Annotated in this window: 41 protein-coding genes; 13 read left to right on the top strand and 28 right to left on the bottom strand. The window is 69.8% G+C overall.

What is annotated here, in order from left to right; translation table 11 throughout:
* The 3 genes from QM634_RS00840 to QM634_RS00830 form a co-directional block, all read left to right on the top strand.
* Positions 1-1,119, top strand: a 1,119-nt coding sequence (locus QM634_RS00840; RefSeq protein WP_415040880.1) for a beta-propeller fold lactonase family protein, incomplete at its 5' end; no start/stop codon positions are given.
* A 158-nt stretch (positions 1,120-1,277) separates the two neighbouring features.
* A complete protein-coding gene (locus QM634_RS00835) occupies positions 1,278-2,420 on the top strand; it encodes a lactonase family protein (protein ID WP_415040879.1) in 1,143 nt (380 codons plus the stop codon).
* A 109-nt stretch (positions 2,421-2,529) separates the two neighbouring features.
* Positions 2,530-4,107 (top strand): sigma-54-dependent Fis family transcriptional regulator, encoded by a 1,578-nt coding sequence (locus tag QM634_RS00830; protein ID WP_415040878.1) that lies wholly within the window; start codon positions 2,530-2,532, stop codon positions 4,105-4,107.
* 10 nt (positions 4,108-4,117) lie between these two features.
* Here the strand turns inward: QM634_RS00830 and QM634_RS00825 are convergent, their stop codons facing one another.
* The 8 genes from QM634_RS00825 to QM634_RS00790 all read right to left on the bottom strand — a co-directional run bounded on the left by QM634_RS00825 (position 4,118) and on the right by QM634_RS00790 (position 14,425).
* Positions 4,118-5,533 carry an MmgE/PrpD family protein gene (locus tag QM634_RS00825; protein WP_415040877.1) on the bottom strand — a complete coding sequence of 472 codons (1,416 nt, stop codon included), beginning with the start codon at positions 5,531-5,533 and terminating at the stop codon, positions 4,118-4,120.
* Positions 5,534-5,547: 14 nt separating this feature from the next.
* Positions 5,548-6,603: a zinc-dependent alcohol dehydrogenase family protein gene (locus QM634_RS00820; protein WP_415040876.1), complete on the bottom strand. Its 1,056-nt coding sequence runs from the start codon at positions 6,601-6,603 to the stop codon at positions 5,548-5,550.
* Positions 6,604-6,712: 109 nt separating this feature from the next.
* Entirely contained in the window at positions 6,713-7,408 is a 696-nt protein-coding gene (locus tag QM634_RS00815; protein WP_415040875.1) for a nitroreductase, read from the bottom strand.
* Positions 7,405-8,913, bottom strand: a complete 1,509-nt coding sequence (locus QM634_RS00810; RefSeq protein WP_415040874.1) for a sugar ABC transporter ATP-binding protein — start codon at positions 8,911-8,913, stop codon at positions 7,405-7,407. Before QM634_RS00810 ends, QM634_RS00815 begins: the two co-directional genes overlap by 4 nt.
* Positions 8,910-10,022 (bottom strand): hypothetical protein, encoded by a 1,113-nt coding sequence (locus QM634_RS00805; RefSeq protein ID WP_415040873.1) that lies wholly within the window; start codon positions 10,020-10,022, stop codon positions 8,910-8,912. Before QM634_RS00805 ends, QM634_RS00810 begins: the two co-directional genes overlap by 4 nt.
* Positions 10,019-12,220 carry an ABC transporter permease gene (locus QM634_RS00800; protein ID WP_415040872.1) on the bottom strand — a complete coding sequence of 734 codons (2,202 nt, stop codon included), beginning with the start codon at positions 12,218-12,220 and terminating at the stop codon, positions 10,019-10,021. Before QM634_RS00800 ends, QM634_RS00805 begins: the two co-directional genes overlap by 4 nt.
* A gap of 39 nt (positions 12,221-12,259) precedes the next feature.
* Positions 12,260-13,327 carry a sugar ABC transporter substrate-binding protein gene (locus QM634_RS00795; RefSeq protein WP_415040871.1) on the bottom strand — a complete coding sequence of 356 codons (1,068 nt, stop codon included), beginning with the start codon at positions 13,325-13,327 and terminating at the stop codon, positions 12,260-12,262.
* A 69-nt stretch (positions 13,328-13,396) separates the two neighbouring features.
* Positions 13,397-14,425: an ABC transporter permease gene (locus tag QM634_RS00790; protein ID WP_415040870.1), complete on the bottom strand. Its 1,029-nt coding sequence runs from the start codon at positions 14,423-14,425 to the stop codon at positions 13,397-13,399.
* Between the two features lie 119 nt (positions 14,426-14,544).
* Between QM634_RS00790 and QM634_RS00785 the strand changes: the two genes are divergently transcribed.
* A complete protein-coding gene (locus QM634_RS00785; protein WP_415040869.1) occupies positions 14,545-15,642 on the top strand; it encodes a LuxR C-terminal-related transcriptional regulator in 1,098 nt (365 codons plus the stop codon).
* 3 nt (positions 15,643-15,645) lie between these two features.
* On the opposite strand, the gene QM634_RS00780 is transcribed toward QM634_RS00785, so the two are convergent.
* Together QM634_RS00780 and QM634_RS00775 are read right to left on the bottom strand one after the other, a co-directional pair.
* On the bottom strand, positions 15,646-16,710 hold the full coding sequence (locus QM634_RS00780) for a 2,3-butanediol dehydrogenase (protein ID WP_415040868.1): 1,065 nt from the start codon (positions 16,708-16,710) through the stop codon (positions 15,646-15,648).
* A 44-nt stretch (positions 16,711-16,754) separates the two neighbouring features.
* Positions 16,755-17,840 (bottom strand): NAD(P)H-dependent flavin oxidoreductase, encoded by a 1,086-nt coding sequence (locus QM634_RS00775; protein WP_415040867.1) that lies wholly within the window; start codon positions 17,838-17,840, stop codon positions 16,755-16,757.
* A gap of 169 nt (positions 17,841-18,009) precedes the next feature.
* Here QM634_RS00775 and QM634_RS00770 point away from each other — a divergent pair, with 169 nt between their 5' ends.
* Positions 18,010-19,173: a CaiB/BaiF CoA transferase family protein gene (locus QM634_RS00770; RefSeq protein WP_415040866.1), complete on the top strand. Its 1,164-nt coding sequence runs from the start codon at positions 18,010-18,012 to the stop codon at positions 19,171-19,173.
* A 1-nt stretch (position 19,174) separates the two neighbouring features.
* Here QM634_RS00770 and QM634_RS00765 read toward each other — a convergent pair whose 3' ends face one another.
* Positions 19,175-21,226 (bottom strand): acetate--CoA ligase family protein, encoded by a 2,052-nt coding sequence (locus QM634_RS00765; protein ID WP_415040865.1) that lies wholly within the window; start codon positions 21,224-21,226, stop codon positions 19,175-19,177.
* Between the two features lie 175 nt (positions 21,227-21,401).
* On the opposite strand from QM634_RS00765, the gene QM634_RS00760 reads away from it, so the two are divergent.
* Positions 21,402-22,070, top strand: coding sequence for a TetR/AcrR family transcriptional regulator (locus QM634_RS00760; RefSeq protein WP_415040864.1), 669 nt, complete (start codon positions 21,402-21,404; stop codon positions 22,068-22,070).
* Here QM634_RS00760 and QM634_RS00755 read toward each other — a convergent pair whose 3' ends face one another.
* The 8 genes from QM634_RS00755 to QM634_RS00720 form a co-directional block, all read right to left on the bottom strand.
* The gene (locus QM634_RS00755; protein WP_415040863.1) at positions 22,071-23,546 is read right to left on the bottom strand and encodes an aldehyde dehydrogenase family protein; all 1,476 of its coding nucleotides are present in this window, start codon (positions 23,544-23,546) and stop codon (positions 22,071-22,073) included. It lies immediately after the preceding gene.
* 66 nt (positions 23,547-23,612) lie between these two features.
* The gene (locus QM634_RS00750; protein WP_415040862.1) at positions 23,613-25,157 is read right to left on the bottom strand and encodes a helix-turn-helix domain-containing protein; all 1,545 of its coding nucleotides are present in this window, start codon (positions 25,155-25,157) and stop codon (positions 23,613-23,615) included.
* 10 nt (positions 25,158-25,167) lie between these two features.
* Entirely contained in the window at positions 25,168-26,418 is a 1,251-nt protein-coding gene (locus QM634_RS00745; protein WP_415040861.1) for a CaiB/BaiF CoA transferase family protein, read from the bottom strand.
* A 134-nt stretch (positions 26,419-26,552) separates the two neighbouring features.
* Positions 26,553-27,698, bottom strand: a complete 1,146-nt coding sequence (locus QM634_RS00740) for a hypothetical protein (RefSeq protein WP_415040860.1) — start codon at positions 27,696-27,698, stop codon at positions 26,553-26,555.
* Positions 27,699-27,825: 127 nt separating this feature from the next.
* Positions 27,826-28,704 carry a helix-turn-helix domain-containing protein gene (locus tag QM634_RS00735; RefSeq protein ID WP_415040859.1) on the bottom strand — a complete coding sequence of 293 codons (879 nt, stop codon included), beginning with the start codon at positions 28,702-28,704 and terminating at the stop codon, positions 27,826-27,828.
* 120 nt (positions 28,705-28,824) lie between these two features.
* Entirely contained in the window at positions 28,825-30,036 is a 1,212-nt protein-coding gene (gene dinB / locus QM634_RS00730; protein ID WP_415040858.1) for a DNA polymerase IV, read from the bottom strand.
* Positions 30,037-30,067: 31 nt separating this feature from the next.
* Entirely contained in the window at positions 30,068-30,688 is a 621-nt protein-coding gene (locus QM634_RS00725) for a TetR/AcrR family transcriptional regulator (RefSeq protein ID WP_415040857.1), read from the bottom strand.
* Between the two features lie 7 nt (positions 30,689-30,695).
* On the bottom strand, positions 30,696-31,307 hold the full coding sequence (locus QM634_RS00720) for a TetR/AcrR family transcriptional regulator (RefSeq protein WP_415040856.1): 612 nt from the start codon (positions 31,305-31,307) through the stop codon (positions 30,696-30,698).
* A gap of 156 nt (positions 31,308-31,463) precedes the next feature.
* On the opposite strand from QM634_RS00720, the gene QM634_RS00715 reads away from it, so the two are divergent.
* The 4 genes from QM634_RS00715 (at position 31,464) to QM634_RS00700 (ending at position 35,483) form a co-directional block, all read left to right on the top strand.
* Positions 31,464-32,330 carry an oxygenase MpaB family protein gene (locus QM634_RS00715; protein ID WP_415040855.1) on the top strand — a complete coding sequence of 289 codons (867 nt, stop codon included), beginning with the start codon at positions 31,464-31,466 and terminating at the stop codon, positions 32,328-32,330.
* A 122-nt stretch (positions 32,331-32,452) separates the two neighbouring features.
* The gene (locus QM634_RS00710; protein WP_415040854.1) at positions 32,453-33,319 is read left to right on the top strand and encodes an oxygenase MpaB family protein; all 867 of its coding nucleotides are present in this window, start codon (positions 32,453-32,455) and stop codon (positions 33,317-33,319) included.
* A 134-nt stretch (positions 33,320-33,453) separates the two neighbouring features.
* On the top strand, positions 33,454-34,299 hold the full coding sequence (locus QM634_RS00705; protein ID WP_415040853.1) for an SDR family oxidoreductase: 846 nt from the start codon (positions 33,454-33,456) through the stop codon (positions 34,297-34,299).
* 5 nt (positions 34,300-34,304) lie between these two features.
* Positions 34,305-35,483, top strand: coding sequence for a lactonase family protein (locus QM634_RS00700; RefSeq protein WP_415040883.1), 1,179 nt, complete (start codon positions 34,305-34,307; stop codon positions 35,481-35,483).
* 3 nt (positions 35,484-35,486) lie between these two features.
* On the opposite strand, the gene QM634_RS00695 is transcribed toward QM634_RS00700, so the two are convergent.
* A complete protein-coding gene (locus QM634_RS00695) occupies positions 35,487-36,566 on the bottom strand; it encodes a lactonase family protein (RefSeq protein WP_415040852.1) in 1,080 nt (359 codons plus the stop codon).
* A 174-nt stretch (positions 36,567-36,740) separates the two neighbouring features.
* Between QM634_RS00695 and QM634_RS00690 the strand changes: the two genes are divergently transcribed.
* Positions 36,741-37,142: a hypothetical protein gene (locus QM634_RS00690; protein ID WP_415040851.1), complete on the top strand. Its 402-nt coding sequence runs from the start codon at positions 36,741-36,743 to the stop codon at positions 37,140-37,142.
* A gap of 5 nt (positions 37,143-37,147) precedes the next feature.
* Here QM634_RS00690 and QM634_RS00685 read toward each other — a convergent pair whose 3' ends face one another.
* The 6 genes from QM634_RS00685 to QM634_RS00660 all read right to left on the bottom strand — a co-directional run bounded on the left by QM634_RS00685 (position 37,148) and on the right by QM634_RS00660 (position 43,352).
* The gene (locus QM634_RS00685; RefSeq protein WP_415040850.1) at positions 37,148-38,164 is read right to left on the bottom strand and encodes a YeiH family protein; all 1,017 of its coding nucleotides are present in this window, start codon (positions 38,162-38,164) and stop codon (positions 37,148-37,150) included.
* Between the two features lie 83 nt (positions 38,165-38,247).
* Positions 38,248-39,153: a LysR family transcriptional regulator gene (locus QM634_RS00680; RefSeq protein WP_415040849.1), complete on the bottom strand. Its 906-nt coding sequence runs from the start codon at positions 39,151-39,153 to the stop codon at positions 38,248-38,250.
* Positions 39,154-39,158: 5 nt separating this feature from the next.
* On the bottom strand, positions 39,159-40,451 hold the full coding sequence (locus QM634_RS00675) for an alpha-hydroxy-acid oxidizing protein (protein WP_415040848.1): 1,293 nt from the start codon (positions 40,449-40,451) through the stop codon (positions 39,159-39,161).
* Between the two features lie 24 nt (positions 40,452-40,475).
* Complete coding sequence (locus QM634_RS00670) at positions 40,476-40,916, bottom strand: DUF4334 domain-containing protein (RefSeq protein WP_415040882.1); 441 nt, start codon at positions 40,914-40,916, stop codon at positions 40,476-40,478.
* A gap of 19 nt (positions 40,917-40,935) precedes the next feature.
* Positions 40,936-42,420 carry a flavin-containing monooxygenase gene (locus QM634_RS00665; RefSeq protein ID WP_415040847.1) on the bottom strand — a complete coding sequence of 495 codons (1,485 nt, stop codon included), beginning with the start codon at positions 42,418-42,420 and terminating at the stop codon, positions 40,936-40,938.
* Positions 42,421-42,488: 68 nt separating this feature from the next.
* Positions 42,489-43,352 (bottom strand): Ku protein, encoded by an 864-nt coding sequence (locus QM634_RS00660; RefSeq protein ID WP_415040846.1) that lies wholly within the window; start codon positions 43,350-43,352, stop codon positions 42,489-42,491.
* Between the two features lie 92 nt (positions 43,353-43,444).
* Between QM634_RS00660 and QM634_RS00655 the strand changes: the two genes are divergently transcribed.
* Both QM634_RS00655 and QM634_RS00650 read left to right on the top strand, forming a co-directional pair.
* The gene (locus tag QM634_RS00655; protein WP_415040845.1) at positions 43,445-45,802 is read left to right on the top strand and encodes an ATP-dependent DNA ligase; all 2,358 of its coding nucleotides are present in this window, start codon (positions 43,445-43,447) and stop codon (positions 45,800-45,802) included.
* A gap of 9 nt (positions 45,803-45,811) precedes the next feature.
* Positions 45,812-46,549 (top strand): metallophosphoesterase, encoded by a 738-nt coding sequence (locus tag QM634_RS00650; RefSeq protein WP_415040844.1) that lies wholly within the window; start codon positions 45,812-45,814, stop codon positions 46,547-46,549.
* Positions 46,550-46,652: 103 nt separating this feature from the next.
* On the opposite strand, the gene QM634_RS00645 is transcribed toward QM634_RS00650, so the two are convergent.
* Both QM634_RS00645 and QM634_RS00640 read right to left on the bottom strand, forming a co-directional pair.
* The gene (locus QM634_RS00645; RefSeq protein WP_415040881.1) at positions 46,653-47,633 is read right to left on the bottom strand and encodes a YdcF family protein; all 981 of its coding nucleotides are present in this window, start codon (positions 47,631-47,633) and stop codon (positions 46,653-46,655) included.
* Between the two features lie 243 nt (positions 47,634-47,876).
* Positions 47,877-49,140, bottom strand: a 1,264-nt coding sequence (locus QM634_RS00640; protein WP_415040843.1) for an alpha/beta hydrolase-fold protein, incomplete at its 5' end; no start/stop codon positions are given.

Genomic DNA, 49,140 nt, shown 5'->3' with positions numbered 1-49,140 from the left:
CTCCTCCGCCTCGTCGCCGCCGCGGTCACGGCCGGTGGCCTGGCCGCCGGGTCGGCCATCGCGCCACCCGTCCCGCCCACCGCCCAGGCGACGCCGGGCCGGCAGTACCTCGTCGTCGGCGGCACCCTCGAACCGGTGGCGGCGGTACTGGCCGTCAACGGACCGCGGATGACCCGCGTCGGCCGTCCGGTCCACACCGGCGCCGGATTCTCCCTCGGCGCGGTGCCGCACCCCAGCGGCAAGTTCGTCTACTTCACCGGGTATTCCTCGGGATCGCTGCGCGGATACCGGCTGCACGACAACGGCCGGCTGACGCCGGTGCCCGGCGCCTTCACACACCCCGGCGGTCCCGTCGTCGGGATCAGCTTCACCCCCGACGGCCGCTTCCTCTTCGCCGCGGCGGGGACGTCCTTCACCACGGAGATGCTGACCTACTCGGTGGCCCCGTCCGGCGCCCTGACGCTGCGGCACCGGACCATCGTTCCGGGTCCGGTGTCGGGCATGTCGATCCCGGTGACGTCCCCGGACGGCCGCCATCTGTTCGTGCCCAGCTGGATCCAGGGCACGATGGACTCCTACCGCATCGGTCCGAGCGGCTCGCTCTCCCGCGTGGGCACCCAGCAGTGGAGCGGCATCGGTCCCGCCCTCCCGTCCGTCTCCCCCAACGGCCGATACCTCTACATCACCAACGAGGGGCTGCAGACCATCTCCGGATGGCGGGTCGGGCGCGGCGGCGCGCTCACGCCGGTCGGGATGTTCTGGGCCGGACTCGGGCCGCACGGCTTGGCGATCCACCCGAACAGCCGCTACGTGTACTTCCCGATCGGTGGTCAGTTCCGCGTCGAGGGCCGTCGCATCCTGCCCGGCGGCGCACTCGCACCCCTCCCCGGCGGTTCCGCGGCGTTGCCGTTCGGCCACGCCCCCAGCCGGGTGGTGCTGAGCCCCGACGGCAAGTGGCTCTACGCGATCGGCGCCTCACTCCCGGCGGCCCGCGGCAGCGTCACGGCCTTCCGGGTGCTTCCGAGCGGGGCTCTGCGCCTGGCCGGCGGCCCGATCGACATCGGGATCATGGCCAACGACGGGGCCACGGCCTACCTCGCCACGCCTCCCGCCGGGTAGTCGCCGACCCCACCAACCACATCCGCACCGGGCCACCGGACGAAGTGTCCCGGATCTTGGACACTCGGCACCGCCCCGGACGGGCAGCATCCACTGCACGATCGGCCGACTGCGGCCGAGGGCACCCCGGTGTCCGGTACGTCTAACGGAGGTTTGTCTTGTCTCTCGCACCATCCCGCCGCCGCTTCGCCGCGACGTCGCTCACCGCCATCGTCACCGCGGGGCTGCTGGCCACCGGCGTCGGTGCCGGCGCCCACGCCGCCCCCGAGGTGGACAACGGCGGTCCGGAGTACATGCTCGTCGGCGGCACCGGGACGCCCAACGTCTCCGTGCTGCGGGTCGCCGGGCCGAAGATCTACAAGACCAGCGGCCCGATCTACACCGGTTCCGGATTCACCATGGGCGTCGTGCCGCACCCGAGTGGCAAATTCGTCTACATCTCGGGCACCGCGACCGGGACCATCAAGGGCTACCGGATGCACAGCAACGGCACCCTCACGCCGCTGCGCGGCGTCTTCAAGAATCCCGGCCCGGTGACCAGCGTCGAGATCACCCCCGACGGCAAGAACCTGTTCGCGACGGTCGGCACGATCGGCACGACGGTGACGACCTACGCGATCGACCAGAACACCGGCGGTCTGCGGCGCACCCACCGCACCGACCTGCCCGGCCCCGCGGGCGGACTGTCGATCCCGCACGTCACGCCGAACGGCAAGTTCCTGATCGCCTCGTCCTTCATCCAGGGGTCCCTCGACTCCTACCGGATCGGACCGACCGGCGGGCTGACCCACGTCGGCGGCCAGTACTTCAGCGGCCTGGGCCCGACGATGCCGGAGGTGACCCCGAACAACAAGTTCGTCTACGTCACCGCCGAGCAGACGCACAGCATCTCCGGGTTCCGGATCGGACGCAACGGGGCGCTCACCCCGCTCGGCTTCTCCTTCGCCGGGTTGATCCCGCACGGCATGGCGATCCACCCGAACAGTCGCTGGATGTACTTCCCCACCTCCGGGGGTCAGGGCATCGGTGCGCGCCGCATCCTGCCCAACGGTTCCCTCGCGCCGCTGCCCGGCGGCGATCAGCTGGCCCCGCTGGGCCACACGCCGGGCCTGGTGCGCATCACCGCCGACGGCAAGTGGCTGTACATGATCGACACCCTGTCGCTCAAGACCACGACCCACGTCACGGCCTACCGGATCCTGCCCAACGGCGCACTGCGGCAGGCGAGCGAGCCGGTCGACACCGGCGTGCGGTTCACCGACGGCGACAGCGCCAACATCGTCAGCCCGCCGGCCGGCTGATCGGGATCGGGAAGGCGGCGAGGAAACGGGGCGCGACCAGCGGGAGTGATGTGAACCGGAATTCTTATATATTGTGCGGTATCTCACGGCCGCACGGTACGGTAGAGCCGTGTCTACCCCGCTGAAGAACCCGGACATCACCGCGTCGTGGAAGCGCTCGGAGCTGTACGGCCTCGTCAGCGACGCCCCGCCCGCGCTGGTCGAGACGACGCTGACCCGCCGGACCACCCTCGAGCGGGCCGCCGAGCCGGTGCTCCAGCGCTTGGGCGCCGAGTTCGACGGCGCACCGATGACCGTCACCCTGGCCGATACCGAGGGCCGCATCCTCGACCTGCGCGCGACCGACCGCGCAGTCGAGGGTGCGGTTGCCTCGATGGGCCTGAAGCGCGGCGTGAGCCTGGCCGAGGACGTCGTCGGCACCAACTCGATCGGCACCGTCCTGGAGACCCGCAAGCCGATCATGCTCGAGGGCGCCGACCACTTCTTCGAGGCCTTCTCCGGCTTCACGTGCTTCGGCCACCCGATCTTCCACCCGGTGACGCGACGACTGGAGGGCGTCCTCAACGTCGGCGGCAGCAGCGCCGGCGACCACCGGTTCTTCCAGCCGATCGCCCGCCGCGTGATCACCGACATCGAGAACCAGCTGGCCCTCAACTCCCCCTTCGTCCAGGAGACGCTCCTCACCGCGTTCCACGCGAACGCCCGACGCCGCGGTGGCCCGGTCATGGTGATCGGCGAGGGACTCGTGCTGGCCAACCCGGATGCGCTGGACATCCTCGACCCGGTCGCGCATGCGGCCGTGCGCTCCATCGCCGAGGACGCCCGCGACGGCGGCGAGCACAGCGTGCTCCTGGCCTCCGGGGCGCGGCTGCGCTTCGCCTGCACCCCGGTGCCGGGCACGAGCGGGGTCGTCATCGACTTCCAGGAGGTCGAGCAGGACCTGCCGACCGGGCACCACGACGGACAGACCCTGACGTGGCCGGTCCTCGTGTGCGGCGAGGCCGGCTCCGGACGCACCACCGAGGCGACCCGTCTGGCCGGTGCGGGCTACGTGCTCCTGGACTCGGCCGAGGTCGTGGCCCGGGGCGAACGCGATTGGCTGGGCGTCGCCGAACGCGAGCTCGGGCGCGACGGCGGGGTGCTGGTCTTTGAGAACGTCGACCTGCTCGACACCTCACTCGCAACCCTCCTGGCCAAGCGGATCCACCGGTCGCGGCGCCGCGCGATCCTGACCGCGACGGGCGACCCGGAGACCCTGCACCCCTGCCTGCTCAGCGCCTCCCAGTCCCGCCGCACGCTCATCCCCCTGCGCCGCCGGCGCCAGGACATCCCCGGGCTCGCCAGCCAGATGCTCGTCGAGGAGTCCGGCGGAACGCGGGTGCGCCTCACCCCGGCGGCCATGCGCGCACTCGCCGACTGCACCTGGACCGGGAACCTGACCGAACTGCGCAGCGTGGTCCGCACGCTGGCACGGACCCGGTCGGCCGGTGACATCACCCCCGGCGATCTGCCCGACGCGTACCGGCGACAAGAATCCGCGCTCCCACCGCTGCAACGGGCCGAGCGCGACGTCATCATCAGCGCGATCCTCGCCGCGGACGGCAACAAGATGGCCGCCGCCCGCGCCCTGGGCGTGAGCCGGTCGACCCTCTACAACCGGATGCGCGCGCTCAAGATCGCGATGTGAGGGCCCGCGCTCAGCGCGGAGCCATCAGGTCGAGGATCGACCCGACCTTCGCCACGTCGGCCAGCTTGTACACGGCGTCGACGACGGCCTTCGCCTCGGCGTCGGCGACCACGCCGTCGACGTTGTGGGTGAACTTGGCGATGAGCTGTTCGTCGGTCATGTAGGTCTCCGGGTCCTTCGACGGCGACCCCTTCGGGTAGGCGCGCTCGCCGGTGAACACCTTGCCGCGGGCGCGGACCTCGACCTTGGACGCGCGCGCCGCCGGGTCCTTGGCCAGCGCCGCGGCGTGATCGGGGTGCGGCGCGAAGGTGCTGCGCTCGGTGAGTGCGAGCACCGACGGGCGGTTGACCGCCTCGGGGGTCTGCCACTGTTTGCCCGGCGGGATCCGGTGCGCGGCCATCGCCAGGCCGTGGGTCATCGAGAACTGCGCGTCGCGCGGGTTGGTGATGGTCTCGTTGGTCCACGTCGGCTGCTGCACGAAGCTCTCGCCCCACGCGGTGATCGACTCGATCTCCTCGGGCGCCAGGTCCTGTTCGTCGACGATCTCGGTGAGCGCGTCGAAGATCGCGTGCATGACCCGGCAGTGCGGGTACGGCTTGAACGACTGGAAGGGCGTGAAGGTCCACGTGTCGCCGAGGCCGTCGCCGATCGCCGCCGGCTCCCAGCGCCGGGTGCCGATGAACCGGGGCCAGCCGTACTCCCGGTCGTCGAGGATCTGCCGGTCGCCGGTGTGCCCCAGCTCGGCGAGATGCGCCGCCTGCAGCGCGGTGAGCGCCATCTGCCCGGCCAGCTGGTACTTGATGGTCGTCGACGGGGCGTGCATCATCCACGCCCGCTGCGAGTTCGTCGGCGACGTGCTCCCGGCGATGCCCAGCGCATCGGCCATCGTCTCGGCGTCGAAGCCCTTGATCTTCCCGACGGCCGCGGTCGCCCCGAAGATGGTGCTCGCGTAGCCGATGATCTTCGGGATGGTGACGACGCCGTCCTTCATGTCGCGCAGGTAGTCGGTGCACTTGCCGATGCGGAAGGACATCTCGTGCGCGACGGCGATCGCTTCGAGCAGCTGCTCCCCGGACGCCCCGAGCGCCTCGGCGACGGCGAGCGCCCCCGGCACCACATAAGGGGTGACGTGGCCCGGGGGCAGCACGGCGTCCTGGTCGAGCGCGTTGACCAGTTCGGCGTTGGCGAAGGCCGCACCGAGGTGCGACACCTTCTCCCCGGTGCCGATCACCGACGACTCCGGGGTGCCGGCACCGAGGATCCGGCCGAAGGCGACGCCCCGCTGGGCGCCGTCGTCGTCGAGCGAGGCCACCGCGCACCCGAGGGTGTCCAGCAGGATGCGCTGCGATTCGTGCACCACCTCGTCGGGCAGGTCCGCCGCCCGCACCCCGACGGCGAACCCGGCCAGTTGCTCGGTCAACGTCATACTCATCACTCCTGTCAGAACTCGATGACGGCCTTGCCGCCGGTCTGCTTGTCGAACTCCTCGTACGCCTTCACCGCGTCGTCGATGCTCCAGCGGTCGCTGAAGATCGCATCGACGTCGACGCCGTGGTCGGCGACGAATCGGGCGCAGTGGCCCATGCCGACGATGGAGAAGGTGTACGAGCCGATGATCGTGATCTGCCGGAAGATGACGTCCGGCGACGCCTCGAGGTTCAGCTCGTTGTTGATGCCGACGAGGACCACGCGGCCCCACCGGTCGACGCTGCGCACGGCGGCGGTCCGCGCCACCGTCGCACCGGAGCAGTCCAGCCCCATGGTGGCGCCCTTCCCGCCGGTGGCCTCCTTCACCGCGGCGACCGGGTCGGTCTCGGCCGAGTTGATGACCACCTCGGCGCCGAGTGCCTTCGCCTGGGCGAGGCGGTCCGGGGCGATGTCGACCGCCAGGACCCGCGCGCCCATCGCGCGGGCGAACTGCACCGCGGAGAGTCCGATCGGTCCCATGCCGTAGACCACGAGGGTGTCGGCGCCGGTGAGTTGGCCGCGCTGCAGGGCCGCGAAGGCGGTCCCGGTGCCACAGGCGATCGCGGCGCCGGCACTGAAGCTGACCTCGTCGGGCATCTTCACCAGCGTGCGCGCGGGCACCAGGATGTAGTCGGCGTGTCCCCCGTTGGCGGTCGCGCCGTAGATCTTCGCGCCCCGGTCGCACAGCTGGGTCCACCCGGTCCGACAACTGTCGCAGATGCCGCAGCCGTCGTAGTGGAAGACGATGACCCGGTCGCCGGGCGCGAAGGCGTCGACCCCCTCGCCGACCTCTTCGACGACGCCGCAGGGCTCGTGGCCAGCGATCAGGGCGGGCGGCTCGGCGTCACCGCCCTCGCGCAGGCCCATCGTCTTGAGGGCCGCACCGGCCGGCTCGCGGTAGAACTTGAGGTCGCTGCCACACAGGCCGGAGGCCTTGATGGCCACGACCACCTCGCCGGGGCCCGGCTTGGGATCGGGGAAGTCCTGCACCTCGACCTTGCGGTCACCGAGGAAAACCACACCACGCATTTCACTGCCTCCATCTGCTCCGGGGCGCTCACATCTCGCGAACGGTGTGATGTGCCCCATATTCTACATAATATATTTCTAGTTCTCCAGGTCACTCCCACCGACGACGTCAGCCGTCGACGAACGTCACCACCTCCGACAGCGGGGCCCGCGACGTCCGGTAGCCGTTCGCCGGATGATCCTCGTCGGCGTAGCCGAAGGAGATCGCCATCAGGATCTTGCGGTCCGACGGGATCTGGAAGTATTCGCGCAGGAACGGGCTCTGCATCGCCACCGCCGCCTGCGGGATCGCCGCGATGCCCCGGCTCTGCGCCGCATAGAGGAATGTCGCCGCGTAGAGGCCGGCGTCCACCGCCCCGTAGACCCGCTGCTCCGCGTCGGTCGTGATCAGCGCGACGTGCGGGGCGCCGAAGAAGCGGAAGTTCTCCGCCGCCTGGTGGGCCGACGCCACCCGGTCGCCGCGTCGCACCCCGACCGCCTCGTACAGTTGCCAGCCCGCCGTGCGGCGGCGCTCCCGGTAGACGCCGGTGTACTGCTCGGGACCGTCGAAATCCAGGACCTCGGGGGCGCCGCCGAGCACGTGCGCGTACAACGCCTCGCGCAGCCGGTCGGTCGCCGCCCCACTGGTGAGGATCACCTGCCAGGGCTGGGTGTTGCACCATGACGGCGCTCGCTGGGCGGTCTCCAGGAGGGCGACGACCTCCTCGCGCGGGACCTGGCGGGCGGCGAAGGCCCGACAGCTGTGCCGCGCGGCGAGCAGGCCGTCGAAGGCGGCGGCCTGCTCGCACGCTGCCGTCGGGATCAATGGACCGCCGCGAACATCAACCGGTCCTCGGTCGCCTCGTCCGGCGCGAACTCGGCGGCGATCGTCCCGTTCTTGGCCACCAGGATCCGGTCCGAGAGGGCCTGGATCTCCGGGATGTAGGAGGAGATGATGATGACCGCGACCCCGTCGTCGGCGAGCTCGCGCAGCTTGGCGTGGATCTCCGGGATGGTGCCCAGGTCGACACCGCGGGTCGGCTCGTCGATGATGGCGACGAGCGGCTTGCGGGTCAGGCCCTTGGCCAGCACGACCTTCTGCTGGTTGCCGCCGGACAGCTCCTCGACCGTGGCCTTGGCCGGCTCCAGCGTCTTCACGTCGAACAGCTCGACGTACTTGTCGGCGATCGCCGACCGCTCGCGGGGCCGGATGAACGGCTGCAGCCATTTCGCCGAGCACAGGTGCCCCAGGTAGATGTTCTGGGAGATCGACAGGTGGCTGAAGAAGCCCTCCCGCTTGCGGTCCTCGGTGACGTAGACGATGCCGTCCTTGCGGGCGTGCCGCGGGGTCCGGTACCGCACCTGTTTGCCGAGCAGCTTCACCTTGCCGCCGCGCAGACGACGACGCTTGGTGATCCCGGCGATGATCTGGGACACCTCGCTGCGACCGGCGCCGACCAGACCGTAGAGCCCGACGATCTCGCCCGCGTAGGCGGAGAACGCCATGTTGCGGACCACCGGGAGCAGGGTCAGGTCCTCGACCTGCAGCGTCGGCAGCGCGTCGCGCTCCCGGCCGGGCAGGACGCGGCCCATCTCGACGGTGCGCCCGACCATCATCCGGACGATCTTGTCGTGGGCGAAGTCGGGGCGGTCGACGGTTCCCTGCATCACGCCGTCGCGCAGCACGGTGATCCGGTCGGCCTGGTCGAAGGCCTCGTCGAGCATGTGGGTGATGAAGATGACGCCGATGCCGCTGTCGCGCAGGTGCTGCATCGACATGAACAGCTGCAGCCGCTCCTCGGGGGTCACCGACGCGGTCGGCTCGTCGAGGATGACGACCTTGGCGTTGCGGTGCACGGCACGCGCGATCTCGACCATCTGCTTCTGGCCGACGCCCAGCACGCCCGCCGCGACCTCCGGCCGGATGTGGAAGTTCAACGCCTCGAGGACCTCGCGCGCCTTGATGTTGAGCTTGCCGAGGTTGTTGAACACGTCCTCCTCGCCGAGGAAGAGGTTCTGCGCGACGGTCATGGTCTCGACCAGCGAACCCTCCTGGTAGACCATGGCGACGCCGGCCTCGGTGGAGTCGCGGGGGGTGTCGAAGTGCCGCTCGGTGCCGTCGACGACCAGTTCTCCACTGTCATGCGCGATGGCACCGGAGATGATCTTCACCAGCGTCGACTTGCCGGCGCCGTTCTCGCCCAGGAGGGCGTGGATCTCGCCGGGCCGCACGTCGAAGCTGACGTTGTCGAGCGCGTACGTCCCGCCGTAGCGCTTGCTCACGCCCTCCAGGGCGATCACCGGCGCCGTCGCGGTCTTGGTCTCGGTCATGAGCGCGTGTCCTTCTCGTTGTCGTCGGAGTTGGCGTCGAGTTGCAGGAGGTTGCCGTAGCCCTGGGCGGCGAGCACCACGACGCCGTCGTGGGCGGTGATACCGGTGATGCCGTGTCGGGGGCTGTCGACGCGCGCGTGCAGGCTGTCCACGACGCGACCGGACAGGCCGTCGACGCGGAAGGCGATGCCGCAGCTGCGGGCCGGGGCCCAGCTCTTGATCTCGCCCTCGGTGCGCAGCTGGCCCATCTGCAGGGTGTCGGTCATCGGGTTCTCGACGTAGAGGCGCGGGACGAACCACTCGCCCGGCGGAACGGTCGCCATCATCTCGCCGACGAACTCGGGCTCGTCGAGCAGCAGCTCGGTGACCCGGTTGCGGATGTAGGGCGCGGCGATCCACACGTCACCGCCGTCGATCGCCATGCGTCCGGGGAACAGCGGCAGGTTCTCGGCGACCGGGACCCCCTCGTGGCCGAGGGCGCCGGGGTCGCGGGCCTCGACCTTGTGGGCCAGGCTCTGCGCCAGCAGGATGCCGCCGTTGGTGCGCATCGCGACGCCCGACGGCCAGGCCAGCCCCTCCTGGACGATCCGGGTGGTGGCGCCGTTCACCTCGACGAGCGCACCGGTGCGGTCGTCGGTCAGCAGGGCGTTGGCCCACTGGTCACCACCGAGGGTCCGCGAGCCGACGGTGACGAACATCCGCCCGTCGCCGGTGGCGGCGATGTCGGTGATGGAGTGCGACACGATGTCGTCGGTGCAGATCTCGGTCACCGTGCCGCCGCCGTCGACCGAGACGATGCCCCGCCCGGAGACGGCCGCGATGAGCGCCGAACCGTCCACCGAGAGCGCGTTGACGCGCGCGCCGAGGTCGACGAGTTTCGTCGCCTTGCCGCCGGCCAACCGGTAAATCGCGTCCCCCGCGGAGAACACGATGCTGCCGTCCTCGGCCCGGTCGACGTCGTCGGGTCGGAGCGTGCGATCGGCGAGGAGTTCCCGTGCCCCGTCGATGCGGGTGTTGGCGCGCAGCCCGGCGTCCATCGGCGGGACGGTCCGGTGGTGCCCCCAGTTCGGGTTGATGAACTCCTTGACCGTGTCCATGAAGTTGCTCATGCGTGGACCTCCGCGGTCGCGGCCGCCGGCTTACCGGTCGGCGCCGCATTGTTGTCGATGGTGCCGACCTCGCTCGGGTCGAGCTTGGCCTTGCCGATGCGGTTGTTGCTGACGCCGCACAGGTAGAGGAACCCGTTCTGCTCCTTGACGCCGGTGACCATCGGGTAGTCCTCGAGCTCCTTGTCCCACAGCACCGAGAGGATCTCGCCGGCGTCGTTGAACTTGATGACGCAGGAGACGTTGAGTTGCGGGACGACCCAGTTGTCCAAGGACACCTCGCGGGTCATCCGGCGGCGCACCTCGGGGTGCCGGCTGAACAGGTCCGCCATCTGGGTGCGCAGGGCGACCAGCGGCATCCAGTAGTTGCCGTCCGACGACCGGCAGAGGTTGTCCGGGTAGCCGGGCAGGTTCTCCAACACGGGCTCGAGCTGCCCTTCCTTGGGACCGGAGATCCACAGCCGGTCGACGCGGCACAGGCCGGTCGAGCTGACCAGGATCGACTGTCCGTCGTGTGCGGTGACCACGCCGTTGGGGAAGACGTAGTTGGAGACCACGACCTCGGCCTTGCCGTCGGGGTCGATGCGGATCAGCCGGCCGTTGTCGCGGAACTCCACGAGTTCGAGCTGGAAGTCGGAGGTGTTGGACCGGGTCGAGAAGTCCGAGGCGTAGATGGAGCCGTCCGGCGCGATGTCCAGGTCGTCGATGGCGCGCAGGCCCGAGTCGTCGATCAGCGAGAACGGGCTGCGCTTGACCTGGGTCGACACGACGTCGTACTCGCCGGTGTGCGGGTCGACCCGGTAGACGCCGATGCCGCCGACCGCGACGATCAGATTCCCGTCGTGGTCCCACTTGTGGCCGCACGGGAAACCGCCGGTGCGGGAGAAGATCTCGCCCTCGGTGTCCTCGATGCCGTTGAACTTCCACACCCAGCCGCGACGATCGCCGCAGAAGACGTTGCCGTCGGCGTCGACGGCGCAGTCCTCGGCGCCGCGGATCTTGCCCAGTCCGACCGGCGGAGCGCCGGTCAGCTTGTTGTTGGGCGTCCAGATGGTGCCCGGCTTGGTGATGTCCTCGAGCGGACCGGGCTGCAGCTTGGCCGGGTCGATCTTCAGCTTCTCGACCGCGCGCTGGCGGTACTTGCCCCACTTGAGGTCGAGGATGGTGAAGACCAGCAGCACGATCGCGAGGATCACCGAGAAGGCCTGCCCCTCGGTGCCGACCGTCGCCTGCTGCAGGATCGCGACGACCGCGACACCGACCGTCGCGCGCAGCACCGAGCCGCGGCCGCCGGCCAGGCTGACCCCGCCGAGGACGACGGCGGTCAGCACGGTGATCTCCCACCCGGTGCCCATGTTCGGGTCGGTGCGGGAGTTGATCGTCTGGTAGATCAGGCCCGCGCCGCCCGCGAGGGCGCCGGAGAGCACATAGGTCCAGAAGGTGACCGCGGTGACCGGGATGCCGTTGCGGCGGGCCGACCGTCGGTCCGAGCCGGTCGCGGTGACCCACCAGCCCCAGCGGGAGCGGGTGAGCAGCAGGTGCGCGATCACGAGCGTGACCAGGAACAGGAACCAGCAGGTGTGCAGTCCCAGCACGCTGCCGTTGGCCAGGAAGTCCCACGTCGCGCTGGTCTGCCCGGTACCGGCCATCTCGGCCGAGTAGGCACTCTGCAGCGCGCGTGCGGCTCCGCCGAAGGTCACCAGGGTGACCAGGGTCGTGATGAACGGCCGCATCCGCACGATGGCGATGAAGAAGCCGTTGACGGCGCCCAGGAGGGCGCCGGCCACCGGCGCGAGGATCGCGACGAGCGTCGGGTTCCAGCCCCACGCGTGCCACGCGACCATCGCGCCGAGGCCGCAGAACGCGACGATTGAGCCGACTGACAGGTCGATGCCACCGCCGATCATCACGAAGGTCAAGCCAATCGCGATGAGCCCGTAGATGGCGACGTTGTCCATGATGAGCGGGGCGTTGTGGGCGCCGACGTTCGTCGTGGCGAGGACGAAGGCGGACAACACCAACGCCAGCACCAGGGGAACGGCACCTTCCATCCACCGCTTCTCGAACAACTCCGAGACGCTCCGGTAGCGGGCGAACCGGTCGAGGAACTTCCCGCCGGTGAGGGGGAAGGCGTCGATGCCTCGCCCCAGCGGTCCCCCGCCGGGGCTCAGTGACACCGACCCGTCAGTCGTGGTCGTCATGGTTACTCGTATCTCCTTAGAAGGCCCTGACGGCCGGTTCTACTTGCTGTGGTAGCAAGCGATCGTGGTGGTATCGACGTTGTTGCGGTCCACCGGGAAGGTGGTGGCCAGGCCGAACTTGTGGTCCGCGCCCGGCTTTTCGCCGCCGGCGAGCAGGTTCTGGACCGCGATGGCGGCCGCCGCACCGATGCCCTGGACGTCGTAGGCCGAGGTGGCCCGGATCGTGCCGTCCTTGATCGCGTCACACGTCTGGCTGTTGGCGTCCAGCGTGTACACGCCCACGTCACCGCCACCGCCGCGCGAGGCGGAGGTCTTGACCGACTGGCCGACGGTCACCGCGTTGACGTCGTAGAGCGGCATGATGGCGCACAGCCGGTTCTGGTGCTGCGAGAGCGCCGACTCGGCGGCCTTCTGGGCGGCCGGGTTCTGGTACAGCGTGTGGGTCACGTCGACCTTGAAACCCTTGGGCTCCATGGTGTCCTTGATGGACTTGTTCCACAGGACCGACGCCGGGTCGGTGCCGTTGCCGTCGAGAACGGCGACCTGCTTCGCGTCCGGCCGGGCCTGACAATCGGTCATCGCCCGCTCGGCCATCGCCTTGCCCGCCTTGTAGAGGTCGGGGCCGACGAAGACGTCGCCCAGCTTGGTCGTCATCTGGTTGATGACCACGACGTAGATGCCGGCCTTGGCGGCCTTCTCCACGGCGTTGTCGAGCAGGCCCTGGGCCTGGTTCATCACGATGATGACGTCGGCCGCCTTGCGGGCGATGAGGTCGTTCATCGTCTGGACCATGCGGTCGGGGGAGAAGTTCGCGTCGTACACCTTGTAGTCGGCACCGGCCGGGGTGAAGGTGCGCTCGAAGGTCGTGCCCCAGTTCTCGGCCAACGCGTAGCCCTTGAACAGCAGCGGCACGAAGGCGATCTTCTTGCCCTTGAGCTCGTCGTAGATCTTGGTCTGGGCATTGGCGACGTCGACCTGGCCCGAGGACCAGATGTTGTCGCCGCCGCCGGAGCCGCCCGAGGAGCTGCTGCCCGAGGAGCAACCGGCGATCGTGCCGGCCGCGAGGAGTGCTGTCGCCGCGGCGACGATGGACTTGCGGAACCGCATGGTGTTTCTCCTATGTGTTGTGCGATTGCTGTTTCGTGATGCTGGTCGGCGGTCGCGCCGCCGTCGGATCTAGAGTTCGCCTGATTTCTCGGTCTCCTCGTTTCGGGGATGCAGCCACGCGTCGAACGCGATGGCCGCGATGAGCACGCCGCCGCGGACGAGGTCCTTGATGGCGTCGGCCAAGCCGAACTTGGTGAGCAGGTTGTCCAGGACGCCGACGAGCAGCGCACCGCAGAGGACGCCGAAGATCGTGCCGCGGCCGCCGGAGAGGGAGACGCCGCCGATGACGACCACCGTCAGCGCGGTGAACAGGATCGGGGCGAAGGACTGGGTCACCGTCTGCGCGCTGCCCTGCACCGCGACCGCCACATAGCCGGCCAGCAGTGCCAGCACGGCGGAGATGACGTAGGTCATGACGACGAGCGGGCGCACCGGGGCGCCACTGGCCCGCGCGGTGTCCGGGTTGTCGCCCATGGCCCGGACCAGTGCACCGGGGGTGGTGAAGGAGATGAAGAACCAGGCGACGAGGAACACCAGGCCGGCGATGTACACCGACCGGGGCACGCCGAACATCGTGCCGTTGAGCCACTCGAACACCGAGCCGGCCGGCACGGTGTAGAGGTTCTCGGTGAACAGCAGCATCGTGATGGCGCCGAGCGCGATCATGCCCGTGGCGAGGGTGGCCATCAGCGCCGGCACTTCGACGAAGGCGACGAGCACGCCGTTGATCACGCCGATGACGACGGCGACCAGGAGTAGCAGCCCGATGGCCTCCCACTGGTTCATGCCGTCCTTCATCAGCGCCAGCGTCGCCTGACTGCCGGCCAGGCCGACGCCGGCCACCGAGAGGTCGATGCCCTTGCCCATCACGACGATCGCCTGGCCGACGGCCATGATCCCGAAGGCCGCGGACAGGCTCAGGATCGAGGTGAGGTTGCCGCGCGAGAGGAAGTTGTCGGCGGTCAGCGTGCCCAAGATCAGCAGGCCGACCGTGATCGCCAACACGAGATAGGCGTGGTTGACGGTGGACACACGCTGACGCAGGGACTGGCTGGGCGCCTTGGTCGACGGCGCCGGAGGGGCTTGCACTGTGGTCATGGATCGAAGTGTGGCTTGGGACACATATCGGCCACATCTGCCAGAAGTGTGATCTGGCATACATCCTTCGGCGGATACTGCATATAATGCATAACCAAGGCAAGACGAAGGACGAGGCCATGAGTTCCGCTGTACCGACCGACCCTGCCGTCATCGACGAGGAGGACCGCGCTGCACTCGGCGAGCTGCGCGAGCGCGCCGACGCGTTGCTCCCCGACGTGGAGCTACCCGCGGACGGACCGCCCCGGGTCCTGCTGCGCGACGTGTGGACCGGCGTCGTCGCCGAGATCAACCGGATCGCCCAGTCCCCCGGCGGCGGCCCGATCGGGGACCTCACCGATCTCCTCGGCCAAGTCCGCGCGCTGGAGGCCCGGTTGTACGACGCCCGCTACGCCCAGCAGGGCGTCCGCCTCTTCGACGTCCAGCGCGCCCTGAGTTCCCTGCGCGGGGCCCGCAGCCTCGACGAGCTGCACCAGCTGATCGCCGAGCAGGCGTGCACGCTCGGCTTCGACCGCGCCGGGGTGTCGAGCATCGACGAGGGCCGTTGGGACTTCCACACCATGTTCATCGAGAAGAACCCGGCGCTCGCGCGGGAGATGGTCTCGGCGGGCCAGAGTCATCGACCGCGTCTGGACAACACCCTCGTGGAGAACGACACCGTCGCCCGCAAGCGCCCGGTGCTGGTTTACGACGTGCAGGAGAACCCGCGCGTGAACCAGGCGCTCACCGATATCTCCGGGTGCACGTCGTACGCGGTCGCCCCGATCCGCGTCGACGGCAACGTCGTCGGCCTCATCCACGCGGACGCGTTCTACGCCAAGCGCATGGTGGACAGCTCCGACAGCGCCATCCTCGATCTCTACGCCGAGGGCGTCGGCCACGCGATGGCCCGGGTCTCGCTCGAGTCCAAGCTCGCCGCCCTGCGCTCGAGCGTCGACGACCTCCTCGAGTTCAACCCGCGCGCGGCCACCCCGATCCGGCCCCGTTACGCCGAAGCGGCCGCCCCGCCGGAGCCGGTGGAGGCGCTGTCCCCGCGCGAGGTCGAGGTGATGGAGCTGATCGCCAGCGGCGCCACCAACCGGATCATCGCCTCCCGGCTGTGCATCAGCGAGGGGACGGTCAAGACCCACATCTCGCACATCCTGCGCAAGATCGATGTCGGCAACCGTGCGGAGGCCGTGTCCTACTGGCTCCGGCGGCAGCACGCCGCCGAGTAGCGATCAGAACTCGACGACCATCTTGATCTGGTCGTCCTTGTGCTTCTCCAGGTACTCCAGGCCGTCGGTGACGAAGTTGTCGGCCTTGACGCGGCTGGTGATGAACGGGCCGAGGTCGATCTTCCCGTCCTGGACCATCTTGATGGCTCCGGGGAAGGCGTTCGCGTAGCCGACCGAACCGGCCATGGTGAGTTCCTTGAACAGCATGGTGACCAGGTCGATGGGCACCGGCTCGGTGTGCACGCCGAGAATCTCGAGGTGCCCGCCGATCTTGAGTGCATTGATCAGCGGTTCGACGATCGCGCCGACGCCGACGCACTCGTAGGCGATGTCGACGCCCTCTCCGTCGGTCATCTCGGCCACGATCGCCTGCAGATCCTCCGACCCCGGGTCGACGACCCGGTCGGCGACGCCGGCTTCTTCGGCGAACGCGCGCCGATTGGCGGCCAGCTCGGTGATGATCACCTTTGCACCGACGCCCTTGGCGACCGCGGCGGTCAGCAGCCCCACCGGTCCGGCACCTCCGACGAGGACGACGTCACCGGCCTTCGCACCGGACTTCGTGACGCCGTGGTAGCCGACGCACAGCGGGTCGAACAGGGCGGCCTGGTCCAGCGGGATGTCGCCGATCGGGTGCGCCTTCTCTGCGGGCACCGAGATCAGCTCGGAAAGACCGCCGCCCCCGCCGGAGATGCCCAGGCAGGCCATCTTCCCGCAGGCGTTGTAGCGACCGGCCTTGCAGGCGGTGCACTCGCCGCAGCCGCTGACCGGGTCGATGGCCACCGGGTCGCCGGGCTTGAGGCCGGTGACGCCCTCGCCGACCTCGACGATGGTGCCGGAGAACTCGTGGCCCAGGGTGACCGGCAGGGTCTCACCGGTCAGCGGGTGCGGCTCGGTGTCGCTCGCCGGCGAGTTCGGCGGGATGGGACCGTGGAAGTACAGGTGCAGGTCCGACCCGCACAGTCCGGTGAACGCGGGCTTGACCAGCACGCGTCCGGGCCCGATGGTCGGCTCGGGCACGTCCTCCATGCGGACGTCGCCCTTGCCGTAGTAGCGCAGCGCCTTCATCTGTCACTCCTTGTTGTCGTCGGTTTGTGGATCGTGGCGCGGGGTCACGCCGAGTACTCGAATCGTTTCTTCGCCTCGTCCAGGGCCGTCACGGTCTCCGCGACGAGGCGGTCCAGGACCTCACCGGCCGGCGAGATGTCGCGGATCAGTCCGGAGCCCTGGCCGGCGGGCAGCGCCTGCTGGTCCTTGAGGTCGGCCGCCGCCGCGGCGAAGCGCACCGGGCTGATCGCGACCCGCTGGCGGGGGTAGCCCAGGAGCTGGTCCTCCCGACCGGCCCACACGTCGGTGAACCGGTTCTGCAACTGCCGGACGTAGAGGCCGTCGAAGATCAGCGACCGGATGGTGGTGTCGTGGTCGGCCTCCACAATCGACTCCTTGTAGTTGCGGCCCACGCTGCTCTCGTCGGTGTTGATGAAGCGGGTGCCGACCCAGGCACCCACGGCGCCCTGGGTGAGCACGGCGGCGATCTGCGCGCCGGTCACCAGGCCGCCGGCGGCCACGACGGGGACGGTCGAGAAGTCCAGGACCTCCTGCAGCAGGGTGATCAGCCCGACATCGCCGGTGTGGCCGCCACCCTCGGTGCCCTGCACGACCACGACGTCGGTGCCGCTGGCGATCGCGCGCTTGGCGTGGCTGGCCCGGCCGACCATCGAGATGGTCTTGGCGCCCCAGCTGTGTGCGTGCTCGACGGCCCACTCCGGGGTGCCCAGGGCACAGGCGATGACCTCGACGCCGTACTTCTCGCAGATCGCCATCTTCGCCTTGGCATCCTCGATGCCCATCGCCTTGTCGTCGACCGCCTTGACGTCGACACCCAGCCCGCGGACCTCCTCCTCGAGCTCCCTGATCGGGTCCGGGATCTCGTCGGCGGGGACGGGCTCGGGGTTCTGCGGCGCGCGGGGCGGGAAGCCGATGTCGACGCACACGGGCTTGTCGGTGATCGATCGGACGAGCTTGATCTCCTCCTCGACCCGCTCCGGGCTCGGCGAGATCGCGGCGATCGTCCCCAGTCCCCCGGCCTTCGACACCGCGGCGGCGAGCGGGCCGAAAGCGACACCCCCCATACCGGCCTGCAGGATCGGGTACTCGATGCCGAACAGGTCGCAGAGCTCGGTCTTCAGGGTTGCCATCGGGAGCCTTTCTCACTCGTCATCGCCACTGCGGCGTGCACTTTCTAACGGAATAGTCGAATTAGTTATAGAAGAGAAGATAGATTAGGCCCGCACCGCACACAACGGTTTTCGACAGATCCGGGCAACAGAATCCACCGCGCCCGGTCGCACACGAGGGAGGTCGGCGATGGGGCCGCTGGACGGGATCAAGGTCGTGGAGGTCGGGTCGATCGGGCCCGGCCCGTGGTGCGCCATGATGCTCAGCGACATGGGCGCCGAGGTCATCCGCGTCGACCGCGCCGACCGGGCACGTGCACACCGGTCGGACTCGCCGCCGCCGATCGACTTCGCGAACCGGCGGGGACGCCGCTCGGTGGCGGTCGACCTGAAGAACCCCGCCGGCGTCCAGGCGGTCCTGCGGCTCGCCGAGGGCGCCGACGCGATGATCGAGGGCTTCCGACCGGGCGTCGCCGAACGCCTCGGAATCGGGCCCGACGAGGCGCTGGGCCGCAACCCGCGGCTCGTCTACGGCCGAATGACCGGATGGGGGCAGGACGGGCCGATGGCGCAGGTGCCCGGCCACGACATCAACTACCTGGCGCTCACCGGCCTGCTGCACACCATCGGCCCCAAGGAGCGGCCGATGCCCCCGCTGAACCTCGTCGGTGACTTCGGTGGCGGCGGGATGCTGTTGGCGTTCGGCGTCGTCGCCGGGATCGTGTCGGCGGGGCGGACCGGCCGCGGGCAGGTCGTCGACGCGGCGATGCTCGACGGCGCGGCACTGCTCGGCGGACTGGTCCACGGGTTGAGCCAGATCGACCGGTGGAAGGACGAGCGGGAGAGCAACCGCCACGACGGCGGTGCGCCCTTCTACAACACGTACGAGACCGCGGACGGGCGGTTCGTGGCCGTCGCCGCGAACGAACCGCAGTTCTACCGGGCGATGGTCGAGACGCTCGGACTCGACCCGGACGATCTGCCCGCCCAGGGCGACGAGTCCACCTGGCCGCAGGTGCGCGCGCGGTTCGCCGAGGTGTTCAAGACCAAGACCCGCGACGAGTGGGACGCGGTCTTCGCAGGAGTGGAGACCTGCTACACGCCGGTGTTGACCCTGGCCGAGGCCCGCACAAACGCCCACAACACGAGCCGCGGCGTCTTCGTTGAGCACGACGGCATCGAGCAGCCCGCTCCCGCGCCGCGGTTCGCGGCGACTCCGGGTGCGATCGCCGGTCCGGCGCCGCACCCCGGTCAACACTCCACCGACGTGCTCACGCGCTGGGGCTTCACCGACGACGAGGTGCGCGAGCTCGTCGAGGTCGGCGCGGTCGTCGACACCGCGACGCCCGGCTGAGTCAGCGACCCTGCGCCAGGCGCGCCGCCCGAATCATCCGCGCGGGGTCGTCGAAGACGGGGATGCCCCGGTCGCGCAACAGGCCCAGCCCCTTCGGCGCCAATTCGGCCGCGATCGTCCAGGACACCAGCACCGGTTTGTCGCTGGCGTCAACCGCGGCGACGACCTGCGACGCGATCTCCTCGGCCATGGGGTCGGCGACGGTGGTGACCAGGACCGCGACGGCGTCGGCGTCGTCGGAGGCCAGGATGTGCTCGAGCGTCGTGCCGTAGATGCTCGGATCGGCACTCACGCGGCCGGTGACGTCGACCGGATTGCCGATGGCCGCGTAGTCGGGCAGGACCCCGCCGATCTTCGCCTGCAGCGCCTTGCCGAAGACCGGGACCTCGAACCCGGTCTGGGTGCACAGGTCGGCGAGCATCGAACAGGCGCCGCCGGAGGTCGAGACGATGCCGATCTTGGTGCCCGTCGGCAGGCCGCCGCCGGCGTCGCAGAGGACCAGGGCGTCCAGGAGTTCGGTGATCGTGTCGACGGGGTTGGCGCCGGCCCGTCTGAGCAGTGCCTCGTACACGGCATAGTCGCCGGCGATGCTGCCGGTGTGCGACTGGACCGCGCGGGCGCCGACATCGGTGCGCCCGACCTTCAGCACGAGGACGGTCTTGCCCGCACGCTTCGCCTTGGCGATCGAGTCGAGCAGTTTGCGGCCGTCGCCGGCGCCCTCGAGGACCACCGCGATCGCATCGGTGGTGTCGTGGTCGGCGAGATGGTCGATGTAGTCGGCGATCGACAGGGTCGCCTGGTTGCCGACGCTGATGAAGTGGCTGAGGCCGATGCCCCGCTCCCAGGCCTGCGAGGACAGGCTGCCACCCAGGGCCCCGCTCTGGGCGACGAGGGCGACCCGCCCGCGCGGGATCTGCGCCATGCTCTGCGCCTGCGAGAAACACACGTGCACGCCGCTGCCCGGGCTCATCACCCCGACCGTGTTGGGACCGCACAGCGCTATCCGGTGTTTGCGCGCGACGGCGGCCAGTTCGCGCTCGGCCACACGGTCGCCGACCTCGGCGAACCCCGAGCTCATCACGACGGCGGCGGGAACGCCGATCCCCCCGCACTGGTCCAGGATGTCGACGCACGACTGCGCCGGGACCGCGATACACGCGAGGTCGACCGAACCGGCGGGCAGGTCGGCGATACTGCGCACCGCCGGGTACCCCTCGACCTGCGTCGCCGACGGGTGCACGACCCGCACCTCGCCGGCATAGCCGTGCTGGCGCAGGTACTGCAACACCCGGTTACCCGGTTGCAGGGCCGTCGCGCTGGCCCCGATCACCAGGATCGACTCGGGCTCCAACAGCGCGTGCAGGTCGTAGTCCGGCAGGGGTTCGGCCTCGGCGGTGTCCCCGACCGGCTCCACCGCCATCCGCGCGTCGACCACCAGGGGTCCGCTGCTCGTCACGACGAGCGGATTGAGGTCCGCCTCGACGAGTCCCGGCTCGCGCTGGGGCAGGGTCGAGGCGGCGGCGATGACCTCGGCGACCTCGCGGGTGACGTCGGGTTGGCCGCGGAAGGACCCGAGAGCACGTCCCAGGGTCGTGCCGAGCAGCAGGTCGTGCGCCTCGTCGACCGTCAGCGGGCAGGTGGCGATCGCCCGCTCGGGGAGGAGCTCGACCAGGCTGCCCCCGGCGCCGACGATGATGATCGGTCCGAAGGTCTCGTCGCGCTTGAGCCCGATGAACACCTCGGGACGCGCGGTGTCGACCATCTGCTGCACGAGAATCTGCCACGCGTGCTCGTCCAGCCGCTGGTCCCGTGCGACAGCGGCGAGGCGGGCCGCCGCCGACGCGGCGTCGGCCTCGGTGGCGATGTCGAGGATGACCGCCCCGACGTCGGCCTTGTGGACGATGCTGCGGCTGATCAGCTTCATCACGACCGGCCCGTCGATCGTCGCGGCCGCGGCCACCGCCTCGTCCGGCCCGTCGACCAACCTCTCCCCGGCCACCGGGACACCGGCCTCGCCGAGCCGGTCGGCCAGCGCAGGGTAATCGAGCAGCATGGTGGCAGTCTCCTCCACGTCACGGAATCGGGACAGGCCCAAGCGCCTGTGGCCCACTCCCTAATTCTAACGTTTTGTTTGATTCTGTCGCGCCTTTTCCCCGGTATTTCCCGGTGCCGATAGGGTGAGGGGCGCGCTCGGCTCGACGGCCGATCGACCAAGCAGGAGGGTTGCCGTGTCCACGACCAGGTCCGAGAGCGGTACGCCGGCCCCGGCGCCGGCGACCCGCTCCCGAGCGAAGTCGGAGGCCACCCGCGCGCGGATCATCGCCGCCGCCGGGCGGGTGCTCGCCGACCGCGGCTACGAGCAGACCCGGATCTCCGCGATCGCGCAGGCCGCCGGGCTGCGGACCGCCAGCCTCTACTACTACTACTCATCCAAGGAGGAGCTGGTCGAACAGGCGCTGGCGGAGGCCGTCACCGCGTCCCATCGTCGAGTGCGCGAGGCCGTGGAGGCCCTCGGCCCGGACGCGACCGCGGGAGAACGGCTGTTCGCGGCGACGCGCACCTTCGTCGACGCGCGGATCGAGTTGGGCAGTTCCTCCTCGCCGGCGCACATCCGCAACTATCGCGCGCTCCCGCGGCCCGTTCGCGAGCGACTGCGGCCCCATCTGGAGGAATTCTCCGCGCTGTGGGACCGGCTCGTCGCCGATGCGATCGCCGAGGGCGCCATCCGCGACGACATCGACCCCTTCGACCTGCACCTGTTCGTGGTCCACACCGCCGAGCAGCTGTCCAAGTGGCCGGACCACCCGGAGCGGCCGCAGAGCGAGGTCGCCGACACGATGTTCCGGTTGATGCTCACCGGCATCGTCGGGCCCGGAAACGGCACGTCGCAGGGCTGATCAGGCCCACATCCGGGTCACGACCGACTTCGTCTCGAGGAACTCGGCGATCCCCTCGGGTCCACACTCGCGACCCCAGCCCGACTGCTTGTAACCGCCGATCGGCAGCTGCACCCCGCCCGCGCGGTGGATGTTGATGTTGACCCGCCCGGCCTTCAGCTTGCGCGCCACGGTGAGCGCGTTGTTGATGTCGCGGGTCCACACACTCGACGCCAGCCCGTAGGAGGAGTCGTTCGCGAGCGCAACGGCCTCGTCGACGTCGGCGTAGGACACGACCCCCAGCACCGGCCCGAAGATCTCCTCCCGCACGACGGTCATCGACGGGTCGACGTCGGTCAGGACCGTCGGCTCGTAGTAGTAGCCCTTCTCGCCGAGGCGCCGGCCGCCGGTGAGGACCGTGGCACCCTGCTCCCGACCCGCGGCGACGTAGCCCTCGACCCGTTCGAGCTGGCGCCGTGACACCAGCGGTCCGAGTTCGACGCCGGGATCGGTGCGGTAGCCGACCTTCATCGCCCGGCTCGCCGCGGCGACTCCGTCGGCGACCTCGGCCGCGATGTCCTCGTGCACCAGCAGCCGGGTACCGGCGGTGCAGATCTGCCCGGAGTTCCAGAACATGCCGACCGCCAGCGCCGGGACCGCCGCCTCGATGTCGGCGTCGGGCAGCACGATCATCGGTGATTTGCCGCCCAGCTCGAGCGAGAGCTTCTTGAGGTTGCCCGCGGCCGCTTGGACGATCTGCTTGCCCACCGCGGTGGACCCGGTGAAGCTGACCTTGTCGACGTCGGCGTGGGCGGTGAGCGCCGCGCCGACGACGGGCCCGCTCCCCGGGACCACGTTGACGACGCCGGCCGGGATACCCGCCGCGAGGGCGAGTCCGCCGAGTGCCAACGTCGACAGCGGCGCCTCCTCGGAGGGCTTGAGGACAGTCGTACAGCCGGCCGCCAGCGCGGGCGCCAGCTTCATCGCGTTGCCGATCATCGGTGCGTTCCACGAGGTGATCAGCGCCGCGACCCCGACCGGCTCCTTGCGGGTGAACCCTTGGAACCGCATCTGCGCCGGGCCGATCTCCGCACTGACGCCGTAGACCTTGTCCGCCCATCCCGCGAAGTAGCGGTACATGTTGACCGCCTCGGCGATCATCGCCTGTGCCGTCGGCTCGGGCATGCCGACGTCCAGACTCTCCAAGCGGGCGAGTTCGTCGACGTTCTCGGCGATCAGATCCGACAACCGCCACATCGTCGCGGAGCGTTGCTGCGCCGACATACCCATCCACCGCTCTTGCACGTGGGCGGCGCGCGCGGCCGCCACGGCGCGGTCGACGTCGGCGGGTGACCCCAGGGCCACGGCGCCCACCTGTTCCTCGGTGCCCGGATCGATCACCGGGAGCGTTCTGCCGTCTGCCGACGGCACCCACTCGCCGTCGATCAGCATGGATCCGTCGTGCACCAGCGGGCCGAAAGCCGAATTCTCCGTCATGCGTCGAACGCTAACGTGACTCAGGCCACACGAGGGTCCAGCCTTTTGCACACCGGCGCGCCACTCTCACGCGGTGATCTTCAGCGACCGCATCCGGTTGTAGAGGGTCGAGCGGCTGATCCCGAGGCGTGCGGCGGCCCGCTGCCGGTTGCCGCCCGACGCGGCGATCGCATCTTCGATGGCCTCGCGCTCGGCGCGGCGCAGCGGCGACTCTCCGACGCCGACGTGACGATGCGTCTCGGGCAGGTCGGCGACGGTGAGGTCACCGGCCGACCGCTTGCGCGCCACGCCGTCGACGACCCGGCGCAGCTCGGTCAGATTGCCCGGCCACGGTTGTGCCGAGAGTGCGTCGAGGGCCTGCGGGGTGAACCGCAGTCCGGCCAGCGGCGCGGCGCGGCTGAGCATCTCGCGTGCCAGTCGGGGGATGTCGTGGCTGCGCCGGCGCAGCGGGACGAGCTCCTCACGATCGGCACAGACCGCGACGAGGGCCGCGTGGTCCTCGCGCAGGTGCTCGCCCGGCGTCGTGGTGAGCACGACCGGGCGGCGCGCCCGCGCAACCGCGCGGGCGAGAAGGGTCGCACTCGCCTCGGACAGCAGTTGGACGTTCTCGACGACCACCGGCGCACTGCCCGTCTCGAGCAGTCCGGCGGCGCCGTCGGTCCAACCGCGCTCCCCCTCGCGGACCACGTCCGCCGCATCGGTGACGACCGGCCGCTCACCGGCCAACTCGACCGCCCGGTGGGTCCGGCCGCTGCCCACCTCGCCGACGATCAACAGCGGGAAGGCGATCGCGCTCTCCGACTCCCGCCGCCGCTGCCTGCGGCCGACGCCGACCATCTCCAGCAGGCTCCCGTCGACCCCGTCCACCCCGCTGCACCGCAGGTCGACCGAGACGCCGGAGGCGAGCGTGTAGCGGAATGATGCCGGGGTCGAGCGGGCACCGCAGTCGCGCGCGTAGGCGCGCAGCGCCGCATGGTCGTCCGGCCCGATCATGTCCAGCGCCGTGGGGGTCGCCAGGATCAGCCCGTTGGTGACGGCCACGACCGCCCGCGATTTCCCCTGCGCCGCGGTCCGGAACGCCGCGAACAGTCGTCGGTGCGCGCTCGGCGAGGTCGCGTGCAGCACGTCGGCCACCTCCCCGGCGAGGCGCTTGGCGAGCATCGGGTAGTAACCGTTCTCCGCCTCGGCCGGCCCGCCCAGCACCATGACGCCCTCGAGGCGTCGGGTGATCGGGTGGATGATCGGCTCGCCGTAGCAGGAGAAGTCGTGGAAGGACTGCAGGCCGTGCTCGGGCCCGCGGACGAACACACCGGCGCGGAGCTCGACCGGCGTCCCGATCGCGTTGACGCCGATTTCGTCCTCGGCCAGCACGACCCCCGGGCGCATGCCGAGTTCGCCCATCCCGTCCAACAGCACGTGCGCACCGTCGAAGGTCACCGCCCGCGCCTGGTGGTCGCCGGCCAGCAGCACCAGCGGCGCACCGTCGAGGTCGCCGACCGCCTTGGCGATCACCGACGTCACGGCGTCGCCGTAGGGCGTCTGCGCGACGCCGTCGGGATCGGATCGGAACCCGCCGATCGCCGTCGGGACTCGGTCAACGGTCATGCTCATGGTCATCACCTCAGATGATCTGGTGCTCTCGCAGTACGGCCAGCTCCTCGACGCGGACGCCGGCCAGGTCGGTCAGGACGCTGTCGGTATCGGCGCCCAGGGCGGCGGCCGGAGCGTCGACGGAGACGTCGGCGCCGGACATGGTGATCGGCACGCCGCCGGCCACCGCGTCGAGGGGGCGGTCGCACAGGTCGTGCAGCGGGGCGATCGTGCCGCGCTCGGCCAAGACCTCGTCGCCGAGCACGTCGAGCGCCGATCGCACCGGGGCGCAGGGCACGCCGCGCGCTTCGGCCAGCTCCGCCACGACGTGGTCGGTGGGGTGCACGGCGGTCCACTCCTCGATCAGGGCGTCCAGTTCGCCGGCATGCGCCGCACGCGGGCCGCGCCCGACGAACCGCGGGTCGTCGACGAGTTCCGGACGGCCGATGACCTCGAAGAGGCTCGCCACCCACGCATCGTTGGCGGCGGCGATCGACACGTAGCCGTCGGCGGTCCGATAGACCCCGAAGGGCGCCAGCCGGGCGTGTGAGTTGCCCGACCGGGGCGCGAATCCGCTGCGCTGCAGCACGTCGAGGTGCTCGAAGGGCAGCAGCGAGGCGAGCGAGTCGAGCATCGACACGCGGACGTGCTGGCCCTTCCCGGTGCGCTCGCGCTGGGCCAGCGCGGCCTGCACGCCGATGACCGCGTGCAGCGGGGCGAGCAGGTCGGCGATGGGCAGGCCGAACCGCAGCGGCGGGCCGTCGGCGAAGCCGGTGGTGTCCATGACGCCGGCGACCGCCTGCACGATGATGTCCATCGCCTTGGTGCCCGGCCGGGCGGACGGTCGGCCCAGGCCGCTCAGCGAGCAGTAGACGAGCGCGGGGTTGACCTCGCGCAGGGTCGCGTAGTCGACGCCGAGCCGCTCGACCACCCCGTCGCTGAGGTTCTCGAACACGACGTCGGCGGTGCGGACCAAGTCGAGGAAGATCGCGCGCCCGCGGTCGTGCTTGAGATCCAGCTCGACGGACTTCTTGCCGCGGTTGCGGGCCAGGATCGACAGCGAGACATCGCCGTCGCCGAGCGCGTCGAGGTGCATCCGACCGTCGGGTGCGGCGAACGGCGGGTTGAAGCGGGCGATGTCGCTGCCGCCCGGCGACTCGATCTTGATCACCTCGGCGCCCAGCGCGGCGAGGATGAGCGTCGCGTACGGACCGGACAGCGCCACGGTGAGGTCGAGGACGCGGACACCGGCCAGCGGCCGGTCGGATGTGCGCTCCACCATGACTAGATTTCTAACAGTTTTGTCGAAAAATTGGGAGGTGTTGGCGAAATTGCCGCCCCGGGACGCCGAAGAGCCCCCGCCGGAGGTGGGACGGGGGCTCTTCGGTGGCGCCCCGGACAGGGCGCGGCATTCGACTAGGTGGTCAGCGCGGCGACGGGACCGTCGACCGTCTGCATCCCCATGTCGGTGGTGTCGATCAAGACCAGTGACCCGTTGTCGCGGATGTAGAAGGTCTGCACGTGGGTGGTGCCGCGGGTCGGCGTCATCACGTCGACCGCGTACAGGAAGCGTCCGTTCGGGTTCAGCACCGCCAGGGCCGGCATGGTCCCGATCCCGGTGCTGTACGGCGATCCGGGCAGCGGGGTCAGGTTGCCGTTGCGGTGCACGAACCACCCGGTCACGTTGCCGGTACCGGCGTTCGGCACGTAGGCGCGGTGGCCGCGCTCGGTGAACTGCACCTCGTGGGAGATCGGCCCGCTGAACCACTGACCCATGTACGCGAGGTTGCCATCGCGCAGGATGCGGTAGCCCACGACGTTCATGCTCTGCTCGTGCGCGATGTAGTAGAAGCGCCCGTCCGGCGTGGTGTTGCCGTTGACCGGGACGATGCCGGCCAGCACGGTGTTCAACGGGGACAACCGGCCGCCGGGGCCGACCCGGTAGCTCTTGATGGCCATCTCGAACGCGCTGGCCACGCGGACGTACTTGTTGTTCGGGTCGACGCTCACCATCGGCGCGAGGGTGCCGAGGATCATCGACACGCTGTGACCGGTCGGCACGATCCGACCGGAATCGGTGATGCGGTAGGTGGCCAGCTGACCGGGCACCCCGCTCATCGTCACGTAGAGGTACTTGCTGTCGTGCGACGGTTCGACGGTCAGCGGGAGCCCGGGCACCCGGGCGAACTGGATGCGCCGCAGCGTGCCGGTGTCGGAGATGCGGTAGACGCTGATCGCCGAGTCGACGAGGTGGCTGACGAAGATCGTCTTCCCGTCCTGGGCGGCCTTCACCGAGAAGACGCCGAGTCCGGTGGTGTAGTCGTGGACCTTTCGCAGCTTGCCGTTCGGCAACACCTTGAGCACGACCAGCTGCTTGTTGGTGGTCCCGCCGACGACCATGAACTTGGCCTGCTTGCCGATCACCGGTGCCGGAATGGCCTCGGCGGCCCCCGGATGCGCGCTGGGTGCGACGACCAACCCGGTCACCAGCGCGAGTGCGACGAGCAGTCCGCCGAGGAGTCGGGTGGACCGACCGCGATTGGTCGATGGCGTGCGATTCATGCGTGTTCTCCCTGTCCATTCCGGTAGGCGCGCGCGGCGGCGCACCCCCTTGGTGCAGGAACGCTAACGCCGTCCAGTGGGGGGCGAAGGTCCAGGTTTCTGGACACCCGGGCTCGGGAAAGGTGCGCTACCGCTCGCCGGGCGCGGGGGCGGGGGCCTGCGTCGCGCTCCACGACGCGAGGATGCGCAGCTTGTCGTGCGATGCGCTGCCCGGCTCGGCCGACCACAGGACCAGCTGCTGGTCGGGGTCGCCGGCGTAACGGAAGTTGTCCCAGTCGAGGGTCAGGTCGCCGACCGCCGGATGGCGGATCAGCTTGGTGCCGAACTCGTGGCGCGCGACGTGGCGGTCGGCCCACCACCGGCGGAACTGTTCGTCGGCGACGGAGAGCTCGCCCACCAATGCCGTCAGCTTGGGGTCGGTCGGGTTGGCCGCCGCCTCCATCCGCAGGGCCGCGACGCAGGTCCGCGCGATCGACTCCCACTCCGGGTACAGCTCGCGCATCGCCGGGTCGAGGAAGATCATCCGGACGTAGTTGCGCGAGGCCGCCGGGATCGCGGCGAAGTCGGTGAGCAGCGTCGCCGCGAGGTCGTTCCAGCCGAGGATGTCGAGGTACTTGCCGAGGACCAGCGCCGGGGTGTCTGTGAGCTGGTCGAGCAACCGCTGCACCTGCGGTCGCACCACTGCGGGGCCGCGGCGCACCGGGGCCCGCCGCTCCGACCGGCCGGCCAGGCTCTCGGCGTAGTCGCGCTGCTCGGCGGTGAACCGCAGCGCGTGGGCGAGCGCCTCCAGGACGGGTTCGGACGGCGCGAGCCTCCCCTGCTCGATGCGGGTGTAGTAGTCGGTGCTGATCGCCACCAGCTGGGCGACCTCCTCGCGGCGCAGGCCGCGGACCCGGCGCTGCACCGGCCCGACCTCGGGCAGCCCGACGTCGGACGGTTCCAGCTCGGCCCGGCGGGCCTTGAAGAACTCGCCCAGTTCGCGCAGGTGGGCGGGGCGATCGCTCATGGTTCCACGCTAGCCTTTCTCGATCGGGTGGAAGGCCGGGCCGCCGGGATCGCCGGCGGTCCGGCACCTTCTCAGTCTCCCGCCCACCCCCGGGTGCTACCAGGGACAAATCCCTCCCCGTCAGTCCGGCAGCATCGGGGCGTCGTCGCCGTGCCGGCGCCCGACGAGCCGACCGCGGGTGATGGCGTCGCGACCGAACCGGGTGCGCAGGTCGTCGACCGCGAGGTCGAGATCGGCGTCGTGGTCGTCGTCGAACGGAAGCACCAACTGCACGGCGTCGTGGCCGCACAGGTTGGTCAACGACAACCCGATGAGCGTGCAGCCGCGATCGCGCAAGAGGGGAAGCGCGTCGTCGAAGAGCCCGCGCGCCACCGCCAGGATCGCCGCGGTCGAGTCGGTCGGCTCGCCGATCGAGCGGGAGCGGGTCACGCGCTCGAAGTCGTCGAACCGCAGTCGCAGGACGACCGTCCGGCACAACCGGTCGGCGGTCCGCAGGCGTTTGCCGAGCCCGTCGACGATCGCCATCAGGGTCGACTCGATTTCGGCCTCGTCCTTGATCCGCCGCCCGAGCGCGCGCTGCGCGCCGATCGACTTGCGCCGGCGACCCGTCTGCACGCGCCGCGGGTCGCGGGCCATCGACAGCGCGTAGAGGTGCCGTCCCGAGCCGCGGCCGAGGAGATGGGACAGATTCTCCTCGCCCAGCGCCGCTAAATCGCCGACCGTGGCGATGCCCGCGTCGGCCAGCCGCGCCTCGGTCTTGGCGCCGACTCCCCACAGGCGGCGCACGGGCAGCGGGTGCAGGAACTCGAGCTCACCGCCGGGCGGAACCTCGAGCAGGCCGTCGGGTTTGCCGACGGCGCTGGCGACCTTGGCCAAGAACTTGCTGCGCGCGGCGCCGACGGTGATGGGCAGCCCGACCTCGTCGCGGATCCGACGGCGCAGGCGCGTGGCGATCTGCACCGGGGTGCCGCTGACCCGGCGCAGTCCGGCGACGTCGAGGAAGGCCTCGTCGACGGAGATGCCCTCGACGAGCGGGGTGGTGTCGTGGAAGACGTCGAAGACCGCGCGGCTGGCCTCCACGTACGCGGGGAAGCGCGGGCGCACCACGACGGCCGCGCCCCGGCACAGGGCGCGCGCCTGGAAACCGGGCATCGGCGTGTGGACCCCGAGCGCCTTGGCCTCATAGCTCGCGGCCAGCACCACCCCGCCGCCGACGAGGACCGGCCGGCCGCGCAACGACGGGTCGTCGCGCTGTTCGACCGAGGCGTAGAAGGAGTCGAGGTCGGCGTGCAGGATCGACGCCTCGACCCGTTCGCGCTGCTCGATCCGCATGGCGCGATGGTGTCACCGCACCCCGACAGTCCTACCTCGGCGCGTACCCGACGATCGCGCGTGCGAAACCGAGGTTCTCGGCGACGACCTCGTCGGGGCTCATCGGACCGTCGGGCCGGTACCAGGACGAGACCCCGATGCACATCGTGGTGATCGCCCGGCCCGCGCCGCGCGGCGAGGCCGTGGTGAAGTCGCCCGACGCCACACCGGCGATGATCGCGTCGTCGACCATCCGCTGCTCGCGGTCGCGGTGGCCGATGTAGGTGGTGCGGTAGTCCTCGTCGATGCTGCGGATCTCGCTGGAGGCGATGAACGCCTGCTGCTGGCGGGCCATGTGGAATCGGAGCAGCGATTCGACGAGCGCGTCGAATCGGGCGACCGGATCGGTGCCGGCCTGCGCCAGCGCCTGCTCCGAGCGCTCCAACAGATCGCGCATGGTGAGGTCGAGCAGCCCCTGCAGCAGCGACTGCTTCGACGGGTAGTGGTGGTAGAGCCCGGGCACCGATAGACCGGCTCGACCGGCGATGTCGCGGACCGACGTGCCGTCGTAGCCGTGCTCGGCGAAGGCGGTCAGTGCGGCCTCGAGCGGCGCCGGCAGCGCCCGCGGTCCGTAGACGCGCCACCCGTCGGTCTGCGGGCCCGCCGCGGTCATCCCCGGCTCACTCGCCCAGGAGCAACGCCGTGCACGCGTCGATCAGCTCGTCGCGCGACATCTCGACCCGGTGGTCGAGCCAGGCGGCGAGCAGGTTCGCCAATCCGCCGACCCGGTAGTAGCCGGCGGCGACGTCGGCCGCCGACGCGGTGTTGTGCGAGCCGGCCGCCGACTGCGCGGTGAGCGCGGCCAGGTTCTGCGTGGCGGCCAGGCGGCGCTGGGCGAGCGTCGAGGACACCAGCGTCGGGGAGAACAACAGCCGGCCCTTGCGGCGATCGCCGTCGATGACCGCGACGATCGCGGCCACCGCGCCGCGCACCCGCTCGGTGATGCTGGTGCGCTGACCGAAGGCCTCGCTGGCGCTCGCCATGATCTCGTCGATGACGCGGTCGTAGGTCGCCGCGACCAGCTCGTCGGCGGAGGAAAAGCTCTCGTAGAAGTAGCGCGCGGTCAGTTTCGCCTCGCGGCAGACACCGCGGACGCTGAGGCTTCCGCCGTCGGTGGAACCCAGCGTTTCCAGCGCCGCGTCGAGCAGCTGCTGGCGCCGTCGGGCGATGCGCTCGTCGCCCTGTTCACCGGCGTAGGTGCGCAGCGCGCTCATGGTCAGCGGGGATGGCATGGGCTCCATTGTGACAAATCTCGGGCCCCGAATGCACCGATGATCCCGGCGCGCGGGCCGTCGAGGCCGTTGACAAGCCCCGTGGTGCGGCGTGTACTCCCATGTGAGTACGCACGTTTCCACTATGCGTCTGCCCCGGCGGCGAGGAGCCACGAGATGACCACATCGGCACGTGAACGACACTCCTCCGCGCCCGCCCGGATGTCCCGCGACGAGCGCGACGAGCTGCGGTCCGATGCGCTCAAGATGTACCCGGCCGGCACCTTCTCGGGCATCGCCAACGTGATCATGCAACTGGCCAACGCCCCCGTCGGGCGCGGCGTCGTCGAGAGCACGGTCGAATCCGGCAGTGCCTTCAAACACCCGATCAAGCGCGCCCGCACGACCATCACCTACCTCGCCGTCGCCGCCGCCGGCACCCCCGAGGATCGACGCGCCTACCGGGAGGCGGTCAACACGGTCCACCGCCAGGTCCGATCCACCGCCGAGTCACCGGTCAAGTACCACGCGATGGACCCGGCGCTGCAGCTGTGGGTCGCCGCCTGCCTCTACAAGGGCTGGGAGGACACCGCCCGGTTGTACGGCCGGCGCGGCGACGTCACCGAGGAGGCCTACCGCCAGGGCGCGGTGATGGGCACGACGCTCCAGATGCCCCACGAGATGTGGCCGGCCACGCGCGCGGAATTCCAGGAGTACTGGGATGAGACGGTCGCCGACATCGAGATGGACGACGAGGTCCGCGACTACCTCACCCGCCTCGCGCGCGTGGAAAACCTCGGGCCGGTCGTCTCGACGCTGTTCGGCTGGTTCTCCGAGACGATGACCATCGGATTCCTGCCGCCGGAGTTCCGCGACCTCATGCAGATGCGCCAGTCGACCGCCCAGCGCGCCTTCTTCGAGGCGTACAACGCCGCCGGGCGTGTCGCGAGCCGGATCGTCCCGCAACCGGTGCAGGTCTTCCCGTTCCGACTGCTGCTGCTCGACGTCCGCCTGCGCCGCCGTCTGGGGTTGCCGCTCGTGTGAGCCGAGGCCCCAGTCGCATTGACAGCGCCCGGCGGTCCGCGTTGAATGGAAAGTGAGAACGGTTGTTGTCACACCTTCAATGACGAAGGTGGGATAATCGTTCCACCTACCGAGGAGCGAGCATGACTGCCACGTCGTCGTACGTCCCCGCCGATCAGCGGCCCGCGCGGATGTCGCGCGAAGAGATGGATGCCCTCGTCTCGACGATCCCGCTGCACGCGGCCGCATTGCTCGCCGGTCCCGCGAACGTGATCATGCAGATGGCCAACGCCCCCGTCGGACGCGGCGTCGTGGAGAGCCGGGTGGAGTCGGGCAACATCCTCAAGCACCCGATCAAGCGCACCCGCACGACGCTCAGCTACCTGGCCGTCGCCGCGATCGGCAGCCCCGCGGACCGCAAGGCCTACCGCGAGGCGGTCAACTCCGCGCACCGCCAGGTCCACTCGACCAGCACGTCGCCGGTCAAGTACAACGCGATGGACCCGTCGCTGCAGCTGTGGGTGGCCGCCTGCCTCTACAAGGGCTGGGAGGACACCGAGCGGCTGTGCGGCCGCCCGAGCTCGCTCACCGAGGAGCACTACCGCATGGCCGCCACCATGGGCACCACGCTGCAGATGCCCTACGAGATGTGGCCGGCCACGCGCGCGGACTTCCAGAGGTACTGGGACGACACGATCGCCGCCATCGAGATGGACGACGACGTTCGCAAGTACCTCACCAAGCTCGCCAAGCTGACCTTCCTCGGCGAGGTGCCGACCGCGCTGCTCGGTTGGTACGCGGAGTCGCTGACCCTCGGTTACCTGCCCGTCGAGTTCCAGGACATGCTCGAGCTGCACCCGTCGAAGGCGCAGCAGCGCTTCTTCAACGCGCACAACCTGCTCATCCGCACGGCCACCCGGGTCACCCCCAAGCCGCTCCAGGAACTCCCGTTCCGCGTGCTGCTCGCCGACGTCCGCCGACGCATCCGCACCGGTCAACCGCTGATCTGACGAGCCCCGACTCGACGCTGTCCAGCAATCTGGACAGATGAGCGCCCCGCCGCGGGGTTTCAATGGCCTCACACCTTCCCCAACCGAGTGAGTGTGAGTGACCAATGCTGAGCTTCGATGACAAAGTCGTTCTCGTGACCGGGGCCGGACGTGGCCTGGGGCGATCGCACGCCGAGCTGCTGGCGTCGCGCGGGGCATCCGTCCTGATCGCCGACGCGGACAACGACGCCGCAAACGAGGCCGCCGCGGCCATCGCCGCGGCCGGCGGCAAGGCCGTCGCCAAGCATGCCGACGTGACGACGGACGCCCTGGCGATCGTCCAAGCGGCGATCGACGCCTTCGGCAAACTCGACGTCGTAGTGAACAACGCCGGCATCGACACGCACTGCGAATTCGACTCGGCGGACGTGGTGGCCCAGACCCGTCGACACATGGAGATCAACTTCCTCGGGTCCGTCGCGGTCACCGCCGCCGCATGGCCCCACCTGGTCAAGAGTGGCAACGGCCGCGTGGTCAACACGTCCTCACCGACGCTGTCCGGCTGGGAGGGCGAATCGCCCTACGTCGCCTCCAAGGGTGCGCTCTTCGCGTGGACTCGGACGCTGGCCCTCGAGGCCCTCCCGAAGGGGATCCGGGTCAACGCGATCGCGCCCACCGCGTACACCCGGATGGCCGCGGCGGCCGAGGCGCCGGCCGAGGTTCTCGAACACATCAAGAAGACGATGCTGACGTCGATGGTGTCGCCGGTCGTCGCCTATCTGGCCCACGACGACTGTTCGATCACCGGAGAGACGATCCTCGCCCAGGGCGGACTCATCCAGCGCTTCTCCCTCGCCATGAACGACGGCTACAACAACCCCGGACTCACACCCGAGGACGTCGGGGCCCACCTCGAAACAATCGTCGACGATTCGTCGGCAAAGCCGCTGGGCATTATCGGCGGCGAGGACGAGACCTCGCTCATGGACCTCCTCGCGTGAGCGCGATGCAGGTCCGCACGAGGTATCCGCGGCTTGTCTCGCCCGCATTGGCGCTCGCCCTGGTCGCCGGCGGCACGTGGTGCGCCGGGTCCGCGGCGACGGCCGCACCATCGGACAAGCCGACCGATTTCCTCTACCTGAACGCACTGGGTTCGGACCGCATCACCGGTCTCGCGATCACCGAGTCCGGCACGATCCGGCGCATCCCGTCGGCAACCGTGCCGAGCAGGTTGCTCGCCTCGAGCATCAAGGCCAACCCCGACGGGCGCACCCTCTACGCCGCCGCGGCGCAGGCGGGCGTGCTCGTCCACCGCATCGGTCCCGACGGTTCGCTGCGGCGGATGGCCACGCGCACGAGTCCTGTGGGTGCACCGTTGACCATCGGCGTCTCACCCAAGGGTGATTCCATGGCGGTCGTCTACGGCCCCGACGTGCGCGGCGGCGGGCTGCTGCAGGGCTACTCGATCGACGCCGCCGGCATCCCGCACCAGCGCGGACGGGCCCAGCCCCTCGGCCCCATCCCGTTCAGCGGTCTCCCGTTGCCGCAGGTGGCCTTCGCCAAGGACGGCCGCAACGCCTACGTCGCCAACTACATGTTCGGCGGCATCATCCGCTTCGCCGTCGGGCGCGACGGCGCGGTGACGCCGCGCGAGACCGCACCCGGTGGGATGGGGCCGGTCAACCCCACCGTCACCCCCGACGGCAGGTACCTCTACACCGCCAACGAGAACCTCCCGGTCGGGATCGGTGCCTACCGGATCCTGCGGTCGGGGCGGTTGGCACCAGTGCCGGGTCAGCCGTTCGCCCCGACGGGGGTCATCCCGCACGGCATCACCATCACGCCCAGCAGCAGGTACCTGTATGTGCCAACGGCGATCTCCAACCGGATGGCCGCCTATCGGATCCTGCGCGGCGGGGCACTGCAGCCGTTCGGCACCCCGGGGCTCATCGGCCCGTCGTACGCGGGCAACCCGGAGCCGGGCGTGCTGAACGGCCAGGCCTGGGTGACCGCCGACGGCAAACGCCTCATCGCCGTCGACATCGTCGGGTCGAAGAACCGGCCGAACACCTCCGTCCGTCAATACCGGATCGCCCCGAACGGAGCGCTCCGCCCCGTTCCCGGGTCGTACGACGCGGGCGTGTTCTTCTCGGCTGCGTCGACCCTGGTGCACGCCCCGGGCTGATCCTCAGACGGGCAGGACCGCGGCACTCGGACCGTCGGCAAAGACCAGGCCGGTCGGAACGGGCTCGTGTCCGGACGGCTGCAGGCTGCCGTCGTCGTCGATGCGGAAGCTCGTGACAACCACTTTGGAGCCCTCCTTGAAGACCGGCGACGAGATCAGGTAGAGCCAGGTGCCGTCGGAGGACACCGCGAGCATCGCGGGTCCGGGCTCGGTGGCGACCGGCGCGCCCGGCACACGCGTGAGGGAGCCGTCCGCCCCGATCGCGAATCCGTCGATCGAGTGCGACATCGTGTTCGCGAAGTAGACGAAGCGTCCATCCGCGGTGGCGACCGGGTTGTGCGGGAACTTGCCCGTCGCATACGGCGAATCCGGGAGCTCGACGAGCCCTCCGTCACCGGCGACGTGGAAGGCGGTGATCGACTTGGACTGCTCGTTGGCGACGTACAGGTAGTCACCGCTCGTCGAGAAGACCGGCGTGATCGGGAACAGGCCCGACGACTTGACCCGGCCGACCGGGCCACTCAGTGCGCCGTCGTCGGCGACGTCGAACCAGACCACCGACTTGGCAAAGACACTGGCGACGTACAGCCGCTTGCCGTCCGGGGTCAGGTACGGCTGTGGGGCTCCGTCGAGGAAGCGGCCCATCCGGATCGGTTCACCCACGGGGGCGGGCGTGCCGTCGTCGCGGATCCGGTGGTGGGCGATGGCGCCGCGGAAGAACCCCGCCGGGCCGTTCCCGACGCCCAGGTACAGGTTGCGACCATCGGCGGAGACCGCCATGGCGACCGGGGTGCGGTCGAGCGCGAACTCGTCGATCTTCGTCAACGTGCCGTCGTCGGCGATGGAATAGGTGAGCAGCGCCGGTTTGCGGGCCTGGCGGATGCTGTACGGCAGACCCAGTCCCATGCCCTGCGCGGTGTACAAGTACTTGCCGTCGGGCGTCGTCCGCACGCAGAAGGTGCCGGCGCCGGTCGGATACGGGTCGGCGACGAGATGGTCGACGGAGCCGTCGCCATACAGGTTCAGTGCGGCGATGCCACCGCCCTGGGCGACGACATACATCCGGTCAACGGGCTTGCTCATGGGGTCTCCTCGATCCGGGGCGCCGGTTTCCCCGACACCTGCCTGGAGGAGACGGTAAGCCGGTGCGTCGTGGGCCGAATGTCCAGCTTTCCGGACACGAAGACGGCTCGGTCGGGGTCGGTGTGTGTCCCAAAGCCGCCCACGCCGGCCGGCCGAGATCTACGATCGATGGCCATGTCCCGTTGGTGCGCTTCGCTGCTCGTCGCCTGCTCGCTCGCGGCCGCCGGGTCGACGATCGCGGCACCGGTCTCCCGCGCGGACATCGCCTCGGGGCGCTACTGGTTCGTCAAGGAGAGCATCCTTCTGGACGCGCCCAATCTGTGGATCGTCCGGCCGCACATCAGCAGGCAGCGATACGCGGCGACGGTGAGCGGCAACACCCTCACGATCGCCTATCCGCCGTCGGAGGAGAAGACGACCAACGTCTTCCGCATCCGCCCGGCCCGCGGAGGCGGCTGGATCGCGACCAACCCTCTCTACCGCGCGGACCGCTACTACCGGACCAGCTACGGGTACCGCGCCGACCGCATGGTCGTCGGCACGCCGCTGCGGGACCGCCTCATCCGACGTCGCTGACGACGTCAGCCGACGAGGTAGACCCCCGCCAGCGCGACACCGGCGACCAGCACCGTTGCGACGATCGACAGCCTGACGGCCGGTCCGGCCGAACGCGCCAACGACCGCAGGTGCACCGCGGTGCCCATCCCGAACAGTGCGGCGGCCAGCGCGAGCGTCTGCGCCGTCTCGACCGGGCCGTGCCAGGCGGCGGGCAACCAACCCAGACTGCGGATGGCCACGCAGACGATGAATCCCAGGACGAACAGTGGCACGAGCGGCGGGCGGCGTCCTCCCGCAGTCGACGCGCCGCGGCGCGCGATCCCGGTGACGGCCACGACCGGGGCGAGCAGCAGCACGCGGGTCAGCTTGACCACCACCGCTATCCCGACCGCGGCCGCGCCGACGGGGCTGGCTGCGGCGACGACCTGCCCGACCTCCTGCACGCTGGCACCCGCCCACACCCCGTACTGCGTCGGTGACAGCCCCAGCGGCGACTGCAGTAGCGGCATCCCGATCATCACCGCGGTCCCGCACAGCGTGACCATTGCAATGGCGGTAGCGACGTCCTCCCCGTCCCCGTCGGCGGTGTCCTCCATGGCGGCGATCGCCGATGCCCCGCAGATGGCGAACCCGGTGGCGATCAGCAGGCTGCGCGGCGATCCGACGCCCATCCGTCGACCGACCCAGTAGGTGCCGGCCAGGGTCGTGACGAGTGTCGCGACGACGAGCAGGACGACCGGTGCACCCAGGTGCAGAACCGCGCCCATCGACAGCGACAGACCCAGCAGCACGACCCCGATCCGCAGCAACCGCCTGGTCGCCGCGTCGACTCCCGGCCGGCACATGCGCGGATAGGCGCCGATGTTCGCCGCGACGGCACCCAGGAGCACCGCCCAGGTCAGCACCCCGACGCCGGGAACCAGCCGGTGCGCGATGTAGGCGAGGGCGGCACCGGCGCTCACGTAGATCAGGCCGGGCAGCAGGCGCGATCGGGGCTGCACGATCCGATCGCGCACGGCGGGGCGCTCGTCGGTCGTCATGCGTTTCACCCTCGCCCGGCACGCTCCCGACCGGTAGCCGCGTTCTTCACATCAACTCATGCGTCGGACGCATGACCGCCGACTCAGGTGGTGGCGGCCGCGACGGCCAGCAACGCCCGCGCCGCCTCGCCCAGTGGGCGCTCGGGTCGCCACACCGCGGTGAACGGCCGCTGCAGGTCGAGCCCGGCCACGTCGACCTCGCGCAGGCGTCCCGAGCGCACGTCGTCCTCCAGCGCGAGGCTCGACAGGATGACCGGCCCGACACCGGCCGACGCCGCGGCCTTGAGCGCGGTGTTGGAGGCGACGACCATCCCCTCGGTGACGGTCAGGCCGTAGCGCTCGAGTGCGCGGTCGAGGGTGAAGCGGGTGCCCGATCCGGGTTCACGGACGAGTAGCGGAGCGGCGGCCAGCTCCGCCGCGGTCACCGGCTCGGCCCGGCCCGCCCAGGGATGCGACGGGGCCACGGCGACGGTCAGTCGGTCCCGCCCCACCCGGCGGTGGGCCAGCTCGGCGGGAACGGCGGGCGTCTCGACGAAGCCCAGCTCGTGCTCGCCGTCGCGCACCAGCTCGATCACCCGCCGGGAGTTCTCGACGCGGATCGACACGTGTGCCCGCGGGTCGGCCACATGCAGTTCGCCCAACCACCGCGGAGCCAGGTGTTCGGCGATCGTCATGCTGACCGCGATCGACAGATCCGAGGCCGCCGCAGCGCCGAGCGCGTCGACGGAGCGGCTGAACTCGTCGGCGGCGGCGAGCAGCGCGACCGCCCAGTCCACGACGACCTGACCGTTGGCGGTCAGTGCGCTGCCGCGCGTGGACCGGTCGAGCAGCTTGGTGCCCAGTCGCCGCTCGAGCGCACTGAGCCGCCGGCTCAGCTGTGGTTGGGACAGACGGCGCGCAGTGGCGACGGCGCCGATGCTGCCGGCCTCGGCGACCGCGACGAGGAGGTCGAGATCCTCCAGGGACGGGCGCGCACCGCGTGGGGCCATCGCCGTCAGTCGAGCTTCGTCAACGCATCGCGACCCAGGGCCGCGACGTCGGTGTGGCCGGAGAGCCCGAGCGTCAGGTCGAGCTCGGCGGCGATGTTCGCCATGACGTCGCGCACGCCGTCGACGCCGTCGATCGCCAGCCCGTACATGTGCGGGCGGCCGATGCAGGCCGCGTCGGCGCCGAGGGCCAGTGCTTTGAACACGTCGGCACCGGTGTGGATGCCCGAGTCCACGAGGACTTTGATCCGGCCGTCCACCGCGTCGACGACGTTCACCAGCGCGTCGATCGACCCGATCGAGCCGTCGACCTGTCGTCCGCCGTGGTTGGACACGATGATGCCGTCGACGCCGGTGTCGACGGCCTGCCGCGCGTCGTCGGGGTGCAGCACGCCCTTGAGGACGATCGGGAGCTTGGTGCGCTCGCGCAGCCCGGCGATGTCGGTCCAGGACAGGCTCGGGTTGGAGTAGATGTCCAGGAAGGTCTCGACCGCCGCGCGCGGGTGCTTGTCGACCAGGTTGCGCCACCAGTTCCCCGGTGCGTTGCGGGCGATCGACGCCAGGGTCTTGATCGCACCGATCGACGGCTTCGGCTGCTCGGCGTCGGGATCGGGGCCGGCGGCCACCTTCTCGTCGACGATCGCCCGGAAGCGCTCGTCGCGGGTGTACTGGGCGATGCCCTCCCCCTGCGCGAACGGGAGCGAGCCGAGGTTGAGGTCCTGCGGGCGCCAGCCGAGCATCGTCGTGTCGAGGGTGACCGCGATGGCCGACGCGCCGATCGTCTCGGCCCGGCGCACGAAGCTGTCGACGAGCTGCTCGTCGGTCGACCAGTACAACTGGAACCAGCGCGGTGCGCCGGGGGCGACGGCGTCCATCGCGGCGGCGACGTCCTCCATGGCGGCACTGCCCTGGTTGGAGAAGATGTACGGCAGGCCCACCGATGCCGCGGCACGGCCGATCTCGACGTCGGCGCCCGGGGTGACCAGTCCGCCCGCACCCACCGGCGACAGCAGCAGCGGAGCGGGCAACCGGTCGCCGAACAACTCGGTCTCCAGCGACCGGCGTGAGACGTCGCGCAGCACGCGCGGCACGATCGCCCAGCGGTCCAGGGCACGCCGGTTGGCGCGCATGGTCTGACCCTCGCCCGCGCCGCCGGCGATGTAGGCCCACGCCTTCTCCGACATCGCGTCGTGGGCGCGCCGCTCCAGTTCCGCGTAGTCGGTGGGCACCGTCGGCTTGCCGCCCGCGATGCCGGCCCGGTAGATGACGTTCTGCCGCTGGCGCCCGTATCCGCTCTCCACGGCTGTGAGCCTACGTCGCCGGATTCAGTCGCGAACGAGGTAGAAGTAGAAGTGCTTGTCGCGCACCAGCGACGACTTGCCGTTCATGATGCCCATCAGCGTCTGGTCGTCGACCTTCTTGAAGTGGTCGATGACCGCCTGGCCGTCGTAGACCATCGACGCGGTGACCTCGCCGCGGAACTCGACGTGCCACAGGCTCGCCTCCCCGTTGCCGAGCTCCTTGTTGGAGTACAGCTCGCCGTCGGCGTTCCGGCACACGAGGGGCTGGACGTCGGTGGGCGAGATGAAGTTCTTCCCGTACCAGCCGACCTGCGCCAACTGCCCGTCCATCGGGTGGCCGGTGGGCAGCTCGCCGCCGCGCCACGACCCGAGGATCTCGTCGATGCGGACGGTCGGGAGCTGGGCCCACAACTCGTCGAGGGCGTCGGCGTGGTTGCGCTCGCCGGAGTCGATCCGGGCCAGGATCTGCCCGGCCGCATCATTCTCAGGCACTGGCCTTGGCCTTCTTCTTCTCGACGGTGCCGAAGACCATCGCCTCGGTGATGTCGTAGCGGCGCGCATCGATCGCGTCGAGCACCAGGTTGTGCCGCACCACCCACGGCTGGGTGCGGGCGGCCTTGGGGATGTTGCCCTGGGCGCGCTGGACATAGCCCGAGTCGAGTTCGAGCAGCGGCGCGTCCTCGAGGACCTCCCCCTCGGCCGTCGGGTAGGCGTGCGTGTAGCCCTTCTCGCGCATCAGGGCGATCAGCTTGGCCACCGCCTGCGCCGTCAGGTCCACGCGCAGCGTCCACGACGCGTTGGTGTAGCCGACGGCCCACGCCATGTTCGGCACGTCGTTGAGCATGTAGCCGCGGTAGGCGTACTTGTCCCCGGGCTTCTGCTCGGCACCGTCGATCGACAGGTTCGCGCCACCCATCGCGACGAGTTCGAGGCCGGTCGCGGTGATGATGATGTCGGCGTCGAGGTGCTTGCCCGACTTGAGCACGATCCCGGTCTCGTCGAAGGTGTCGATCTGATCGGTCACAACCTCCGCCTTGCCCTTGCGGATGGCGGTGTACAGGTCGCCGGCGGGGATGACGCACAGGCGCTGGTCCCACGGCTCGTACTTCGGCTTGAAGTCGACGTCCACCGGGTAGCCCTTGGGCAGCTGCATCTTGGCCATCGTGCGCAGCGTGCGGCGCGAGAGCTTCGGGAACGCCCGGCAGTACTGGTAGAAGGAGTACGTCAGCAGCGCGTTGCGCGTGGCGATCACACTGTGCGCCGCCTTGCCCGGCAGCACCTTCTGGGCAATCTTCGTCATCGGATCCGACCACGGCAGCGCGAGCATGTAGGTCGGCGAGCGCTGCAGCATGGTGATCTTCTCGACGTCGTCGGCCATCGACGGGATCAGCGTCACCGCCGTCGCCCCGGAGCCGATCACCACGACCTTCTTGCCCTTGTAGTCCAGGTCCTCGGGCCAGAACTGCGGGTGCACGAGCTGTCCCTTGAACTTCTCGATGCCCGGGAAGTCGGGCTCGTAGCCGCGGTCGTAGCGGTAGTAGCCGGAGCAGACGTAGAGGAAGCGGGTGAGGTACTCGCGCTTCTTCCCGCCGACCTCGGTCTGCACGGTCCACAGGTCGGTGGAGGTGTCGAAGTCCGCGGACACGACCTTCACGCCGAAGTCGATGTGCTTGTCGATCCCGAAGTGCGCGGCGGCGTCCTCGAGGTACTCGCGGATCTCATCGCCCTGCGCGACGGTGCGGGTGCCCTTCCACGGGTACCAGGGGAAGCTGAGCGTGAAGATGTCCGAGTCGCTGCGCACGCCCGGGTAGCGGAACAGGTCCCAGGTGCCGCCGATCCGCTCGCGCTGCTCGACGATCGTGTACGTCAGGTCGGGATTGCGCTCGGTGAGCCGGTAGGCGCTGTCGATACCGGACAGACCGGCACCCACGATGAGGACGTCCAGAACGTCGGTGGTCGTTTTCGGCATCATTGCCTCCTTGCTGTTCACTGCCCAGCAGCCTAATCGACCGTGACAATGTCCGTTGTCGCGAGCCGCTAACTGGCCGCCTTCTTGGCCGCCGCCTTCTTCGCGGGGGCCTTCTTGGCCGCGGTCTTCGTCGCCGGAGCCTTCTTGGCGGGCGCGCCCGCACGGTCCTTGACCGACGCCCGCAGCGCGGCGAGCAGGTCGGCGACCTCCCCGTCCTCGGCGGGTTTGGCCGGCTCGGCGTCGTCGAAGGCGGGCTTGCCCCCGACCTTGGATTCGATGAGCTTGCCCAGCTCCTCGGTGTAGGTGTCCGCGTACTCCGCCGGATCGAAGTCATTGGCCATCGTCTCGATCAGCGACTTGGCCATCTCGAGTTCCTGGTCGCGCACCTGGACGTCGTCGCCGAGGAAGTCGAAGTCGGGCTTGCGCACCTCGTCGGGCCACAGCAGCGTCTGCAGCGTCATCACGCCGTCGATGACGCGCAGCGCCGCGAGCCGGGTGCGGTTGCGCAGCGTGAACTCGGCGATGGCGAGGCGGTCGGTGCTCTCGAGCGCCTTGGCGAGCAGCACGTAGGCCTTCGGGGACTTCGACGACGGCTCGAGGTAGTACGGCTTGTCGAAGTAGATCGGGTCGACCTGGTCGGCCGGGACGAACTCGAGGATGGAGATCTCCGGGCTGCGCGTGACCGGCAGCGTCGCGAGGTCGTCCTTGGTGAGGATGACGGTCTCGCCCTCATCGGACTCGTAGGCGTTGGCGATGTTGGCGAAGTCGACCTCGGTGTCGGTGCCCTCGCGCACCCGCTTGTAGCGGATCCGGGTGCCGTCCTTGGCGTCGACCTGGTGGGACTTGCGATCGTGGCTCTCCGTCGCCGAATAAGCCTTGACGGGCACATTGACCAGGCCAAAGCTCAGATCACCGTTCCAGATCGAGCGCATGGGCCAATTGTGCCATTGTCGACGCGGATTGCCACGGGTTGCGAGAATGGACGCATGGTCGACCCGAGTGCCCGCAGCAAGGGGGATTGACGATGTCCTCCGGTGGCGTCCTCGACGTCGACGGCCGCGCGATCGGCGTGACCAACCTCGACAAGGTGCTCTACCCGGCGACCGGTACCCGCAAGTTCGAGGTCATCGACTACTACACCCGGATCGCCGACGCGATGCTCCCGCACCTGAGCGACCGGATCGTCACTCGCAAACGCTGGCCGTCGGGGGTCGACGCCGCCCCCTTCTTCGAGAAGAACCTGCCCGCCGGCAGTCCCGACTGGCTGGCCACACACACGGTCGGCCACAGCAAGCGGGCCATCGTCTACCCGGTGGTGCAGACGCGCGCCGACCTGGTGTGGCTGGCCCAGCTCGCCGCGCTGGAGTTGCACGTCCCGCAGTGGCGGATCACCGACGATCTCTCGAACCGCATCATCTTTGACCTCGACCCCGGGCCGCGGGTGCCGCTGAGCCAGTGTGCGCAAGTGGCCCTGCTGATCCGCGACGTCCTCGCCGACGTCGGCCTGGCGTGCTGGCCGGTGACCAGCGGCGGCAAGGGCATCCACCTGTACGCGCGGATCGACCCGTCGGTGGCACCGGATTCGGCTCGCGCGGTGGCCAAGGAGGTCGCCGAGGCGCTGTCGGCGGCCCACCCCGATTCGATCACCGCGTCGATGACGAAATCGGTGCGCGACGAGCGGGTCTTCGTCGACTGGAGCCAGAACAGCGGGTCGAAGACCACCCTCGCGCCGTATTCGATGCGCGGGCGCGAACAACCGTGGGTCGCCGCGCCGCGCAGCTGGGAGGAGCTCGCCGACCCCGGTCTGCGGCAGTTGCGGTTCGACGAGGTGCTCGAGCGCGTCGAAGCCGACGGGGATCTGCTGGCGGGGCTGGACGGGCCTCCAGGTGCAGACCGGTCGTCGAGTGCCGACGAGCCGCTGGGCGAGGAGGTGCATCGAGACGCAGAACCCGAGGTCGTCAACCTGCGCGAGTACCGGCGCAAGCGCACACCGGGCAAGACGCCCGAGCCCGGCGTCGACCTCGCGTCGACTGCCGACGAGGACCTCGATTCCCCCACTCACCCCGACGGCCCGATCTTCGTCATCCAGGAACACCGGGCGCGACGCCTGCATTACGACTTCCGGCTCGAGCACGACGGCGTGCTGGTGAGCTGGGCGGTGCCCAAGAACCTGCCCGACGATCCGACGCAGAACCGCCTGGCGATCCACACCGAGGACCACCCGATGGACTACGCCACCTTCACCGGGGAGATCCCGAAGGGCGAGTACGGCGGCGGCACGGTCAGCATCTGGGACACCGGCACGTTCACCGTCGAGAAATGGCGCGAGGACGAGGTGATCGTCGTGCTTCGCGGCGAGCGGGTGCAGGGTCGGTACGCGCTGATCCGGACGGGCGACAAGAACTGGCTCGTGCACCTCATGGCCGACGAGCCGCGGCCGCTGCTGCCGGAGTCGCTCAAGGACCCGCGTCCGATGCTCGCGACCGACGAGACCATCGAGCACCTCGACGACAGCTGGGCCTTCGAGGGCAAGTGGGACGGTTACCGGCTGATCGCCGCGTACACCGGCGGACGGCTGCGGCTGTCGTCGCGCTCGGGGATCGACATGACCGCCGACTTCCCGGAGCTGTCCGGGTTGGCCGGGGATCTCGGGCTGCTGGACGTCGTGCTCGACGGGGAGGTCGTGGCGCTGGACTCGGCGGGGCGCACCAACTTCACGCTGCTGAGCTCGCGCAACAACACCACCGAGCCCTACCAACTCAAGCTCCTCCTCTTCGACATCCTGGCGCTGGGCGGCACCTCCCTGCTGTCGACGCCGTGGGAGGACCGTCGCAAACTGCTCGAGGAGCTGAGGCCGCTGTTCAAGGCGTCGAAGTACGTCGAGATCCCGCCGCTGCTGCCCGGCCCCGGGAAGGCCGCCGTCGCCACCAGTCGCGACCGGGGGTACGAGGGCGTGGTCGCCAAACGACGCAGCTCGACCTATCAGCAGGGTCGTCGGACCAAGACGTGGCTCAAGCACAAGAACTGGTCGGACATCGAGGTCGTCATCGGGGGCTGGCGTCCCGGGCGCGGCAACCGCGCCGGCACGATCGGGTCGCTGCTCGTCGGGCTGCCGGAGGAGACCGGGCTGCGGTACGTCGGCCGGGTGGGCACCGGATTCACCGAAGCGGCGCTCAAATCCCTTGCGGCAGAACTGAAACCACTCACCATCAGTCGCAGCCCGTTCCTCGACGAGATCGACTCCCCGGTCGCCTCGAGCGCCACCTGGGTGTTGCCGAAAATCGTCGGCGAAGTGCAGTTCCTAGACTGGACGTCGACCGGGCATCTCCGCCATCCGAGTTGGCGGGGCATCAGGCGCGACAAGCTGCCCGGGGATTTGTAGGAGGGCGCGTTGTTCGTCATCGCGCAGCTGTCCGATCTGCACGCCAACGGGACGCACCGCAACCGGGCGCGCATCGAGGCGGCACTCGAGTACGTGAACTCGCGCGCCGACGGGATCGACGCGCTGCTGGTGACCGGCGACCTCACCGACCACGCGAGCGACGAGGAGATGGTCGAGGCGCGCAAGCTCATCACGAGCCCACTGCCCACGCTCGTGACGATCGGCAACCACGATGCGCGGCCCTCGTTCAACGCGGTGTTCCGCCCCGACGCCGACCCCACCGCGCCGGTCAACGAGGCGCTCACCGTCGGCGATGTGACGCTGCTGTCGGTGGACAGCTCCCTGCCCGGTGAGCGCAGCGGCTTCCTCGACGACGAGACGATCGCCTGGCTCCAGGCGCAGATGGCGTCGGCGGCCGGTCGGGTGGTGATCGCGTTCCACCATCCGCCGGTGACGCTCGGCATGCCGATGATGGACTCGATCATGATGCAGCAACCCGAGCGGCTCGGCGCCCTCGTCGACGCTCACCCGTCGATCGTCGCGCTGGTCTGCGGCCACGCGCACACCGCGGCGGTCACGACCTTCCGCGGCCGCCCGCTGGCCATGGCTCCCGGTGTCGCGTCGACGCTGAACCTGCCCTTCGAGGGCACCGCCGTAATCAACCGCGATCAGCCCGCCGGCGTGGCCTTCCACCTCATCGACGAGGACGGTCGTCTGATCACGCACTTCCGCGCGATCCCCCAATAGCCCCCGGCGCTCCGCGCCCCGCCGAGTGGGCGGCCAATCTCGCCGAGTGGGCGGCCAATCTCGCCGAGTGGGCGGTCGATCTCGCCGAGTGGGCGGTCGATCGTCAGCGAGTGGGCCCTGCCTTGCTGGACCCACCCTTCATGATCTCGTCCATGAAGCGATCGGCGATGTCGCCGATGATGCCCGGCCCCGTGTCGGGAAGCATGTCCGCGGCACCCTTGGTGACGGGGATGTTGGCCGCGCGGGTCGCCTCGTAGCGGATCCCCGCGATGCTGGCTCCGGTGAGCGGCTTGGCGTAGCGATTCAGATCGGTCGCGCTCGTCACCGCACCCACGACCTTGGTTCCCGCGCCGGCGAAGTCCGCGGCACCGCGTCGGATGTGGTTCGGCGAGGTAACCAGGACGATCTGCGAGATGCCGCGCGACCGAAGGATCTCGGTGGTGTTCTGCGCGTTGGACACCGTCGACGTCGACTTGTCCTCGGTGGTGATGCGCGACTCGGAAACACCCTTGCCGACGAGCCACTTCTTCATCGCGGCCGCCTCGGTGATGCCCTTCTTCGGCACTCCACCGGTGACGAAAATCGGTGCACTCGGCGACATCTGCGCCTGATCGAGACCGGCTTCGAGCCGCTTGACCAGCTCGGGGGCCATCGAGCCGTTCGCCCGCAACCCCATCCCGAGGATGACGACCGCCGAGCCCGACGGGGCGCTGACCGGACTGGTCGACGGGACGATCGCGGCAGCACCGGTCACTCCGTCGACGATGTTGCGCGCCTTCGTCGCGGCGCTCGGGCGAACGGTGGAGAGCTTGCGCAGCGCGGCGTCGCGGGTGCCGGCGTCGGCCTCCTGGTCGGCCCACACCGCCTGCAGCGTGAGGGCGTCGGGATCGTTGGCGGTCATCCCGAGCATGCTCTTGATGTCGGCGAGTCCGTCGGTGACGCTGCGCGCGGCGAACTTCTTCTGCGCACTGTTGTACAGCCCGGACGGCGTGATCGCGTCGGCCGTGTGAGTGATCGACGGCGAGCCGTTCGGCAGGGTTCCCAGGGCAAGTCCGCCCACACCGGCGACCGCCACGGCGGTCATGCCCACGAAGACGCGCCTCTTCACATAAGTCCCAATAGTCACATGCGTAACAGTAGGGGGGAGGGGCTACATGCGCGGTTCAGTCCGGTCTCGGATCGGCAACACGTTGATTCCGAGATGGGGAGTCCACTCGGCGAGATTGACGCCCACTCGACGACGTTGGACCGCCCACTCGGCGAGATTGACCGCCCACTCGACGAAATTGGAGCGCCCACTCGGCGAAAATGACCGCCCACTCGGCGACTACTTGCCGACGACGGCACCTCGGCGCGCGGTCCAGGTGATCTTGCCGCGCTGGAAGTCGGCGACCTTCCCCTTGCGGTCCTTCGTCGGACGCTCGCCGCTGACCGGGAGACCCAGCTTCCCACCGGGGCCGCCGGCCTGGACGTAGGCGCCGCCGATCGCGCCGGTGACGATCTTCGGGCCCTTCGGACCGGTGATGATCCGGCCGCCGCGGAAGTCCTGGGCCCGACCGCCCGGCACCGAGTACTCGGGGGTGAAGCACTCGCCGAGCAGGCGCTTGTTGGCGTCGTAGACCTTCTTGATGGCACCGTCGGTGCGGCACGCGGGCCGATCCTCGGCGAGGCCGAGGGCGCTGGACGCCTGCGGCCACGCCTGGGTCATCTCGAACTCCCAGTACGGCCACGTGTGGGTGCCCGACGGCCGGTAGATGGCCTGGCCGGGGATGCCCTTGGCGTTGAGCGTCGAGGCGAACTGCTGCGACGTCACGCGAGAGAGCAGCTCGAGTCCGACGCCCGAGTAGTTCATCGCGAGCAGGGGGATGTCGGTGGGCTTGTCGTGCGGGCCGACGATGCCGTTGCCCGACGAGACGTAGAGGCTGGTGCCCTCGAGTCGGTCGGCGAGCAGGTACGGGTCGTGCTCGCGCCAGGCCGGGTTGCTGGGCAGACCGAACATCTTCTGCGAGTCGTAGCCGCCGGCGTCGCGCATGGCGAACTGGACGGCCGGCTGCATGCCGAGCGACGTCAGCTGCAGGATGCCGGAGAAGGAGGCGGCGAACTTGTAGAAGCCGGGGTTGCGGGCGGCGAGCATCATCGCCGCGGTGCCGCCCATCGACAGGCCCTCGACGCCGCGCACGTCCGTCGACCGCCAGTCGCCCTCGAGGACCTGCGGCAGTTCGCGGGTCAGGAAGGTCTCCCACTTGTAGTTCTTGCCGCGATCGTTCTGCTGCCAGTCGGTGTAGAAGCTCGACTCGCCGCCGACCGGCAGGACGATGTTGAGGTTCTTGTCCTTGTAGAAGTCGATGATGTTCGTGTTGATGACCCAACCGTTCTGGTCATCTTGGGCGCGCAGACCGTCGAGCATCGTCATCTGCGGGAACTTCGCCGTCGGCCGCGACCACCAGTCGCGCGCCAGCAGCAGCTGCACCTGGATGGGCGTGTTCATCGCCGGCGAGAACACCCACAGGGCGACGCGGCGGTCGGAGTACCAGAAGGTGCGCGTGACGCGCACGCCCGGAGCGGCGGCCGGCGGCGCCGGTTGCGGCCGG

This window comes from Gordonia sp. (in: high G+C Gram-positive bacteria) (assembly GCF_047606305.1).
GTDB lineage: Bacteria > Actinomycetota > Actinomycetes > Mycobacteriales > Mycobacteriaceae > Gordonia.
Note: the sequence above shows the minus strand (reverse complement) of the source record. Positions and strands in the feature narration are given on the sequence as shown.

Excerpts from the sequence above, each read along its gene's own strand:
- QM634_RS00645 (WP_415040881.1), bottom strand. The coding sequence starts at position 47,633 with ATGACCGCCGTGGCGGTCGCCGGTGTGGGCGGACTTGCCCTGGGAACC.
- QM634_RS00825 (WP_415040877.1), bottom strand. The coding sequence starts at position 5,533 with ATGACGTTGACCGAGCAACTGGCCGGGTTCGCCGTCGGGGTGCGGGCG.
- QM634_RS00800 (WP_415040872.1), bottom strand. The coding sequence starts at position 12,220 with ATGACGACCACGACTGACGGGTCGGTGTCACTGAGCCCCGGCGGGGGA.
- QM634_RS00795 (WP_415040871.1), bottom strand. The coding sequence starts at position 13,327 with ATGCGGTTCCGCAAGTCCATCGTCGCCGCGGCGACAGCACTCCTCGCG.
- QM634_RS00765 (WP_415040865.1), bottom strand. The coding sequence starts at position 21,226 with ATGCTGCTCGATTACCCTGCGCTGGCCGACCGGCTCGGCGAGGCCGGT.
- dinB (WP_415040858.1), bottom strand. The coding sequence starts at position 30,036 with ATGCGGATCGAGCAGCGCGAACGGGTCGAGGCGTCGATCCTGCACGCC.
- QM634_RS00655 (WP_415040845.1), top strand. The coding sequence starts at position 43,445 with ATGTCCTCCGGTGGCGTCCTCGACGTCGACGGCCGCGCGATCGGCGTG.
- QM634_RS00680 (WP_415040849.1), bottom strand. The coding sequence starts at position 39,153 with ATGGCCCCACGCGGTGCGCGCCCGTCCCTGGAGGATCTCGACCTCCTC.
- QM634_RS00755 (WP_415040863.1), bottom strand. The coding sequence starts at position 23,546 with ATGACGGAGAATTCGGCTTTCGGCCCGCTGGTGCACGACGGATCCATG.
- QM634_RS00820 (WP_415040876.1), bottom strand. The coding sequence starts at position 6,603 with ATGCGTGGTGTGGTTTTCCTCGGTGACCGCAAGGTCGAGGTGCAGGAC.
- QM634_RS00715 (WP_415040855.1), top strand. The coding sequence starts at position 31,464 with ATGACCACATCGGCACGTGAACGACACTCCTCCGCGCCCGCCCGGATG.
- QM634_RS00690 (WP_415040851.1), top strand. The coding sequence starts at position 36,741 with ATGTCCCGTTGGTGCGCTTCGCTGCTCGTCGCCTGCTCGCTCGCGGCC.
- QM634_RS00810 (WP_415040874.1), bottom strand. The coding sequence starts at position 8,913 with ATGACCGAGACCAAGACCGCGACGGCGCCGGTGATCGCCCTGGAGGGC.
- QM634_RS00720 (WP_415040856.1), bottom strand. The coding sequence starts at position 31,307 with ATGCCATCCCCGCTGACCATGAGCGCGCTGCGCACCTACGCCGGTGAA.
- QM634_RS00665 (WP_415040847.1), bottom strand. The coding sequence starts at position 42,420 with ATGCCGAAAACGACCACCGACGTTCTGGACGTCCTCATCGTGGGTGCC.
- QM634_RS00735 (WP_415040859.1), bottom strand. The coding sequence starts at position 28,704 with ATGAGCGATCGCCCCGCCCACCTGCGCGAACTGGGCGAGTTCTTCAAG.
- QM634_RS00710 (WP_415040854.1), top strand. The coding sequence starts at position 32,453 with ATGACTGCCACGTCGTCGTACGTCCCCGCCGATCAGCGGCCCGCGCGG.
- QM634_RS00790 (WP_415040870.1), bottom strand. The coding sequence starts at position 14,425 with ATGACCACAGTGCAAGCCCCTCCGGCGCCGTCGACCAAGGCGCCCAGC.
- QM634_RS00725 (WP_415040857.1), bottom strand. The coding sequence starts at position 30,688 with ATGACCGCGGCGGGCCCGCAGACCGACGGGTGGCGCGTCTACGGACCG.
- QM634_RS00685 (WP_415040850.1), bottom strand. The coding sequence starts at position 38,164 with ATGACGACCGACGAGCGCCCCGCCGTGCGCGATCGGATCGTGCAGCCC.
- QM634_RS00700 (WP_415040883.1), top strand. The coding sequence starts at position 34,305 with ATGCAGGTCCGCACGAGGTATCCGCGGCTTGTCTCGCCCGCATTGGCG.
- QM634_RS00695 (WP_415040852.1), bottom strand. The coding sequence starts at position 36,566 with ATGAGCAAGCCCGTTGACCGGATGTATGTCGTCGCCCAGGGCGGTGGC.
- QM634_RS00780 (WP_415040868.1), bottom strand. The coding sequence starts at position 16,710 with ATGAAGGCGCTGCGCTACTACGGCAAGGGCGACGTCCGCATGGAGGAC.
- QM634_RS00785 (WP_415040869.1), top strand. The coding sequence starts at position 14,545 with ATGAGTTCCGCTGTACCGACCGACCCTGCCGTCATCGACGAGGAGGAC.
- QM634_RS00775 (WP_415040867.1), bottom strand. The coding sequence starts at position 17,840 with ATGGCAACCCTGAAGACCGAGCTCTGCGACCTGTTCGGCATCGAGTAC.
- QM634_RS00750 (WP_415040862.1), bottom strand. The coding sequence starts at position 25,157 with ATGAGCATGACCGTTGACCGAGTCCCGACGGCGATCGGCGGGTTCCGA.
- QM634_RS00660 (WP_415040846.1), bottom strand. The coding sequence starts at position 43,352 with ATGCGCTCGATCTGGAACGGTGATCTGAGCTTTGGCCTGGTCAATGTG.
- QM634_RS00745 (WP_415040861.1), bottom strand. The coding sequence starts at position 26,418 with ATGGTGGAGCGCACATCCGACCGGCCGCTGGCCGGTGTCCGCGTCCTC.
- QM634_RS00740 (WP_415040860.1), bottom strand. The coding sequence starts at position 27,698 with ATGAATCGCACGCCATCGACCAATCGCGGTCGGTCCACCCGACTCCTC.
- QM634_RS00770 (WP_415040866.1), top strand. The coding sequence starts at position 18,010 with ATGGGGCCGCTGGACGGGATCAAGGTCGTGGAGGTCGGGTCGATCGGG.
- QM634_RS00805 (WP_415040873.1), bottom strand. The coding sequence starts at position 10,022 with ATGAGCAACTTCATGGACACGGTCAAGGAGTTCATCAACCCGAACTGG.